This window comes from Nitrospirillum goiasense, from assembly GCF_034427435.1.
In the GTDB taxonomy this organism is placed as follows: domain Bacteria; phylum Pseudomonadota; class Alphaproteobacteria; order Azospirillales; family Azospirillaceae; genus Nitrospirillum.
Map to the genome: position 1 here is coordinate 1,372,086 of NZ_JAXQNP010000003.1, position 57,671 is coordinate 1,429,756.

47 protein-coding genes and 3 pseudogenes (2 of these 50 cut by a window edge) are annotated in these 57,671 nt (G+C 69.7%); 23 read left to right on the forward strand and 27 right to left on the reverse strand.

What is annotated here, in order from left to right; all coding sequences use genetic code 11:
• From ULB03_RS20340 to ULB03_RS20350, 3 genes and pseudogenes are all read left to right on the forward strand, one after another.
• Positions 1-667, forward strand: partial view of a polysaccharide deacetylase family protein gene (locus ULB03_RS20340; protein ID WP_322484901.1) — the 3' portion only. Its footprint begins 242 nt before the window's first position; the window shows 667 of its 909 coding nt (coding positions 243-909); the start codon falls outside the window, past its left edge; the stop codon is at positions 665-667.
• Positions 668-796: 129 nt separating this feature from the next.
• A pseudogene (locus ULB03_RS20345) lies at positions 797-1,753 on the forward strand (aldehyde dehydrogenase family protein); the annotation flags it as partial.
• Positions 1,754-1,842: 89 nt separating this feature from the next.
• On the forward strand, positions 1,843-2,229 hold the full coding sequence (locus ULB03_RS20350) for an aldehyde dehydrogenase family protein (protein WP_322485241.1): 387 nt from the start codon (positions 1,843-1,845) through the stop codon (positions 2,227-2,229).
• Between the two features lie 249 nt (positions 2,230-2,478).
• Here the strand turns inward: ULB03_RS20350 and ULB03_RS20355 are convergent, their stop codons facing one another.
• On the reverse strand, positions 2,479-4,620 hold the full coding sequence (locus ULB03_RS20355) for a TonB-dependent receptor (RefSeq protein ID WP_322484902.1): 2,142 nt from the start codon (positions 4,618-4,620) through the stop codon (positions 2,479-2,481).
• Positions 4,621-4,994: 374 nt separating this feature from the next.
• Here ULB03_RS20355 and ULB03_RS20360 point away from each other — a divergent pair, with 374 nt between their 5' ends.
• Together ULB03_RS20360 and ULB03_RS20365 are read left to right on the forward strand one after the other, a co-directional pair.
• Positions 4,995-5,999 carry an NADP-dependent oxidoreductase gene (locus ULB03_RS20360; RefSeq protein WP_322484903.1) on the forward strand — a complete coding sequence of 335 codons (1,005 nt, stop codon included), beginning with the start codon at positions 4,995-4,997 and terminating at the stop codon, positions 5,997-5,999.
• A 153-nt stretch (positions 6,000-6,152) separates the two neighbouring features.
• Positions 6,153-6,986, forward strand: a complete 834-nt coding sequence (locus ULB03_RS20365; RefSeq protein WP_322484904.1) for an alpha/beta hydrolase — start codon at positions 6,153-6,155, stop codon at positions 6,984-6,986.
• 85 nt (positions 6,987-7,071) lie between these two features.
• Here the strand turns inward: ULB03_RS20365 and ULB03_RS20370 are convergent, their stop codons facing one another.
• From ULB03_RS20370 to ULB03_RS20410, 9 genes and pseudogenes are all read right to left on the reverse strand, one after another.
• Entirely contained in the window at positions 7,072-7,866 is a 795-nt protein-coding gene (locus ULB03_RS20370) for a GntR family transcriptional regulator (protein ID WP_322484905.1), read from the reverse strand.
• A 98-nt stretch (positions 7,867-7,964) separates the two neighbouring features.
• Positions 7,965-8,879: a polysaccharide deacetylase family protein gene (locus ULB03_RS20375; protein ID WP_322484906.1), complete on the reverse strand. Its 915-nt coding sequence runs from the start codon at positions 8,877-8,879 to the stop codon at positions 7,965-7,967.
• A complete protein-coding gene (locus ULB03_RS20380; RefSeq protein WP_322484907.1) occupies positions 8,876-9,850 on the reverse strand; it encodes a polysaccharide deacetylase family protein in 975 nt (324 codons plus the stop codon). The genes ULB03_RS20375 and ULB03_RS20380 overlap by 4 nt, the downstream gene beginning before the upstream one ends.
• Positions 9,851-9,887: 37 nt before the next feature.
• Positions 9,888-10,577 (reverse strand): isochorismatase family protein, encoded by a 690-nt coding sequence (locus ULB03_RS20385; protein ID WP_322484908.1) that lies wholly within the window; start codon positions 10,575-10,577, stop codon positions 9,888-9,890.
• A 154-nt stretch (positions 10,578-10,731) separates the two neighbouring features.
• Positions 10,732-11,523: a GntR family transcriptional regulator gene (locus ULB03_RS20390; protein ID WP_322484909.1), complete on the reverse strand. Its 792-nt coding sequence runs from the start codon at positions 11,521-11,523 to the stop codon at positions 10,732-10,734.
• Positions 11,520-12,752, reverse strand: a complete 1,233-nt coding sequence (locus ULB03_RS20395; protein ID WP_322484910.1) for a hypothetical protein — start codon at positions 12,750-12,752, stop codon at positions 11,520-11,522. Before ULB03_RS20395 ends, ULB03_RS20390 begins: the two co-directional genes overlap by 4 nt.
• A gap of 31 nt (positions 12,753-12,783) precedes the next feature.
• Complete coding sequence (locus ULB03_RS20400) at positions 12,784-13,998, reverse strand: CaiB/BaiF CoA transferase family protein (RefSeq protein ID WP_322484911.1); 1,215 nt, start codon at positions 13,996-13,998, stop codon at positions 12,784-12,786.
• Positions 13,999-14,016: 18 nt separating this feature from the next.
• The gene (gene leuD / locus ULB03_RS20405) at positions 14,017-14,619 is read right to left on the reverse strand and encodes a 3-isopropylmalate dehydratase small subunit (protein ID WP_322484912.1); all 603 of its coding nucleotides are present in this window, start codon (positions 14,617-14,619) and stop codon (positions 14,017-14,019) included.
• 4 nt (positions 14,620-14,623) lie between these two features.
• Positions 14,624-16,065 (reverse strand): annotated as a pseudogene (locus ULB03_RS20410) (3-isopropylmalate dehydratase large subunit).
• Between the two features lie 363 nt (positions 16,066-16,428).
• Between ULB03_RS20410 and ULB03_RS20420 the strand changes: the two are divergent.
• From ULB03_RS20420 to ULB03_RS20460, 9 genes are all read left to right on the forward strand, one after another.
• Positions 16,429-18,465, forward strand: coding sequence for a hydantoinase/oxoprolinase family protein (locus ULB03_RS20420; RefSeq protein ID WP_322484914.1), 2,037 nt, complete (start codon positions 16,429-16,431; stop codon positions 18,463-18,465).
• Between the two features lie 16 nt (positions 18,466-18,481).
• The gene (locus tag ULB03_RS20425; RefSeq protein WP_322484915.1) at positions 18,482-20,359 is read left to right on the forward strand and encodes a hydantoinase B/oxoprolinase family protein; all 1,878 of its coding nucleotides are present in this window, start codon (positions 18,482-18,484) and stop codon (positions 20,357-20,359) included.
• Positions 20,360-20,427: 68 nt separating this feature from the next.
• Positions 20,428-21,291 carry an isocitrate lyase/PEP mutase family protein gene (locus ULB03_RS20430; RefSeq protein ID WP_322484916.1) on the forward strand — a complete coding sequence of 288 codons (864 nt, stop codon included), beginning with the start codon at positions 20,428-20,430 and terminating at the stop codon, positions 21,289-21,291.
• Between the two features lie 51 nt (positions 21,292-21,342).
• Positions 21,343-22,452, forward strand: a complete 1,110-nt coding sequence (locus tag ULB03_RS20435) for an alcohol dehydrogenase catalytic domain-containing protein (RefSeq protein ID WP_322484917.1) — start codon at positions 21,343-21,345, stop codon at positions 22,450-22,452.
• A gap of 125 nt (positions 22,453-22,577) precedes the next feature.
• On the forward strand, positions 22,578-24,035 hold the full coding sequence (locus tag ULB03_RS20440) for an NAD-dependent succinate-semialdehyde dehydrogenase (RefSeq protein WP_322484918.1): 1,458 nt from the start codon (positions 22,578-22,580) through the stop codon (positions 24,033-24,035).
• On the forward strand, positions 24,032-24,232 hold the full coding sequence (locus tag ULB03_RS20445; protein WP_322484919.1) for a hypothetical protein: 201 nt from the start codon (positions 24,032-24,034) through the stop codon (positions 24,230-24,232). The genes ULB03_RS20440 and ULB03_RS20445 overlap by 4 nt, the downstream gene beginning before the upstream one ends.
• 19 nt (positions 24,233-24,251) lie before the next feature.
• Positions 24,252-25,688, forward strand: coding sequence for a 3-isopropylmalate dehydratase large subunit (gene leuC / locus ULB03_RS20450; RefSeq protein ID WP_322484920.1), 1,437 nt, complete (start codon positions 24,252-24,254; stop codon positions 25,686-25,688).
• The gene (gene leuD / locus ULB03_RS20455; protein WP_322484921.1) at positions 25,685-26,311 is read left to right on the forward strand and encodes a 3-isopropylmalate dehydratase small subunit; all 627 of its coding nucleotides are present in this window, start codon (positions 25,685-25,687) and stop codon (positions 26,309-26,311) included. The genes leuC and leuD (ULB03_RS20455) overlap by 4 nt, the downstream gene beginning before the upstream one ends.
• On the forward strand, positions 26,308-26,937 hold the full coding sequence (locus ULB03_RS20460; RefSeq protein WP_322484922.1) for an isochorismatase family protein: 630 nt from the start codon (positions 26,308-26,310) through the stop codon (positions 26,935-26,937). The genes leuD (ULB03_RS20455) and ULB03_RS20460 overlap by 4 nt, the downstream gene beginning before the upstream one ends.
• 40 nt (positions 26,938-26,977) lie before the next feature.
• On the opposite strand, the gene ULB03_RS20465 is transcribed toward ULB03_RS20460, so the two are convergent.
• The 17 genes and pseudogenes from ULB03_RS20465 to ULB03_RS20545 form a co-directional block, all read right to left on the reverse strand.
• Positions 26,978-27,826 carry a CPBP family glutamic-type intramembrane protease gene (locus tag ULB03_RS20465; RefSeq protein WP_322484923.1) on the reverse strand — a complete coding sequence of 283 codons (849 nt, stop codon included), beginning with the start codon at positions 27,824-27,826 and terminating at the stop codon, positions 26,978-26,980.
• Positions 27,827-27,866: 40 nt separating this feature from the next.
• Entirely contained in the window at positions 27,867-30,446 is a 2,580-nt protein-coding gene (locus tag ULB03_RS20470) for an excinuclease ABC subunit UvrA (RefSeq protein WP_322484924.1), read from the reverse strand.
• 130 nt (positions 30,447-30,576) lie between these two features.
• The gene (gene poxB / locus ULB03_RS20475) at positions 30,577-32,313 is read right to left on the reverse strand and encodes a ubiquinone-dependent pyruvate dehydrogenase (RefSeq protein ID WP_322484925.1); all 1,737 of its coding nucleotides are present in this window, start codon (positions 32,311-32,313) and stop codon (positions 30,577-30,579) included.
• A 78-nt stretch (positions 32,314-32,391) separates the two neighbouring features.
• Positions 32,392-33,378 carry a C-terminal binding protein gene (locus ULB03_RS20480; RefSeq protein ID WP_322484926.1) on the reverse strand — a complete coding sequence of 329 codons (987 nt, stop codon included), beginning with the start codon at positions 33,376-33,378 and terminating at the stop codon, positions 32,392-32,394.
• Between the two features lie 147 nt (positions 33,379-33,525).
• Positions 33,526-34,386 carry an alpha/beta fold hydrolase gene (locus ULB03_RS20485; protein WP_322484927.1) on the reverse strand — a complete coding sequence of 287 codons (861 nt, stop codon included), beginning with the start codon at positions 34,384-34,386 and terminating at the stop codon, positions 33,526-33,528.
• 173 nt (positions 34,387-34,559) lie between these two features.
• A complete protein-coding gene (locus ULB03_RS20490) occupies positions 34,560-35,381 on the reverse strand; it encodes an alpha/beta fold hydrolase (protein ID WP_322484928.1) in 822 nt (273 codons plus the stop codon).
• 45 nt (positions 35,382-35,426) lie between these two features.
• On the reverse strand, positions 35,427-35,660 hold the full coding sequence (locus ULB03_RS20495; protein ID WP_322484929.1) for a hypothetical protein: 234 nt from the start codon (positions 35,658-35,660) through the stop codon (positions 35,427-35,429).
• Between the two features lie 66 nt (positions 35,661-35,726).
• A complete protein-coding gene (locus ULB03_RS20500; protein WP_322484930.1) occupies positions 35,727-36,707 on the reverse strand; it encodes an alpha/beta hydrolase in 981 nt (326 codons plus the stop codon).
• Positions 36,708-36,725: 18 nt separating this feature from the next.
• Positions 36,726-37,298 (reverse strand): helix-turn-helix domain-containing protein, encoded by a 573-nt coding sequence (locus tag ULB03_RS20505; RefSeq protein WP_322484931.1) that lies wholly within the window; start codon positions 37,296-37,298, stop codon positions 36,726-36,728.
• A 141-nt stretch (positions 37,299-37,439) separates the two neighbouring features.
• Positions 37,440-39,971: an ATP-binding protein gene (locus ULB03_RS20510; protein ID WP_322484932.1), complete on the reverse strand. Its 2,532-nt coding sequence runs from the start codon at positions 39,969-39,971 to the stop codon at positions 37,440-37,442.
• A 68-nt stretch (positions 39,972-40,039) separates the two neighbouring features.
• The gene (locus ULB03_RS20515) at positions 40,040-41,644 is read right to left on the reverse strand and encodes an MFS transporter (protein ID WP_322484933.1); all 1,605 of its coding nucleotides are present in this window, start codon (positions 41,642-41,644) and stop codon (positions 40,040-40,042) included.
• Positions 41,641-42,669 carry an HlyD family secretion protein gene (locus ULB03_RS20520; protein WP_322484934.1) on the reverse strand — a complete coding sequence of 343 codons (1,029 nt, stop codon included), beginning with the start codon at positions 42,667-42,669 and terminating at the stop codon, positions 41,641-41,643. Before ULB03_RS20520 ends, ULB03_RS20515 begins: the two co-directional genes overlap by 4 nt.
• A gap of 97 nt (positions 42,670-42,766) precedes the next feature.
• Positions 42,767-43,882 (reverse strand): FAD binding domain-containing protein, encoded by a 1,116-nt coding sequence (locus ULB03_RS20525; RefSeq protein ID WP_322484935.1) that lies wholly within the window; start codon positions 43,880-43,882, stop codon positions 42,767-42,769.
• Positions 43,883-43,885: 3 nt separating this feature from the next.
• Complete coding sequence (locus ULB03_RS20530; RefSeq protein ID WP_322484936.1) at positions 43,886-45,124, reverse strand: MFS transporter; 1,239 nt, start codon at positions 45,122-45,124, stop codon at positions 43,886-43,888.
• A gap of 135 nt (positions 45,125-45,259) precedes the next feature.
• Positions 45,260-46,180, reverse strand: a complete 921-nt coding sequence (locus ULB03_RS20535) for an MBL fold metallo-hydrolase (protein ID WP_322484937.1) — start codon at positions 46,178-46,180, stop codon at positions 45,260-45,262.
• A 191-nt stretch (positions 46,181-46,371) separates the two neighbouring features.
• Positions 46,372-46,779 (reverse strand): substrate-binding domain-containing protein, encoded by a 408-nt coding sequence (locus ULB03_RS20540; protein WP_322484938.1) that lies wholly within the window; start codon positions 46,777-46,779, stop codon positions 46,372-46,374.
• Positions 46,761-47,378, reverse strand: a pseudogene (locus ULB03_RS20545) (LacI family DNA-binding transcriptional regulator); the annotation flags it as partial. The gene ULB03_RS20540 and the pseudogene ULB03_RS20545, both read right to left, overlap by 19 nt.
• A gap of 178 nt (positions 47,379-47,556) precedes the next feature.
• Between ULB03_RS20545 and ULB03_RS20550 the strand changes: the two are divergent.
• From ULB03_RS20550 to ULB03_RS20590, 9 genes are all read left to right on the forward strand, one after another.
• The gene (locus ULB03_RS20550; protein ID WP_322484939.1) at positions 47,557-48,525 is read left to right on the forward strand and encodes a sugar phosphate isomerase/epimerase family protein; all 969 of its coding nucleotides are present in this window, start codon (positions 47,557-47,559) and stop codon (positions 48,523-48,525) included.
• Positions 48,526-48,632: 107 nt separating this feature from the next.
• Positions 48,633-49,310 (forward strand): glutathione S-transferase family protein, encoded by a 678-nt coding sequence (locus tag ULB03_RS20555; RefSeq protein WP_322484940.1) that lies wholly within the window; start codon positions 48,633-48,635, stop codon positions 49,308-49,310.
• A gap of 115 nt (positions 49,311-49,425) precedes the next feature.
• On the forward strand, positions 49,426-50,355 hold the full coding sequence (locus ULB03_RS20560) for a DUF2268 domain-containing putative Zn-dependent protease (RefSeq protein ID WP_322484941.1): 930 nt from the start codon (positions 49,426-49,428) through the stop codon (positions 50,353-50,355).
• Between the two features lie 114 nt (positions 50,356-50,469).
• Positions 50,470-51,924: an efflux transporter outer membrane subunit gene (locus ULB03_RS20565; protein ID WP_322484942.1), complete on the forward strand. Its 1,455-nt coding sequence runs from the start codon at positions 50,470-50,472 to the stop codon at positions 51,922-51,924.
• A gap of 4 nt (positions 51,925-51,928) precedes the next feature.
• Entirely contained in the window at positions 51,929-52,165 is a 237-nt protein-coding gene (locus ULB03_RS20570; RefSeq protein WP_322484943.1) for a hypothetical protein, read from the forward strand.
• Positions 52,105-53,136, forward strand: coding sequence for an efflux RND transporter periplasmic adaptor subunit (locus ULB03_RS20575; RefSeq protein ID WP_322484944.1), 1,032 nt, complete (start codon positions 52,105-52,107; stop codon positions 53,134-53,136). The genes ULB03_RS20570 and ULB03_RS20575 overlap by 61 nt, the downstream gene beginning before the upstream one ends.
• Positions 53,133-56,267: a multidrug efflux RND transporter permease subunit gene (locus ULB03_RS20580; RefSeq protein WP_322484945.1), complete on the forward strand. Its 3,135-nt coding sequence runs from the start codon at positions 53,133-53,135 to the stop codon at positions 56,265-56,267. Before ULB03_RS20575 ends, ULB03_RS20580 begins: the two co-directional genes overlap by 4 nt.
• A 26-nt stretch (positions 56,268-56,293) precedes the next feature.
• A complete protein-coding gene (locus ULB03_RS20585; RefSeq protein WP_145729245.1) occupies positions 56,294-56,977 on the forward strand; it encodes a response regulator transcription factor in 684 nt (227 codons plus the stop codon).
• 1 nt (position 56,978) lies between these two features.
• A protein-coding gene (locus tag ULB03_RS20590) for a sensor histidine kinase (RefSeq protein WP_322484946.1) crosses the window boundary here: on the forward strand, positions 56,979-57,671 show its 5' portion. Its footprint extends 690 nt past the window's final position; the window shows 693 of its 1,383 coding nt (coding positions 1-693); it begins with the start codon at positions 56,979-56,981; its stop codon lies off the right edge, out of view.

Here is a 57,671-nt window from a genome sequence, read left to right on the forward strand (position 1 = left end):
TGACCTGTTCGACGAGATGGGCGTCAAGGCCAGCTGCACCACCAACGCCGTGACGTTCGAGCGGCGCCGGGCCATGACCGACGCCTGCCTGGAGCGCGGCTGGGAACTGCTGGCGCATAATTACGAGCAGGGAGAACTGCTGACCAACTTCGCCAAGGATCCGGCGAAGGAACGGGACGTGATCCTGCGCACCATCGAGACCTATGAGCGGTATGTGGGCCGGCGCCCGCTGGGGTGGCTGTCGTCGTCGCTGCGCGGCACGCTCAACACCGCCAGCATCCTGGCGGAACAGGGCTTCCTGTTCTATTGCGACATCATGAACGACGACCAGCCCTACCGGCTGGACACCGCTGCCGGCCCGCTGGTCTCGGTGCCCTATTCCAATGAGATCAACGACTTCACCCTGCTGACCCGCCGGGGCCTCAGCACGGATGCCTTCCGCGACGTCCTGATCGAGGAACTGTCGACGCTGCATGCCGAGGGGGCGAAGACCGCCCGGTTGATGAATGTCGGCCTGCACCCCCACGTCTCGGGCCGCGCCTATCGCATCCGCGCGCTGAGGGAGTTCCTGGAGTTCGCCAAGGGGCTGGACGGCGTCTGGTGGCCCACGCGGGAGGAACTGGCCCGCTGGTACCTGGAAAACAGCGCCGGCCACATGCCGGGCTGATCACGCCCGGCGATTGAGGGGCCATACCCCTACAAGAACAAGGAGGCAGAAATGGTGGAGTTGCTCTCGGCCGTGGCGCCGGCGACCGAGGCCGCGCGCGCGGTGCTGTCGGCGCCCGCGGTGGGTGCCATGCTCATCGGCGGGCGCTGGGTGCAGGCGGTGGGTGGCCAGTCCATCCCGTCGACCGACCCGGCCACGGGCCAGGTGCTGGCCCATGTTCCCGATGCCGGCCCGGCGGACGTGGACGCCGCGGTGGCCGCCGCCCGCGCCGCCTTCCCCGCCTGGGCGGGCCTGGTGCCGGCGCAGCGCGCGGCCATCCTGTGGCGGGTGGCCGATGTGCTGGAAGCCCATATCGACGAGCTGGCGGAGCTGGAGACGCTGGACCAGGGCAAGCCGCTGTATGTCGGCCGCTGGGCCGAAATCCCCGGCGCCGTGGCCCAGTTCCGCTATTACGCCGGCCAGGCCCTGAGCATCGAGGGGCGGACGATCAGCCCGTCGGTGACCTACCAGCCGGCGGGCAAGCTGGTCCAGGCCTGGACCCTGCGGGAGCCGGTGGGGGTGGTGGCCGCCATCGTGCCCTGGAACTCCCCCCTGGTGCTGACGGCCATGAAGCTGGCCCCGGCCCTGGCCGCCGGCTGCACCGTGGTGCTGAAGCCGGCGGAGGACACGTCGCTGACCGCCCTGCGCCTGGGTCAGTTGATGATGGAGGCGGGGCTGCCCGACGGCGTGCTGAACATCGTCACCGGCCGGGGGGCCACGGCCGGCGCCGCGCTGGCGGCCCATCCGGACGTGGACAAGGTGGCCTTCACCGGGTCCACCGCCACCGGCCGCGCCATCCTGGACGCCTCCAAGGGCAACCTCAAGCGGGTGACGCTCGAACTGGGCGGCAAGTCGCCCGTCATTGTTCTGCCCGACGCCGATCTCGACCTGGCGATACCGGGGGCCGCGAATGCCATTTTCTTTAACGGTGGCCAGGTGTGCGTCGCCGGGTCCCGCGCCTATGTCCACGCCGACATCTATGACCGCGTGCTGGAAGGGCTGGTGGCCCAGGCCGGCGCCCTGCGCCTGGGCCATGGCCTGAACCCGGAGACGCAGATGGGTCCCCTGGTGTCGGCCCGCCAGGCCGAGCGGGTGGCCGGGCTGATCGGGGGGCGCGCGCCGCCGGCGCCGCGGTGGTGGCGGGCGGCGAACGCCTGGGCCCCGCCGGCACCTTCATCGAGCCGACCGTCATCGCCAAGGTCGACCCCGCCATGGACATCGTGCGGGAAGAGGTGTTCGGGCCGGTGCTGGTGGTGCAGCGTTACACCGACGTCGATGCCGTGGTGGCCGCCGCCAACGACAGCGTCTATGGCCTGGCGGCCAGCGTGTGGACCCAGTCGCTGTCCCACGCCCATCGCCTGTCCCGGCGGCTTCAGGCCGGCACGGTGTGGATCAACACCCATTCCATGTACGACGCCAGCCTGCCCATCGGCGGCGTCAAGCAATCGGGCTATGGCCGCGACAGCGGGCTGGCCGCGATGGACAATTACCTGGAATGGAAGACGGTCTGCGCCGTCGTCTGATGTGTGTGGCGTTTGATCGTGACCGCTCAAACGCCCCCTCACGCGCCGGGCGGCCACATCCGTGGCCTCGGCTAATCCTCGATTTCCAGTCCGCCTCCGGCTCCCCAGAAATCTCCGGCGCCCGCAGTCGCGGGCTATAGCGGCACGGGTCACCATCCCGCGCCGCTGGTGCGTGCCCGTTCCTTCCTGCGTATCCGGATGCTGCGGCGTGGGCTTATCGCCCACGCCGCATCTTTATTGGCCATCCGATCAGAAGGTGTAGCGGATCGTCCCCAGCACCGTCCGGGGGTCCAGGTTGAAACGCGGCTGGATGACGGAGAAGCCGAAGCCCGTGACATAGCCGCTCTGGTTCAGCAGGTTCTTGCCGGACACGCGGTAGGTCCACGCCCCGGATTCATAGCTGACATAGGCGTTCAGGAAGCTCTGCCCCGGCACATGGCCGATGGCGCCGTTGTCGATGGTCGAATAGACGTCGCTGCGGAACAGGGCGTCGGCGCCCAGGCTGAAAGTGCCCCGGCCCAGGCTGACCGTATAGTCGGCGCCGACGTTGAACTGGGTGTCGGGCAGGTTCACCACCTTCTTGCCCTGCACGTTGACCGTGGCGCTGCTGCCGCCGCGGGTATACGTGCCATCGTTGAACGAGGCGTTGCCCCACAGGGTCAGGCCCGACACCACCCGCCACGACACCTCCGCCTCCAGCCCCCGGATGCGGGCGTCGAAGTTGTCGACCAGGAAGGTGCCGTCGGCCAGGTTGAACAGCTGCTGGATGTCGTGGACGTCGTTCTGGAACAGGGCCACGTTGGCCTTGACCCGGTTGTCGAACAGCTCGGTCTTCAGCCCCGCCTCCTTCGCCTCCGTCACCTCGGGCCGGAAGGGGGCGTTGATCTGGGCGATGCTGCCGGCCAGGCCATTGTAGCCGCCGGCCTTGAAGCCCTCGCTGTAGGTGAAATAGGCCAGCGTGTCCGGGGTCAGCTTGTAGGTCAGGCCCGTCTTGGGCGTGAAGCGCACGAAGGTGTCGTCGCGCTGGATGGCGGCCGTGCCGTAGTAGGCCGACAGGTGCTTCTGGTCCATGGTGTAGCGGCCGCCGGCGATGAGGGCCAGGCGATCAGTCAGGTTGGCCGTCACCTGGCCGAAGGCGGCGTAGCTGTCGGTATCGACGGCGTAGCCCTGGGGCGAGGGGGTCAGGAAGATGGATTGCAGGATGTCCTGGCGGGTCGATTCCGTGAAGTAGTAGAGGCCGCCGACATAGTCGAGGAAGCCGCCGAAGGCCTTGCCCGCCGCCTGCAATTCCTGGCTGATCTGATGCTGGGTGGACGTGCTGTCCCGGATATAGAGGGCGAGATAGCCGCCCGTCGTCAGGCCCAGGGCGGCGGCCGGCACGCCGCCGGAAAAGTCCTGCGCCCAGTTGTTGGTCAGGTGGGAATAGCCGGTGATGGACGTGACGGTGCCGCCGTCATAGTCGGCGCCGACATTGACCGTCGTGCCGTACTGGCGGGTATGGGTGTACGAGGGGTAGGGGGACAGCGTGGTGTTGTAGGAACCGGACAGCGTGCTGATCTGGCTTTCCACGCCGTTGGCATAGGGGTTGGTCGGGACCGCGTACTGCCCGTCGGAATCCAGGTTGGTGTAAAAGGCGGTGAAGCGGCCATGGAAGGGGCTGGCGCCGGCATAGGCGACATCGGCCTGCAGGCCCTGGAACTCCTCGGCGCCCACGTCCTTTTTCAGGGTCGCGTCATACTGCCGGCCGCCGTCGCGGCCCCGCGCCATGCCGTTCAGCGACGCGCTCCAGTCCCCGTTATCGCTGATGGCGTCGGTGGCATAGCCCTTCAAGCGCCGCTCGTTCCAGGTGCCGAAGCCGCCCTCGACAAAGCCGGACGGGGTGGGGTCGGGCGCGCGGGTGACCAGCTTGACGGCGCCGGCGGAGGAGTTGCGGCCGTACAGCACCCCTTGCGGGCCGCGCAGCACCTCCACGCGGTCCAGCTCCAGGAAGTCCATGACCGCACCGGACAGTCGCGCGCGATAGACGTCGTCCACATAGATGCCCACGGCGGATTCGGACGTGACGTTGCCGCCGTCGCTGACCCCGCCGCCGCGGATATAGGGCCGCAACTGGGTGGTGCCGCCGCTGCCGCTGGTGAAGTTCACGTTGGGCGCGATGCGGCCCAGGTCGCTGGCGGTGGTGATGCCCATGCGGTCCAGGGTGGCCCCGGTCAGGGCCGTTACCGCCACCGGCACGTCCTGCAATCGCTGGCCCACCCGCTGGGCGGTGATGGTGATGTCCTCCAGCTGGTCATCGCTGGTGGGCGCGTCGGCGGCCCAGGCCGGCGCGTTCAAGCTCAGCATCGCCATGATCACCAGGCTCGATGACTGGCGCGTGTAATCCCAATTCATGCCCCGCCTCCTGTTTTTTATCGGCTTTTTAGACAGCACCATCCTCTTCCCCCAAGGGGAATGGCCGTCACGGGGTTTGTCCGCAGGCCGGCCATCTGAAGTAAATAGTTGATCTATTGATATATTAAAATGCCATACCAGCCCAGGGCGAGTGGCGGGGGGGATGGGCGATGGCGGCGCATCGCCGTCGGGATGGTGCGGTGGCGCAGCCGGCCGTTAGGGCGACGCTGTCTACGCAACGGTCAGTCGCGACGTTCGCCCTTTACTCCCCCTGCCGATCATCCGCTGCTGCTCTGTGCCGATCCTGGCAGCCCCCCTGGTGGAGCCTGGGGTCCGGGCCGCGCCTGTACCTGGACTATGTGAAAGGGTCAACGATGCGACGTCTTGAGGTGGTCTTGCGCCGTCCGGTGGGGGCCTTGCCCATTGCCGCCGACTTTGAGATCCGGGAGCGCGCCCTACCGGATCCGGAACCGGGGGCGGAGTTGCTGGTGCGGGTGCTGTACCTGTCCTTCGACCCCTATATCGGGTCCCGCCTGCGCGGGCGGCACATGGGCCTGCCGGCGCCGCTGCCGGGGGAGTCGTTGCCCGGCGAGTGCGTGGCGGAGGTCGTCCGTTCCGTCCATCCCGACTTCAAGTCCGGGGATCTGGTGGCGGGAGAGGTTGGCTGGGCCGACCACGGCCTGTTGCCGGCCGCCCAGGCGCGGCGCCTGGCCAAGGTCACCCGGCCCTCGGCCCATTTGGGGGTGCTGGGCATGCCGGGGCTGACCGCCTGGGCGGGCGTGACCCAGTTGGCCCATGTGCGGGCTGGCGATGTCTTCAGCGTCAACGCCGCCGCCGGCCCGGTGGGCGGAACGGCGGGGCAAATCGCGCGCCTGCTGGGCGCCCGCACCGTCGGCGTCGCCGGCGGGCCGGAGAAGTGCGCCCTGGTCCGTGACGTCTATGGCTTCGACGCCTGCATCGATTATCACGCCCCCGATTGGGTTCCGGTCTATGCGGACGCCCTGGGGGCGGGGTCCACCGTTCATTTCGAGAACGTGGGCGCCACGCAGTTGGCCACCGCCCTGTCCCATATCCAGATCGGCGCCCGGCTGGTGCTGTGCGGCATGGTGGAACACTACCACGGCGGCCCGCCGCCGCAGGTGCCCATCATCCCGATCATCGCCAAGCGGGCCCATCTCCTGGGCCTGGTGGTCTATGACTTCCATGCCCGGTTGGGGGAATGGCTGGACGTGGCCGTTCCCTGGGTCGAGGACGGGCGCCTGCGTGTGATCGAGGATGTGGCCGACGGGCTGGCGCGGGCGCCAGCCCAGTTCGAGGCGCTGATGCGCGGCCTGAACCGGGGGAAATCCCTGGTCCGCGTGGCCCCCGACGCCCCGTGAGGATGAGGGGGCGTGGCGCCGGCGCCCCGCCCCGCAACCATAGTCGTGCTCAAGACCCCGACGACGGCGGCCCCCGCTGTTCCACCGCCACCCTGGCCCGCCGTTTCTGTGAAGCGGCCGAGGCCGACCGGCATCAAAGGATTACGTACGCCCATGACCACCACCCCGACCATCAAGCGCCGGTTCATCGACACCAGTTTCGGCCAGGTTCATTGCCGGACCGTGGGCGAGGACGGGCCGGTGCTGGTGATGCACCATGCCTCCCCCGGCAGTGCCAAGCAGTTGGAGACGCTGATGCGCCTCCTCGCGGCGCGCTACCGGGTCTTCGCCTTCGACACCCCCGGCAACGGCGACAGCAGCCCGCTGCCCCTGGAGGCGCCGACCATCACCGACCTGGCGGTGGGCCTGATCGAGGCCATGCGCGCGCTATGCCTGCGCGATATCGTCGTCTACGGGTCCCACACCGGCGCCGACGTGGCGCTGGAGGTGGCGATCGCGGCGCCGGACCTTGTCCGCAAGGTGGTCGTGGACGGCGTCGCCGTCTTCACGCCGGAACAGCGCGACGACTATCTTGTGAACTACGCCTTGCCCTTCGCGCCCGACCTGGACGGCGCCTATCTGATGCGCTGCTTCATGTTCTGCCGCGACCAATACCTGTTCTTCCCCTGGTTCAAGCGGGACCGGGCGCACCGGCGCGACAACGGCCTGGGCACGCCCGAGGCCCTGCGCGACTGGGTGGTGGAGGTGTTGAAGGCGGGTGAAACCTATTTCCGCGCCTACCGTGCCGCCTTCGTCTATGAACCCCTGCGGCGCATCGGCTTGGTCAGCCAGCCCATCCTGGCCCTGTCCTCGGTGGAGGATCCCTTGCTGGAGACCACCCGCCAGGCGGCGGCCGAGGTGGACGCCCCGTTCCGCACCCTGCCCGGTTTCCGCGACCCGGAATTTGGACCCGCCCTGCGGGACGAGGTTTTCGCCTTCGTCGGCTGACAGTCGGGGGACGGTTTTGCGCGGCACCGCGCCTTGCGCGGCGATGGTGGGCCGCTGGTCGACCGAAGCCGGCCGGCGCCTTCCATCACCCTTCGGACTTCCAGCCACCGATGGCCTTGCGGCCGGAGCGCATGTGGTACTTGAAACGATCAGGCCGGTAGTTGGCGTGGATGATCTGCACGCCCCGCCCGCTCTTGTCCCTCACCACCCGTTCAACCCGCAGGACGGGGGCGCCGGGCGCCATCTCCAGGGCGGCGGCCACGGGCGGCTCGGCGGCCACGGCGGTGATCCACTGTTCCGCCTCATGCGGAGCGAAGCCGATGCGCTCCAGCGAGACCAGGGTGGGGACCGTTTCCATGTCCGTGCGGCTGATGCCGGCCGCGATGTCCAGCGGCATGAACTGCACGATGTAGGAGAAGGGCTCGCCCGCCAGCTTGCGCAGGCGCACCACCCGCTGCACCGGCGTCCCCGCCTCCACGTCCAGCAGGGCGGCGACGGCCGGCGGCGACCCCAGCTCGGTGACGTCCAGCACCTCGACCTCGGTTTCGAGGCCCATGGTCTTCAGGCTTTCGATCAGGTTGTCGAAGCTGCCGTGGACCTGGGGCAGGGTGGCCGATGCCGTCACCACCGTTCCCCGGCCGCGATGGCGGCTGACCAGGTCGTGCGCCGCCAATTCGTTCAGCGAGCGCTTCACGGTGATGCGGGACACGTTGAACAGCTTGGACAGTTCCTGCTCGCCCGGCATGACCGAGTTGGCCGCGAACTCCCCATTGCGGATCTTCTCCCGCAGGACGAGGAAAATCTGATGGTACAGCGGCGTGGGCGCCGTGTGGTCCAACTGGTCCGGGGTCAGTCCTGTATCGGGTGAGGAATGGTCCATGTATCCCGTCGGCTGCGGTTTGGTGGCGAGGTTATTTTTGAAAAAGGAGCTTTAGGGCAAACGGCGCCCGATGCAAGGGGCGCCGTTTGTCGCGGCCTTCAACCTGGGGTTAGGTCGTCGGGGCCGACACTACCACATCCTGGACGCTTCAACACATTGGCCAGGCTGTCCCGCAGCGCTTTGACGCGGTAGGGCAGGCCGCTGACATAGGGTCGGATGGTCAGGGTCAGCAGGCGCGGGCTGGACTGGGCCGCTGCCTCGGCCAGCAGCCAATCGGCCGCATCGGAAACCTGCGTCACCCATTCCTGTTCCGGCCGCGCATGGGCGATCAGGATCTGCCAATCGTCCAGTTCGTTGGACAGGGGCAGGGCCGTCAGGTCGCCCGCCTCGGTATGGAAGGCGGTGGGCAGGTCGTCATGGGCCCAGTCCGCGAACCAGCGGATGCCGGCGGCGGCCAGGCGTGCCGGGGTGTGGAAGCCCTCCGCGCGCGCCGGGCTGATCCAGCCGTCCGGACGCCGCCCGGTCACGGCCGACAGCGCGTCCAGGGTGCGCCCGATATATGACTGCTCCAGATCCGCCGGCAGGGCGGAATGGTGCAGGCTGTCCGTGTCCCAGCCATGGGCGCAGATGGCGTGGCCATCGGCCGCCACGTCGCGGACCAGGGCGGGATAGCGCTCCGCCACCGCGCCCTGGATGGCGAAGGTGGCCCGCAATCCCAGCTTGCGGAACACCGTCAGCAGGCGATAGGCGCCGACACGGTTGCCATAGTCGCGCGTCGTGTAGTGCCGCAGGTCGGGATAGGGGGTCTGCATGGCCCCCGGCGCCTTGAAGGGCTGCCCCGACGGGTTCAGGGGGAAGAACTCCAGCGGGACCACCACCCACAGGCCCAGCGCCAGGTCGCCCGGCAGCCGGATGGCCGGCCGCTCGGGCAGGGGGGAGGCCGGGTAATGGGCATGGTCCGGCCCGGCATGGCGGTGCGGGTAGGTCAGATAGCTTTCCGGCAGGGTGCTCATGAACGGTCCCCCTGGGCCTGGCCCGATGGCGCGGGGTTGAAGCCTGTGCCGGGGCGGGCGCAGCCGCGCGCCTCGATGTCCGCCAGCGTCTGGTCGTAATGCGATGACAGATAGAACTGGGCGATGTCCTTGGCCGTGGTGACCCAGACGTCGTCGCGATGGCCGGTGATGTAGCGCAGCGCCTCGCGGAAGGGGCCGATGCGGTGGGGATGGGCCACCAGATAGGCGTGCAGCGGAATGCACATGACGGTCCCCGTCTCCGCCCCTTCCTCCAGCAACTGGTCGAAATGGCGCATCAGGGTGTCGGCGTAGGCGCGCGGGCTCTGGTGATAGACGCCATAGGTGATGACGTCGTTGACCTCCAGGCTGTAGGGCATGGAGATCAGCCGCTTGTCGCCCTTCACCTTCAGGGGCTGGGGCTGGTCGTCCTGGAACAGGTCGCAGCTGTACCAGAAATCGTACTCGGCCAGCAGGTCCAGCGTCCGCTCGGTATGGGTCAGGGCCGGGGCCAGGTATCCCCGGATGCGCTGGCCGGTCGCGTCCTGCACCGACTTGATGCTGTCCTCGATCACCGCGCGCTCCTGCGCCTCGGTCATGCCGTAGGAATAGCGGGTGTTGTAGATGCCGTGGCTGAAGAATTCCCAGTCGCGGTCGACGCAGGCGCGGATGATCTCCGGGTGGTGGTCCAGCATGGCGACGGACAGGCTGACGCTGCCGCGCACGCCGCATTCATCCATCACATCCATCATACGCCAATGGCCCACGCGGTTGCCCCAGTCGCGGGCCGAATAGGGCACGACGTCCGGATGTGGGCGACCCCAGGGCTTGCGCGACGGGTTGCCGGGCGGGTCCAGCTCATAAAACTCGATATTGGGCGCGACCCAGAACGCCACCTTCTTGCCGCCTGGCCAGGTGATCTTGGGCCGGTCGCGGTAGGGCCAGAAATCATAAAGATTGGGATCGCCGTGCATGAGGGGGCTCCCGGCTTATGAGGGTGGAGAAAGGGGTTCAGGTCCGCAGCGCCGCCAGATGGGCGTCCACCTCCGCCACCGCCACCACATCCGCGTATTTCAGCAGCAGGTCGGTCAGGTTGGCGTAGTGATAGGACTCGTGCTTGTCGGCCACGCACTCTTCCGGAACGATGGTGCGATGGCCGTGCGACAGGCTGTCCACCGCCGTGGCGCGGACGCAGCCCGAGGTGCTGCCGCCGGTCACCACCACCGTGTCGATCTTGTGCCACACCAGGTAGCTGGCCAGCGGGCTTTCGAAGAAGGCCGACGGCATGCGCTTGTCATAGACCAGGTCCACCGCCGCATCGATCTCCACCCGCGGGTCGAAGGCGTGGCGGTCGCTGTCGCGGCGGATGTTCTGCAGGCTGTCCGGCGTGTTGGTGCGCGTGCCCCAGACACCGGCGTCCCCGCCATCGGCCTTGTAGGCGACCCGCGTCCAGATGACGGGGAAGCCGGCGGCCCGGGCGGCGGCGCTGATGCGGTTCACATGGGCGATCTGGTCGGGGTCGGTGACGTAGGCGGTCTTGGGGAACAGGTCGGGCCGCGTGTAGGCCTGCTGGAAATCGACGTTCACGATGGCCAGCCGTTGCCCGAAGCCGAATTTGGCGCGCGCCGGGTTGGCCTTGACCTGTTCGAAAATCTCGCGCGCGGTCTTCTGCTCGCGCACCATGGTCGGTTCGAAGCGCATACTGCCGTCCCCTTCTTAGCCCGTTCTTTATTGATATATCTTTATACCTTTCTAAGGCATCGCAGACTTTGACTCAACCCCGAAACGACAGGTGCCGGCCGGGTGCCCCCTGTGCGTGCCCTTGCCCGTGTCCCTATCGGTGCCCCGGTCGCCGTCACCCCACGTCCGTCCGGTCGCGGGTGTAGCTGGTGACGTAGGCGAAGCGGCCGGCCGGATGCACCGTCTCCGTCGCCAGGAAAAGCCGGCCGAGGGCGTCGCGGTACTGGCGCTGGGTATGCAACGCGGCGTCCCCCGCCGACGCGCCCAGTAACTGCGCCAGCAGCGGCGTCAGGGTCGTGGCGCTGATGCGCTGGTCCACCCGGTCGGCCACGACGCCGAAACGGGCCTCGATGGCCCCGGCGACCGAGGCGGTGCCGTCGATCTCGTTGGCCGTGGGGGCGCAGTCCTTGCGGATCAGCATGCGGGCCAGCCCCACCGTCTGGGCGCCGCTGCCGCGATAGCCCCGCAGCTCCCGCCACTCTTCGGGCGCCAGGCTCAGGGTCGCGGCCAGGCCGTCCGCCGGCGCGACGCCGTAATAGATGATCTTCAGCCGCGCCTCGCCGGCGTACTGCAGCAGATCCTGGAAGCCGCCCAGCGGCTGCACGAACATCGCCGGGCCGGGGCGCGCGGTCACCACCGTGCCGGCGCGCCGGCGGCGAACCACCAGCCCCTCCTGCGTCAGCAGGCGCAGGGCGTCGCGCGCGGTGTGGCGCGAAATGTCATGCAGGGCGCACAGCTCGATTTCCCCCGGCAGCAGGTCGCCCACCTTGTAGGTGCCGTTGCCGATGGCCGCGCGCAGGATCTGCGCCACCTGCCGGTAGCGGGGAGCCTCTCCGGCGGCAGGGCGTTTGGCCGATGGGTGTTTGGCTGGCGGGCTTTTGGCTGGCGGGCGTTTGGGCGTGTTCACCGAATTGGGCTCATTCTATGTTCGCGCCTGCCTGTCGGGCCTCTTCCTGGAAGATGGTGCTCAGGTCGGTCACGCATGACGTAACGCAGGATCAGGCCGATGACCAGCAGGCCGGAGAGGAGGGTCACCTTGGCCGCGTGCCCGTGGTCGGTGAACGTCCCACCCCGTGATGCGCCTGCTGGTGGCCAATAAGGGAAGGGCGCCGCTCCGCCAGGGGATCGGCGCCCTTCTTCAATTGGGCGACCCGGCCCCGCCTGGCCGCCCCCGGTTTCCCGCGGGCGGGGGTCAGGCGCCGTAGGCGGAACCGGGAACATACCCCTTAGGCAGGCCGGCGTCGGGCGTGAAGCCGTACAGCTCCACATCCGGCAGGGCCGCGCGCACAACCTGACGCACGGCCAGCAGGCGCTCCAGGTCGATGCCGGTGTCATAGCCCATGGCCGCCAGCATGAAGGCCAGATCCTCGGTGACGATGTTGCCCGACGCGCCGGGGGCGAAGGGGCAGCCGCCGATCCCCCCAGCGAACTGTCCAGGGTGGTGATCCCTTCTTCCAGCGCCGCCAGGGCGTTGGCCAGGCCCAGGCCCCGGGTGTTGTGCAAATGCACGCCGGTGCAGGCGACATCGCCCACGACGCCGCGCACGCCCCGGATCAACCGCCGCACCTGGGCCGGGTTGGCATAGCCCGTGGTGTCGGACAGGCCGACCTCATCGCAGCCGGCCGCCATCAGCGCTTCGGCCAGGGACAGGACCGTGGCCTCCGGCACGATGCCCTCCAGCGTGCAGCCGAAGGCGGTGGACAGGCCGCCTTCCAGCTTGGGCCGCTGTCCCTCCGGCTGTTCCCGGATCAGGGCGGCGATGGCGGCCGTTTCCTCCAGCATCTGCGCGTGGGTGCGGCGCACATTGCGCAGGCTGTGGGTTTCGCTGACCGACAGCGGGATGGTGATCTTGTGCGCCCCGGCCGCCACGGCGGCCTGCGCGCCCTTCAGGTTGGGCACCAGCACCGCCACGGTCAGGCCGGGGATGGTGCGGGCATAGGCGACGATCTCCGCCGTGTCCGCCAGCTGCGGCAGGATCTTGGCGGGGACGAAGGACCCCACCTCGATCTCCCGCACGCCGGCCGCGGCTTCCGCCGCGATCCACGCCTTCTTGGCCTCCGTGGGCATGATGGCGCTGATGCTTTGCAGCCCGTCGCGCGGTCCCACTTCGGAAATCTCGATGGCCGTGCCGCTCATCGTTGGTGTCCTTCGTCTTGCGGTCGGGGGATCAGCCGGCGGCCAGGCCACGGGCCAGCAGGTCCGCGACCTCCGCCTCGCCATAGCCCACGCTGGCCAGCACCTCACGCGTATGCTGGCCCGGCTTCGCCAGATCCTGCACCACCCCCGGGCGCCGGCCGTCCAGTTCCACCGGCAGGGCCGGCAGGCGGATGGGCCGGTCATCCGGCAGCGTCAGGTCCAGCAGCCCGCCGGCGGCGTTCAGGTGCGCGTCGTCGAACAGGTCTTCCGGCCGGTTGATGGGGGCGAACGGCAGGCCGATGGCCTCCAGCCGCTGCAAGAGGTCGGCCTTGTCGAAATCCGCGAACAAGGTCTGCACCCGGGGCAGCAGGCGATCGCGGGCCTGCACCCGGCCGGTGTTGCGCGCCAGGGTCTCGTCCACCAGCAAGTCCGTCAAGCCGAAGGATTTGCAGAAGGCCTGCCACTGCCCGTCCGTCACCACGCCGACGAACACCTGCTCGCCATCGCGGGTGGTGAACAGGTCATAGATGGCCCAGGCGGAGATGCGGACGGGCATGGGGCGGGGGGCGACACCCGTCACCACCTTCTGCGCCATGTGCTGGCCCACCATGAAGACGCAGTTCTCGAACAGGGCGCTTTTCACCGTCTGGCCCCGGCCCAGCTTGCCGCGCTGGATCAGGGCCGCCAGCACGCCGATGACCCCGAACAGCCCGCCCATGACGTCGATCACCGACGACCCGGCGCGCAAGGGCCGGCCCGGCGGGCCGGTCATGTAGGCCAGGCCGCCCATCATCTGCGCCACCTCGTCCAAGGCGGCGCGGTGTTCATAAGGCCCCGACAGGAAGCCCTTGGCCGAGCAATAGACCAGGCCGGGGTTGAGGGCGGACATGGCCGCCTCGCCAAAGCCCAGGGCCTCCATGGCGCCGGGGCGGAAGTTTTCCACCAGCACGTCCGCCTGGGCGATCAGGCGCAGCGCCGCCTCCCGGCCCGCCGGCGACTTCAGGTCCAGGCAGACGCTGCGCTTGTTGCGGTTGTACATGGGGAAATAGCCGGCGCCCGATCCCATCAGGCGGCGGGTGTTGTCGCCGTCCATGGGCTCGACCTTCACCACGTCGGCGCCCAGGTCGCCCAGCACCAGGCCGACCGCGGGGCCCATCACCATGTGAGTGAACTCGACGACCTTCAGGCCGCTCAGCGGCAGGGCGTCGTGGCCGGCCGCGTCGTTGGGGGCCGCTTCATTGGGCATGGCAGAACCTCGGCATGATCAAATCCAGGAATGGCGGCGCAGATGGTCCGCCTCGAAGGTCAGGATGGCGGGCAGGCGCTTCAGCGTGACGCCGATGGGGTCCAGCCCCTCCAGCAGCATCTGCCGGTCGGCCGGCGGGATGGCGAAGGTCAGCACCTCGCCCGTTGGGATGGTCAGGGATGTCCCTTCCAGGTCGACGGTCAGCGGGCGCGGGTCGGCGGCGTTGGCCAGGGCGGCCACGCGCTCCTCGGGCAGGACCAGGGGCAGGATGCCGTTGCGCACGCAGTTGCCCTGGAAAATGGCCCCGAAGGACGGGGCGATGACGCAGCGGACGCCATAGTCCTTCAGCGCCCACACGGCATGCTCGCGCGACGAGCCGCAGCCGAAGTTGGCGCCGCCGATCAGGATGGGCGCCGCGTCGAAGGGCGGGCGGTTCAGGATGAAATCGGGGTTGGGCAGCCGGGCCTTCACGTCGCTGTAGCGCCAGTCGGCGAACAGGCCTTCGCCCAAACCCTCCTTGGACACCCGCTTCATCTCGCGGGAGGGGATGATGGCGTCGGTGTCGATGTTGGGGCGGTACAGGGGGGCGGCCACGCCCGTCAGGCGGATGAACCTCTCCATGGCCTCAAGCCCTCGTGTCGCTGGAAATGGCGGCGGGGGAAAGCAGGGCCTGCACCCGGGCGTCGGCCAGCCGGCCCGCCACGGCGGAGGCGGCGACGGTCGCCGGGCTGGCCAGATGGGAGCGTGTGCCCGGCCCCTGCCGGTTCTCGAAATTGCGATTGGTCGTGGTCACCACCCGTTCCGACTGGCCGAAATGCTCGCCGCCCGCGAAGAAGCACATGGAACAGCCGCTTTCGCGCCATTCGAACCCGGCCTCCAGGAACACGGTGTGCAGGCCTTCCGCCTCCGCCGCCGCCTTCACCCGCATGGATCCCGGAACACAGATGGCGCGCACGCCGGGGGCCACCTTGCGGCCGCGCAGCACCTCGGCCGCCGCGCGCAGGTCGGATAGGCGGCTGTTGGTGCAACTGCCGATGAAGGCGCCATCGATGGGCAGGCCGGCCAGGGACTGTCCCGGCGTCAGGTCCATATAGGCCAGGGCCCGCCGCCAGGCGGTGGCCGCCGTGGCGTCGCGCGCCTCCTCCAACACCGGCACGCGGCCGTCGATGGGGATGGCGTGCTGCGGGCTGGTGCCCCAGGTGACGTAGGGGGCGATGTCGGCGCAGTCGATGACGATCTCGCGGTCGAAGACGGCGTCGGCGTCGCTGCGCAGCTCCGCCCAATCCGCGACCGCCGCCGCCCAGGCGTCCCCCTTGGGCGCGCGCGGGCGGCCTTCAAGCCAGGCGATGGTCTTGGCGTCGGGCGCGCACAGGCCCGTCCAGGCCGCGAACTCCACCGCCATGTTGCACAAGGTCATGCGGCCCTCGATGGATAGGGCGCTGACGGCCGGTCCGCTGAACTCCACGGCATGGCCGGCGCCACCGTCGGCGCCGTGCGTGGCGATCAGGTGCAGGATCATGTCCTTGGGCCCCACGCCGGCACCCAGCGCGCCCTCGAAGCGCACGCGCATCTGCCGGGGCCGGCGCACCACCAGGGTCTGGGTCGCCAGGGCGTGCGCGGCCTCGCTGGAGCCGATGCCCCAGGCCAGCGCGCCCAGGCCGCCCTGGGTGCAGGTGTGGCTGTCGGGGCAGACCACGGTCAGGCCGGGCAGGGCGATGCCCTGTTCCGGCGACACGACATGCACGATGCCCTGGTCGTCCTGGCCGATGTCGAAGACATGGATGCCGGCGGCGGCGGCGGCCGCGCGCGTCTCGCGGATGAAGGCCGTGCCGCCGGGCATGACCGTGTCGTCCCCCGGCCCGGGCGGGTGTCGACGATATGGTCCATGCAGACGAACGCACGCCCGGGATGGCGCACGGCGCGCCCGGTCTCCGCCAGCTCCTTCAAGGCGATGGAGCCCGTGCGCTCATGCAGCAGCACGCGGTCGACATACAGCAGATCCGTCCCATCGCCCAGGTCGGCGACACGGTGCCGCGACCATAGCTTCTCAACCAGTGTCGATCCCATTCGCGGTGGTGTTCCAGTCCCTAGCTAATCGGTGTTCCATCAAATGGCATAATGATATACTATTTATCAACTCCTTCCTTCGGGCGACCTGCGAATGTGCCGATGATCCGGGGGAAGGTGGGGCGCCACCGCCGGACAGCCGCGCCGTCCGGGGCCAGGGCGCCCTTGAAGCCGGGCCAGTTGACCGCAAAAGCCGTTCCCAGGGGATCGCCATACCATCTGAAAACCGCAGGGTGGACAGATCGGTGCTTGGTCCGCGCGGGGGTGCGAGGGCGGGGAATACGGTGGCTCGATCCCGCGGGGGCGCGGCGCGGTCGCGCCCTACCGCGCTAACAACAGTTCGGGGACGACATGGCGTATCGATTGGGTGTAGACGTCGGGGGAACCTTTACCGACCTGCTTTTGCTTGACCAGGGCAGCGGGAATTTCTGGCGGCACAAGACGCCGTCGACGCCGCGCGACAGCTCTGTGGGCATCCTGAACGGCGTCGAGGCGATTTGCGCCAAGGCCGGGATCTCACCGGCCGACGTTGATTTCTTCCTGCACGGCACCACCGTGGCCACCAACGCGGTGCTTGAGGGCAAGGGCGCCCGCGTCGGCCTGATCGTGACCCAGGGCTATCGCCAGATCATGCAGATCGCCCGCAGCTTCGTGCCGGGCGGCCTGGCCGGCTGGATCGTGTGGCCCAAGCCCACGCCCCTGGCGGCGCTGGAGGACACGATCGAGATCCGGGGGCGCATGGACGCCCAGGGCAACGAGGTCAGCCCGGTCGATGACGCCGATATCCGCGCCGCCCTGGAAACGCTGAAGGCCCAGGGCGTGGAAGCGCTGACCGTGTCGCTGATCAACGCCTATCTCAACGGCGCGCATGAGCGGCGCGTGGCCGCCCTGGCGGCGGAAATCCTGCCGGACGTGCCCATCTCGCTCAGCCACGTCGTCCTGCCGGAAATGCAGGAGTATGAGCGCACCCTGACCACGGTCGCCAACGCCTCCGTCCGGCCCATTGTCGGCGGCTATGTGCGCAACCTGCGGTCCAAGCTGCGCGACGCCGGCATGGCCGGCTCCCTCTCGCTGCTGCGCTCGGACGGCGGCCTCATGTCCTCCGAGAAGTCGGAGGAGCATCCCGTTTCATTGCTGATGTCGGGTCCCGCCGGCGGCGTGACCGGCGCCCTGTGGGTGGCGAAGAACGCCGGCATCAAGAATATCCTGACGCTGGACGTGGGCGGCACCTCCACCGACGTCGCGCTCATCGAGAACCTGGAGCCGCGGCGCGTGCGCACGACCGAGGTCGGCCACCTGTCGGTGCGCGCCTCCTCGCTGGACGTGAAGACGGTGGGCGCGGGCGGCGGCTCCATCGCCTATGTGCCGGAACTGACCAAGGCGCTGCGCGTCGGCCCGCAATCCGCCGGCGCCGTGCCCGGCCCGGTGGCTTATGGCAAGGGCGGCACGCTGCCCACCGTGACCGACGCCAACGTCGTGCTGGGATACTTGCCCGAAGCCCTGCTGGGCGGCACCTTCACCCTGGACCGCGAGGGCGCCCGCCGGGCGGTGCAGACCATCGCCGACGCCCTGGGCATCGGCCTCATGGAGGCGGCGCGCGGCATCATCGACATCGTCAACGAGAACATGTTCGGCGCCCTGCGCATGATCTCGGTGCAGCAGGGCTACGACCCGCGCCACTTCGCCCTGATGGGCTTCGGCGGCGCCGGTCCGCTGCACGTCAACGCCGTGGCCCGCCTCATGGGTAGCTGGCCCGCGGTTTCCCCGGTCAGCCCCGGCGTGCTGTGCGCCCTGGGCGATGCCACCACCCGCATGCGGACCGAGACGGCGCGCAGCTTCTCCCGCCGCCTGATCGACACCGACGAGGCCGAGGTGCAGGCCTTGCTGACGGAGATGGCGGCCCAGACCATCGCCGAGCTGGCGGCCGAGGGCATCGCCGTGGCCGACATCACCACCCAATTCGAACTGGACGTGCGCTACGACGGCCAGGCATTCGAGGTGCCGCTGTCCATCGATGCCGAGACGTTGCAGCGCGACGGCCTGGCCGGCGTCGCCGCCCGCTTCGATGAAGAGCACCACCGGCTGTTCACCTTCAACATGGACAGCCCGCATGAGCTGGTGAACCTGCGCGCCGTGGCGCTGGGCCCCATCCTGGAGCTGGAGGCCCATCGCCTGCCCCAGGGCAACGGCGACCCCTCGGCCGCCAAGATCCGCGACCATGAGCTGTGGGCCGACGGCGCCATGCGGCCGGCGGTGATCTACGACCGCGCCAAGCTGCTGGCCGGCGACATCATTCCCGGCCCCGCCATCGTGGTCGAGATGGACTCCACGACGCTCATCGAACTGGGCTGCGTCGGCCAGGTCGACGCGGTCGGCAACATCCTCATCAATCTGGCCTGACAGGGGGACCGCATCCATGCCCGCAACCATTATCCAGGCCAACGCCGCCCCGTTCAACCCGGTCACCGTCGATCCGGTGACGCTGGAGGTGATCGAGAACGCGCTGCGCAACGCCCGCATCGAGATGGACGCCACCCTGGTCCGGACGGCCATGTCGCCCGGTATCCGCGAACAGGGCGACGCCTTTCCGCTGATCTGCGACCACCTCGGCCGCATGATCGTCGGCCAGTTCGGCAGCTACATCGGCCCCTTCCTGGAAGGGTACGAGGGCACGGTCGAGGAAGGCGACATGATCTTCCTGTCCGACCCCTATTCCGTCGGCGGCGCCATCAGCCACTGTAACGACTGGCTGGTCCTTCTGCCGGTCTTCAAGGATGGGCGTCTGCTGGCCTACACGTCCATGTTCGGCCATCAATCGGACATCGGCGGCATGGTGCCCGGGTCCATGCCCATCGACGCCACCAGCATCTTCCAGGAAGGCGTGCGCATCCCGCCGGTGAAGATTTGGAAGAAGGGCGTCTATAACGAAGACCTCATCAAGTTGATCATGCACCAGGTCCGCACACCCAGCTGGTGCAAGGCCGACCTGAACGCCCTGATCGCGTCCTGTCGCGTGGCCGCCCGCCGCGTGATCGAGATGGCGGAGCGCTTCGGCGACGACGTCTACGTCTCCGCCACCGAACAGTTGCTGGAGCGCAACTACCGCGCCATGCAAAAGCTGATCGAGACCTCCGTCAGCGAGGAAAAGGTCAGCTTTGAGGACTATGTCTGCGACGATGGCCTGGGCTACGGGCCCTACAAGATCAAGTGCACCATGTGGCGCGAGGATGGCCGTGTCATCCTGGACTTCGACGGGACGGACCCGCAGTCGGCGGCATCGATTAACTTTTTCCTGAACGAAAACATGATGAAGATGTTCTTCGGCATCTACATGATCATGGTTTTCGATCCGCAGATCCTGTTCAACGACGGCTATTATCCGTTGATCGACGTGCGCATCCCCGAAGGCTCGCTGCTGAAGCCGCGCTTCCCGGCGGCGCTGTCGGGCCGTACCCATGCGCTGGGCCGGCTGTTCGACATCATGGGCGGCCTGCTGGGCCAGAAGACGCCGCAGTTCCTGAACGCGGCCGGCTTCTCCTCCAGCCCGCACCTGTTTTATGCCGGCACCGACCAGAAGGGTAAGTGGTTCCAGCTTTTCCAGATCGGCTTCGGTGGTATTCCCGGTCGCCCCCTGGGTGACGGTCCGGACGGGCACTCGCTGTGGCCCGGGTTCACCAATGTGCCCAATGAGTTCCTGGAGCGCTACTTTCCCCTGCGCATCGAGCGGTATGAGACGGTGCCCGACAGCGGCGGGGCGGGCTTGCACCGCGGCGGCAACGGCATCAACATGGTCTACCGCTTCCTGGAGCCTGGCGTCATCGCCATCCATGACGATCGCTGGTTCGTTCCGCCCTGGGGCGTCAATGGTGGTGAGCCGGGCACCCGCGCCCGCAAGATCTTGGTCAAGACCGACGGCACGGAGATCGTGCTGGGTAACAAGCTGGAAAACTACCCGGTGGAGGCCGGTGACCAGTTGCAGTTCATCACCTGGGGCGGCGGCGGCTGGGGCGACCCGCTGGAGCGCGACCCTGCCCTGCTGGCCAAGGAACTGCGCCAGGGCCTGGTGACGGTGGATGGCGCCCGCCGGTACGGCGTCGTGCTGGTCGATGGCGCGGTTGACGAGGTGGCGACGGAAACCCTGCGGGCGCGGATGCGGGCCGCGCGGGGCGCCACCATCCCCACCTTCAACTTCGGCCCCGATATCGAGACCCTGCGCGCCAACTGCCTGGCCGAGACCGGCTTGCCGGCCCCGCGCCAGCCGGTTTGGCATCCGGCCAGCGTCGCCGCGGAATGATCCGTTCAACCCCGCCGCACGGCACCCTGTGCGGCGGGGGCCTCGCACCCTTTTGACTGCAGAGAAAAATGTCCAATCCCATCCTTCGTGAGAAGCTGGCCTCCGGGAAGTTCTTCGTGGTTCCCGGCGTCCAGGACATGATCGCCACCGTCGTCGCCGACAAGGTCGGCTTCGACGTCATCTACGGCACCGGCTATTGGCTGACCGCGTCGGCCTACGGCCTGCCCGATGCCGGCATCGCCAGCTACACCCAGATGGTCGACCGCATGGCGACCGTCGCCCGGACCAGCAAGGCCGCGCTGATCGCCGACGCCGACACCGGCTATGGCGGGCTGCTGAACGTGCATCACACGGTGCGCGGCTATGAGCAGGCGGGCGTGACCGCCATTCAGCTGGAAGACCAGGAATTCCCCAAGAAATGCGGTCACACCCCCTATAAGCGCCTGATCCCGCTGGAGGATATGGTGCAGAAGATCAAGGTGGCCTGCGATGCCCGTGCGGACAAGCAGAACACCCTGATCATCGCCCGCACCGACGCCCGGCAGAGCGAGGGGCTGGACGGTACCCTGCGCCGGCTGGAGGCCTATTCCAAGGCCGGCGCCGACGTGCTGTTCCCCGAGGCCCTGACCAGCGAGGAGGAGATGCGGACCGCCTGTGCCGCCTTCGACAAGCCGGTGATGGCCAACATGGCCAACGGCGGCCTGACCCCGGTGCCCAACGCCAAGGTGCTGGCGGAACTCGGCTACGCCTTCGCCATCTACCCGTCCCTGACCAGCCTGGTCGCCGCCGCCGCCATGGAAAAGGCGCTGGTGGACCTGAAGGAACACGGTGAGGGCGATCCCCAGGGCATCGCCAACTTCAAGGAGTTCTGCTCCATGATCGGGTTCGAGGAGGTCTGGGCCTTCGAGGCCAAGTGGGCCCCGCCGGTCTGACCGGCCCCCCACAAGACGCAGCCCCACAAGACGCGGAAGGGAAGGAAAGCCATGGACATCACGGCGGCGATATTGACCCGCTGCGGCGACAACCAGCGCCCCTACGGCGCGCAGGCGCCGCTGTCGCTGAAGACGGTGCAGCTGGATGATCCCCGGCCGGGGGAACTGCTGGTCAGGATCGACGCGGCCGGGATTTGCCATTCCGACCTGTCGGTCATCAACGGCGACCGGCCGCGCCCCATGCCCATGGCCCTGGGGCATGAGGCGGCCGGCACCGTCGTCGCCGTGGGCGATCCGGCGGATACCGGCTTCGCCGCCGGTGACCGCGTGGTCCTGGTTTTCCTGCCGTCCTGCGGCCAGTGCCCCGCCTGCGCCGCCGGCCAGGGCTATCTCTGCCCCCACGGCGCCGCCGCCAATGGCGAGGGGCGGCTGATGCGCGGGGGCCGCCGCCTGTCCTTCCAGGGCCAGCCCATCAACCACCACCTGGGCGTCTCCGCCTTCGCCACCCACGCGGTGGTCGACCGGCGGTCGGCGGTGAAGATCGACGCCGACGTGCCGGTGGAGGTGGCGGCCCTGTTCGGTTGCGCCGTCCTGACCGGCGTGGGCGCGGTCATGAACACCGCCGCCGTGCGGCCGGGCGAAAGCCTGTGCGTCTATGGCCTGGGCGGCGTCGGCCTGGCGGCCCTGCTGGGCGCGCTGGCCGCCGGGGCGCAGCCGGTGACGGCCATCGACCCGTCCCCGGAAAAGCGCGCCCTGGCCCTGGAACTGGGGGCCGCGCAGGCGGTGCCGCCGGAGGAGGCGGGGACGCTGCCCGCCGCCGACGTGGTGATCGAGACGGTGGGCAAGGCGGCCGTGCTGGCCCAGGCCTACGCCGCTGCGCGGCGGGGCGGGCGCGTCGTCACCGTGGGCCTGCCCAACCCATCGGAGATGCTGACCATTCCGGCGGTGTCGCTGGTGGCGGACGGCAAGACGTTGATGGGCAGCTACATGGGCTCGTCCATCCCCGCTCGCGACATCCCGCGCTACATCGCCCTGTGGCGGGCGGGGCGGCTGCCGGTTGACCGGCTGCTGACCTCGGTCAGCCCCCTGGCCCAGGTGAACGAGCTGATGGACGTCCTGGCCGAGGGCAAGGCCGTCCGCCAGATCATCACGCCGTTCTGACTCAACTGACCGCGTGGCGGCCAGGGCCCCCTTCCGGCGTCGACCCGACGCCGGACGCCGGGGAAGACTTGCCGCCTGCACGCCCCCGATCCTTGCACGCCCCCGACACCGGACGCCGCATCGCCATGACCACGCCTTCCTTCCCCTACACGCATTTCCTTCGCCAGCAGGCCTACGTCGCGGGCCAATGGTGCGATGCCGACAGCGGGCGCACCCTGTCCCTGACCGATCCCGCCACCGGCCAGGTGCTGGGCACCGTGCCGGACATGGGGGCGGCGGAGACGGCGCGGGCGGTGGCGGCGGCGGACGCCGCGCGCCATGCCTGGGCCGCGCGCACCGCCGGTGACCGTGCCCGGGTGCTGCGCCGCCTGCATGACCTGATGCTGGCCCACCAGGACGCCCTGGCGGAACTGCTGACGCGAGAGCAGGGCAAGCCGCTGGCCGAGGCCAGGGGGGAGATCGCCTACGCCGCCGCCTACATCGAGTGGTTCGCGGAGGAGGGGAAGCGCGCCTATGGCGAGGTCATCCCGCCCCACGCCACCAACCGCCGCATCGTCTGCCTGAAGCAGCCGGTCGGCGTCGTCGGGGCCATCACCCCGTGGAACTTCCCCGCGGCCATGATCACGCGCAAGCTGGGCCCGGCCCTGGCCGCCGGCTGCGCCATGGTGCTGAAGCCCGCGTCGCAGACGCCCTTCTCCGCCCTGGCCCTGGCCGTGCTGGCGGAGCAGGCTGGCGTGCCGCCGGGGGTGTTCAGCGTCGTCACCGGCGGCGCCCGCGCCATTGGTGGCGTCCTGACCGCCGACCCGGTGGTGCGCAAGATCAGCTTCACCGGGTCGACCGAGGTGGGGCGCACCCTGATGCGTCAGTCGGCCGACACCATCAAGCGCATGTCACTGGAACTGGGCGGCAACGCGCCCTTCCTGGTGTTCGACGATGCCGATGTCGACGCGGCGGTGGAGGGGGCCGTGGCCTCCAAGTTCCGCAACGGCGGCCAGACCTGCGTCTGCACCAACCGCTTCTACGTCCAGGCCGGCATCCATGACCGCTTCGTGGAGACGCTGGCCCGCCGCGTGGCCGGGCTGCGCGTGGGCAACGGCCTGGAGCCGGGTGTGGAGGTCGGCCCGCTGATCGACGCCGCCGCCGTGGACAAGGTGGCGGAGCATGTCGCCGACGCCGTGGCCAAGGGGGCCCGCGTCGTGGTGGGCGGCGACCGCCACGCCCTGGGCGGCACCTACTTCACCCCCACCGTCCTGTCCGGTGTCACCGCCGGCATGCGCCTGACGGAGGAGGAGACCTTCGGCCCGCTGGCCGGCATCGTCCGCTTCCAGGACGAGGCCGACGCGGTGGCCCAGGCCAATGACAGCGCCTATGGCCTGGCCAGCTATGTCTACACCCGCGACATCGGCCGGGTGTGGCGGGTGGCGGAGGCGCTGGAGGCCGGCATGGTCGGCGTCAACACCGGCCTGATCTCGACCGAGGTGGCGCCGTTCGGCGGCGTCAAGCAGTCCGGCCTGGGGCGTGAAGGCTCGCGCCACGGCCTGGATGACTACATGGAGGTCAAATACCTCTGCCTGGGCCTGTGAGCGGGGACCGGCTGCGGGCGTTGCTGGCCCTGGGCCGGATGACGCTGGATGAGGAGATCGCCATGGTCCATGGCAACGTCGGCTTCATCCTCAAGAAGACGCGTCCCGACGACAAGCGCATCGGCGCCGGCCATGGAACGGCGGAGACGCGCCTACGGGCCGACCCCGCCCGAGACACTTACTACAAGGCCCCCTAAAAGCAGGACCAGAGGTTCGATGCCCCAGACGCTGTATGAGAAATTGTGGAACAGCCACGCCGTGGCGGAGCTGCCGGGCGGGGAAACCCTGCTGTATATCGACCGGCACCTGGTCCATGAGGTCAGCAGCCCGCAGGCGTTCGCGTCCCTGCGGGATGCTAGCCGCCGCCTGCGCCGGCCGGGCACCCACCTCGCCGTGGCCGACCACGCCGTGCCCACCCGGGTGCGGGACGGTGAGATCGAGGATCCGCTGGCGCGGGCCCAGGTCGCGGAGCTGGAGGACAACGCCCGCAGTTTCGACGTGCCCTACCGGTCGCTGGACGGGGACCTGCAAGGCATCGTCCACGTCATCGGGCCGGAGCAAGGCTATACCCTGCCGGGCATGACATTGGTGTGCGGCGACAGTCACACCACCACCCACGGCGCTTTCGGCGCGCTGGCCTTCGGCATCGGCGCCAGCGAGTGCGGCACGGTCATGGCGGCGCAATGCCTGAAGCAGCGGCGGGCCCGGACCATGCGGGTGGACCTTGTCGGCCAGGCCGATCCGCTGGTCTCCGCCAAGGACATCGCCCTGGCCGTCATCGCCCGCATCGGCGCCCTGGGCGCTAGTGGCCATGCGGTGGAATATGCCGGCCCAGCGGTCGAGGCCATGTCCATGGCCGCCCGCATGACCCTGTGCAACATGACCATCGAGGCCGGCGGCCGCGTCGGCCTTGTGGCCCCGGATGAGGTCACCTTCGCCTATCTGAAAGGGCGGCCCCTGGCGCCCAAGGGCGCCCTCTGGGACCAGGCCGTCGCCTACTGGCGGGGCCTGCGCTCCGACCCGGACGCGGTGTTCGACCGGGTGGTGACGGTGGATGTGTCCGGCCTGGCGCCGTACGTCAGCTGGGGCACCAGCCCGGATGAGGCCGCCCCCATCACCGCGTCCATTCCCGACCCGGCCACGCTGGGCGACGACAGCGCCCGCCGCCATGCGGAAAAGGCGCTGGCCTACATGGCCCTGCGGCCGGGCACGCCCTTGACCGACATTCCCATCCAGCGGGTGTTCATCGGGTCCTGCACCAATGGCCGTATCGAGGATTTGCGCGCCGCCGCCGCAGTCGCCCACGGGCGCCAGGTGGCGGCCGGCGTCCGCGCCATCGTTGTGCCCGGTTCCACCGCCACCAAGCACCAGGCGGAGGCGGAGGGGCTGGACGCGGTGTTCCGGGCGGCGGGCTTCGAATGGCGGCATGCGGGGTGTTCCATGTGTGTCGCCATGAACGATGATCGCCTGGCCGCCGGCGAGCGCTGCGCCAGCACGTCCAACCGCAACTTCGAGGGCCGGCAGGGCCCCGGCGGCCGCACCCATCTGATGAGCCCGGCCATGGCCGCCGCCGCCGCCGTGACCGGCCGCCTGACCGATGTGCGGGCGTTGATGCGGACCCCGGCGGCGGGCCTGGTGGAGGAAATACGATGATTCAGCCATTCGTCCGTTTGGCTGGGCTGGCCGCGGCGCTCCCGGAAGAGAATGTCGACACCGACATCATATACCCCGCGCGCTTCCTGCTGATCACGGCCCGCCTGGGCCTGGGTCCCTATGCCTTCCATGACCGGCGCTTCCATGCCGACGGCAGCGAGGTGGCGGACTTCGTCTTCAACCAGCCCGCCTGGCGGGAGGCGCCCATCCTGGTGGCGGGCGCGAACTTCGGGTCGGGCTCCAGCCGCGAACAGGCGGTATGGGCCCTTCTCGGTCGCGGCATCCGTTGCGTCATCGCCCCCAGCTTCGGTGAGATCTTCCAGGCGAACTGCTACCGCAACGGCGTCCTGCCCATCACCCTCCCGCCCGCGCAGGTGGCGGCCTTGAGCGCCGCCGCCGCCGAGGCCCGGGTGTTCGAGGTGGATCTGGAGGCCCAGACGGTGAGCGTGGCGGGCGGCGCTTCCCTGCCGTTCGCCATCGATCCGGAACGCCGGCGCGCCCTGCTGAACGGCTGGGATGAGACGGCGACCCTGCTGAACGCCCACGGCGCCGATATTGAGACATTCGAGGGCCGCCACCGGCGGCTGCAGCCCTGGCTGTTTGACGCGGAGACCGACGCATGACTGACGATTTGGCCGCAAATTACGCCCGCGCCTACGGCACGCGGGTTGGGTTCGGGGCGCGCCCCGCGCTGATCATGATCGATTTCTGCCAGGGCTATTTCGACCCCGCCTGCGATCTTTACGCGGGCGTGGAGGATGCCCTGGCCTCCGCCCTGCGGGTGCGGGCGGCGGCGCGGGCGGCGGGGGTGCCGATCATCCTGACCAATGTCGTCTATCACCCGACCGCCATCGACGGCGGCCGTTTCTATGAGAAGGCCGCCCCACTGCGCTACTTCCTGAAGGGCAATCCCATGGGCGGCTGGCCGGCCGGCCTGGTGCCCGAGGAAGACGAGCTGGTGGTCAGCAAGCAGTACCCCAGCGCCTTCTTCGGCACGTCCCTGGCCTCTACCCTGACGGCTTTGGGCGTGGACAGCGTCCTGCTGACCGGGTTGACGACCAGCGGCTGCGTGCGGGCCACCTGCGTCGATGCCATGTCCCACGGCTTCCGGACGGCGGTGATCGCCGATGCCTGTGGCGATCGCCACCAGGCCCCGCACGACGCCAACCTGTTCGACATGAACGCCAAGTACGCCGACGTGGTGGGTGAGGGCGACGTCCTCGCCTTCCTTGGCACGCTGAAGCGCTGACAAAAAAGCGCCGCCTGGGGGGTGTCCTCCAGGCGGCGGTTTATGCGGCGGGGTGCAGCATGGGATAGGTGAACAGGAAAAAGTGGGTCGCGTTCAGGCCGACATGGGCCAGGATCGCGGCCGGCAACCCGCCATGGCGGTAGGCCAGGCCATAGCCGATACCGGCGATGCCGCCCAGGATGATCCACGGCACCCCGCCGCCCGCATGGGCCAGGCCGAACAGGGCGGATGCCGCTGCCAGGGCCAGGGGCTCACCCCAGCGGCGGTGGCGCAGCCACCGCGCCAGACCTGCCTGGATGTACCCCCGGGACAGGGCTTCCTCCGCCACCGCCACGAACACCAGGTTGTCCACCAGCCAGAGGCCGGCGCCGGCCGGGCCTTTCGGCGCCCAGGCGACGATGCCCAGGACCAGGGCGGCGGCCAGGCAGGTGGCCGAGGTGCCCAGCCAGGCGGCGGCGGCCACGGCCAGTGTCCTGCCGGGCGGGCGCAGGTCCCGGATGGCGGGCACCACCGTCAGCAGCCACAGCCCCACTAAGGGCTTGTCCAGGTTTAGGTACAAGGTGAAGGGCACGGCATCCGGGGTCAGGGGGGCCGGTCCCATGACGCGCGGGTTGTGAAAGCCGGGCCACAGATGGGCGGACAGGGTCCCGGCCAGCGCCAGGAACAGCCCGTGGCCCACCCAACGGACGGCGGCGGGCCGGTCCTCGCGCACCGCCCAGGCCAGCACGGCCAGCAGAGCCAGGGCCAAGCCCGCCGGCCAGCCCAGCAAGCCGTTCGCGGCCGCCGCCGCGACGGTCCCGCCCAGCAGCACGGGCACCCAGGGGCGGAAACGGTCCGTCCAGGCGGCGGCGGTGGCCAGCGCCAGGATGATCCAGGGAAGGGCGGGCATCGGCATCCAGTTTGCGCGGGGGATGGGGTGTCCGCCTTGCCTAACCCAACGGCAGGAAGGGCCGCAAGTGCGGCGCCGTGCGGCTGTCGGGGCAGGCGGCCACCGTTTCCGGTGTGCCGGCGATGACCACGCGCCCGCCCTCGTCCCCAGCACCGGGGCCGATGTCGATCACCCAGTCGCTGGCCGCCGCCACGCCCATGTCGTGATCGACCACCACCACCGTGTTGCCGGCGGCCACCAGGGCGTCCAACTGGGTCAGCAGCCGGTCCACGTCGCTGGGATGCAGGCCGGTGGTCGGCTCATCCAGCACGTACAGCGCCCCGCCCCGCTGCGCCCGCTGCAACTCCGTCGCCAGCTTGATGCGCTGCGCCTCCCCGCCGGAAAACTCCGTGGCCGGCTGACCCAGGCGCAGGTAATCCAGCCCCACCTCCCGCAGCACGGTCAGGGACCGGCGCACGGCGGGCACGTCGTGGAAGAAGTCGCTGGCCGCCGCCACCGTCAGGCCCAGGACATCGGCGATGGTCTTGCCGCGATAGGTGATCTCCAGCGTCTGGGCGTTGTAGCGGCTGCCGTGGCAGACGGGGCAGGGGGCATAGACGCTGGGCAGGAACAACAGCTCCACCATGACGAAGCCCTCGCCCTCGCACCGGGGGCAGCGCCCCTTGGCCACGTTGAAGGAGAAGCGGCCGGCGTCGTACCGCCGGCGCTTGGCCTCCGGCGTGTCGGCGAACAGCGCCCGCACATGGTCCAGCAGGCCGGTGTAGGTCGCCAGGTTGGACCGGGGCGTGCGGCCGATGGGCTTCTGGTCCACCCGGATCAGGCGCCTGATCCCGGAAAGCCCTCCCTCGATCCGGCCCTCGGTCTCCGCCGCCGGTTCCTGCTCCAGCAGGGTTTCGGCGTCGGCGGGCTCCTCCTCCACCGCCACGGGCGCGCCCAGCGCCTTGGTCACCAGTTCCACCAGCGCCTGGCTGACTAGGCTGGACTTGCCGGACCCGGAAATGCCGGTGACGGTGGTCAGGCAACCCAGGGGAAAGGCGCAGTCCAGGGCCTTCAGGTTGTTGCGCGTCACGCCCGCCAGGCGCAGCCAGCCCGCCGGTGCGCGCCGCGCCGGGCGGGGCCGCTGGTCCGCCGCGAACAGGTGCCGCGCGGTCTGCGAGGCCGCGACGGCGCGCAGGCCATCGGGCGGGCCGCTGTACAGGATTTGGCCGCCACCCTCGCCCGCGGCGGGGCCGACATCGACGATCCAGTCGGCATGACGCACCACGTCCAGGTCATGCTCGACCACGAACAGGGAGTTGCCCACCGCCTTCAGCCCGTCCAGCGCGCGCAGCAGCGCCTGGGTATCGGCCGGGTGCAGGCCCGCCGACGGCTCATCCATCACATAGACCACGCCGAACAGGGTGGAGACGACCTGCGTCGCCAGGCGCAGGCGCTGCAATTCCCCCGGCGACAGGGTGGGCGTGCTGCGCTCCAGCGTCAGGTAGCCCAGGCCCAAATCCAGCAGCACGGCCAGGCGCCGGCACAGGTCGGCGGCGATGCGGGCGATGACGATGGCCGTTTCCGGCCGCGTCCGGCGCAATTCCCGCAGCCGTTCCGACCCATCGTCGGCATAGGCGGCGAACAGGGACGCGATGCGCTTCAGCGGCAACTGGCCCATGGCCGCGATGTCCAGGCCCTGGAAGGTCACCGACAGCGATTCCGGGCGCAGCCGCTTGCCGGCGCAGGTGGGGCAGGGGCTGCTGACCATGAAGCTGGCCGCGCGCTTTTTCATCATCGCGCTGTGCGTGGTGGCGAAGCTGTGCAGGACGTGGCGGCGGGCGCTGGAGAAGGTGCCCATGTAGTTGGGCGGCAGCTTGCGGCGGATCGCCTCCCGCACCTCGGCGGCGGTGAAGCCGGGATAGACCGGCACCTCCGGCTGTTCGTCGGTGAACAGAATCCAGTCGCGCGTCTCCCGCGGCAGGTCGCGCCACGGCGTGTCGACGTCGATGCCCAGGGTGATCAGGATGTCGCGCAGGTTCTGCCCGCCCCAGGCGGTGGGCCAGGCGGCCACCGCCCGTTCGCGGATGGTCAGCGACGGGTCGGGCACCATGGACGCCTCCGTCACCTCATGCACCCGGCCCAGGCCGTGGCAGGTGGGGCAGGCCCCCTCCGGCGTGTTGGCGGAAAAGGCCTCCGCCTCCAGCAGGGGCTGGTCCGGCGGATAGTCGCCGGCGCGCGAATACAGCATGCGCAAGAGGTTGGACAGGGTGGTGACGCTGCCGACGGAGGAGCGGGCGGTGGGCGACCCGCGCTGCTGCTGCAGGGCCACGGCCGGCGGCAACCCCTCGATGGCGTCCACGTCCGGCACGCTCATCTGGTGGAACAGCCGGCGGGCGTAGGGCGACACCGATTCCAGGTAGCGGCGCTGCGCCTCGGCATACAGGGTGCTGAAGGCCAGCGAGGACTTGCCGGAGCCGGAGACGCCGGTGAACACCACCAGGGCGTCGCGCGGGATGTCCACGTCGACAGTCTTCAGATTGTGCTCCCGCGCGCCGCGCACGCGGACGAAGCCGGCCCGGATTGTGCCGGGGGCGGCCGTGTCCGTGCCGGCGGCGTCTTCGGGATCATGACGGTCGTGCATCCATGCCTCCTGGCACCGGGGTGGGGGTGACCCGGTCAGGAGGCAGGGTGCCACAGGCGGGCGCCCGGCGGCATTCTACGATGGTGGCCTGGGCGCCCGGTGGTTTCCGATGGTTCCCCCCGGGGGTTGGTCAATGCCACAGGTTGGTCTTGGCCAGGTCCACCAGTTCGTCGCCCCGGCCGCTCATCACCGCCTTCAGCATGTACAGGGTGAAGCCCTTGGCCATCTGGGCATTGATGGCGGGCGGGATGGGCAGCTCCGTGCGCGCGACCACCGCGTCCACCAGCACGGGGCCGTCGTGGGCGAAGGCCTCGCGCAGCCCCGGCTCCACCTCATAGGGACGTTCCAGGCGGATGCCCTTGATGCCCACGGCCTCCGCCAGGGCGGCGAAGTCGGGATTGTCCAGGCCTGTGCCGAAGGGCAGGAATCCGGTCGACTTCTGCTCCACCTCGATGAAGCCCAGGGCGCCGTTGTTGAAGACGATGATCTTGGCCGGCAAGCCCCGCTGCTTGAAGGTCAGCAAGTCGCCCATCAGCATGGTGAAGCCGCCGTCGCCCGACAGCGACACCACCTGCCGCCCGGGGAAGGCAGCCTGCGCACCCAGCGCCATGGGCATGGCGTTGGCCATGGACCCGTGCCACAGCGAGCCGATCAGCCGCCGCCGGCCGTTCATGGCCAGATAGCGCGCGGCCCACACCGTGGGCAGGCCCACGTCGAAGGTGAAGATGGCGTCCTCCGCCGCCAGGTCGCTGACGGCCTTGGCCACCTGTTGCGGATGGATCAGGCCCTCGCTGCGGTCCGGTGCCGCCAGGGCGTCCAGCTCGGCGCGGGTGCGGCGGTAATGGCGCAGCGCCTTGTCCAGGTGCGCGCCGTCCGTGCGGGGCGTCAGGCGGGGCAGCAGGGCGCGCACGGTGGCGCCGACATCACCCACCACGCCCAGGTCCAGCGGCGCCCTGCGGCCCAGTTGGCCCGGCCGGATATCGACCTGGGCCACCGCCACGTCCGCGCCCTTGGGATAGAACTGGCGGTACGGGAAATCCGTGCCCAGCATCAGCAGCATGTCGGTATCCAGCATGGCGTAATAGCCGGAGGAAAAGCCGATCAGGCCGGTCATGCCCACGTCATAGGGGTTGTCGTGTTCCACATGCTCCTTGCCCTTCAGGGCGTGGACGATGGGCGCCTTCAGCGTTTCCGCCAGGGCCACCACCGCATCGTGCGCCCCGGCGCAGCCGGACCCGCACAGCAGGGTGACGCGGGGGCTGGCGTTCAGCAGGTCGGCCAGCGCGGCCAACTGCTCCTCCCCCGGCATCACCACGGGCTGCTTCGGCACCAGGCCGGCCGGCTTCAACGGCGCGTCCGTGGTGGCCTCCTTCAACGCGACGTCGCCGGGGATGACGATGACCGACACGCCTTGCTCCCCGATGGCGGTGCGCAGCGCGATCTCCAGGCTGCGCGGCATCTGCGCCGGGTCGGACACCAGCTCGCAGTAATGGCTGCATTCCCGGAACAGGTCCTGGGGATGGGTTTCCTGGAAATAGCCGGACCCGATCTCGGGCGAGGGGATGTGGGCGGCGATGGCCAGCACCGGCACGCGCGAGCGGTGACAGTCGAACAGCCCGTTGATCAGGTGCAGGTTGCCCGGACCGCAGCTGCCGGCGCACACGGCGATGGTCCCCGTCAGGTGCGCGTCGGCGCTGGCGGCGAAGGCCGCCACCTCCTCATGCCGGACGGCGATCCATTCGATATCGCCGCGCCGGCGCAGCGAGTCCGTCAGGCCGTTCAGGCTGTCGCCCACGACCCCGTAGATGCGTTTGACACCGGCGGCGGCCAGCGTGGCGGCGAATTGATCGGCTACGGTCATGGACATGGACGGCGGTCTCCTCATGAGGGCAGGGATCAAGAGCAAACGGAGCCCGGGGACCCGGGTTCCCGGGGCGATGATTCGTCACAGGCCGGCGCGCGACCGGCCCAGGACCTTGCGGTTGACGACGTGTAGCGGCATCTCGCCCCGCAGCGCGCGGGCCACCTCTCCCGGCGCGCCGCTTTGCAGTTCGGCGAAGGCTTCGACCGAGTACCAGGCGGCATGGGGGGTCAGGATGACGGTGTCGCGGTTCCGCAAGGGGTGATCCGCCGGCAGCGGCTCCGGCACCGTGGTGTCGAGGGCGGCGCCGGCCAGGCGGCCGGACTCCAGGGCGCGGACCAGGGCGTCCTGGTCCACCACCCCGCCCCGGGCGCAGTTCACCAGGATGGCGCCGGGCCGCATCTTGGCGAACACCGCGTCATTGAACAGCCCGCGCGTTTCCGGCAGCAGGGGGCTGTGGATGGAGACGAAATCGGCCCGCGCCAGCAGGGTGTCGAAGTCCACCTTTTCACCCGGGGCCTTGAACTGCCCAGCCTGGACGAAGGGGTCGTACCACAGCACCGTCACGCCGAAGGCGGCCATGCGGGCGGCCACGCGCTGGGCGATGTTGCCGAAGCCCACCAAGCCCAGTGTCTGGGTGGACAGGCGCCGCATGGGGGCCGCCGCCATGACGTCCCAGCGTCCGTCACGCACCGTGCGGTCCAACAGTGCCGTCTTGCGCGCGGCGCTCAGCAGCAGCGCCGCGGTGTGGTCCGCCACCTCGTCCACGCAATAGGTCGGGTTGTTGGTAACGATGATGCCGGCGTCGGTGGCGGCCTCCAGGTCGATGGTGTCAACGCCGATGCCGTAACGGGCGATGATCTTGCAGCGGTCCATGCGGGCCATGGCCTTGGCGGTGATGGGGCCGGCGTAGGTGTTCAGCAGGGCGTCGCAGTCGGCCGCCGCCTCCAGGAACTCGTCCTCCGTCTTGGTGCGCAGGGCCACGACCTCGACGTCCGGGCCCAGGATGCGGCGCTCCACATCCACACTGTCCCAGACATAGTCGGAGATCACGACTTTCAGTCGGCTCATGATGTCGTCCTTGATTCAGGGGCTTGCTTGATGGCGCTGCCGCCGGTCGGCCCGGCGCGGATTTCCTGGCGCTGGATGCCCAGATCGTCCGGGCCCCCAGGTCGTCCGGGCCCACAGGTCGCTCTGGGCTGTCGAGGCGGCGGCGCTTCAGCCCTTCCAGGGGGCCAGGAAGTCGAGCAGCAGCGTGTTCACCACCTCCGGCCGTTCCTCCTGGGGCAGGTGGCCGCAATCGGGGATGGGGACGGTGACCAGGTCGTCGGCCATCTCGGCCCACACCTTGGCCATGTCGAACAGCTTGCCCACGGCGTGGAAGTCATTGCCCCACAGGGACAGGACGGGGCAGGCGATCTTGGTGTCGGCGTCGGCCCGGTCCTGGGCCAAATCCTCCGCGTTGGCGCGATAGTCGGCCATGGCGCCGCGCACCGCGCCGGGCGCCTGGTAGGCCCGGACATAGGTGTCGAACGCCTCGCCCGTGATGGTGCCGGGGTCGAAGGTCCAGTCCGAGAAGAAGTGGCGCAGCCAGATGTGCTCCCGCCCCGCGATCAGCGCCTCCGGCAAATCCGGCACCAGATGGAACAGGAAAAACCAGTAGGATTTGGCGATGGCGGCGTTCAGGTCGCGCGCCACGATGCGGGTGGGCACGTTGTCCATCACCACCAGCCGGTCCACCAGGTGCGGGTGGTCCTTGGCGAAGCGGGTGGCGACGCGCGCGCCCCGGTCATGGCCCACCAGGGCGATCTTGGGGATGTCCAGCGCCCGCATCAGCTCCACGATGTCGCGGGCCATGGTGCGCTTGTCATAGCCCGCCGCCGGCTTGTCGGTTTCGCCATAGCCCCGCAGGTCGGGGGCGATGACGCGGTAGCGGTCGGCCAGGGCGGGAATCTGGAAGCGCCAGGCGTAGTTGGTTTCGGGAAAGCCGTGCAGCAGGATGACCGGCGGGCCCTCGCCCGCCTCGACCACGTAGTGGCGGATGCCGTTCGCCTGGATGGTGTAGCGTTTCTCGGTCATGGCCGGGGCGTGCTCCTCGCCTTTTCGTGTGGGGCTCGTCGGGTGCGCCCCGATCTTTCCCGTGGACGGCGCCCGGGTCTTGTTGGTGGCGCCGCCGCTTTGAAGATTCGGGCGGCAAGGGGACGCCGTTGCCCTGAACGCTGCGACGGCGCCCGCGAAACGGAACGGGAGGTTTAGCCGCGGATGAAATCCAGCAGGTCGGCGCTGACCTGGTGCCGGTGGGTGGTGCAGGTGGCGTGCGGCGCGCCGGGATAGACCTTCAACTGGGCGCCGGGGATCAGGCGCGCGCTGGCCTGTGCGGTGATGCCGATGGGCGCCGTCTGGTCGTCGTCACCATGGATGATCAGGGTGGGCAGGCGGATATCCGCCATCTCGCGCCGGAAATCGGTTTCGGAAAAGGCGGTGACGCAGTCGATGGTCGCCTTGATGGACGCTTGCGCCGCGATTTGCAGCGTCTGGTCCAGGATGCCTTGCGACACGGCGGAGCCCGGCCGGTTGGTGCCGAAATAAAGGGTGCTGAAATCGGCCACGAACTGGGGGCGGTCGTTGGCGATGGCGTCGCGCACGCCCGCGAAGCCCTCGGCCGGCATGCCCTCGGGATTGTCATCGGTCTTCAGGAAGAAGGGCGTCACGGCGCTGACCAGCGCCAGCTTGGCCACCCGGTCGGCGCCATGGCGGGTGAGATAGCGCACGACGTCGCCGCCCCCCATGGAAAAGCCCACCAGCACCAGGTCCTTCAGGTCCAGATGCGTGATCAACTGGGCGATGTCGTCGGCCAGGGTGTCATAGTCATAGCCGTCCCAGGGCTGGCTGGACCGGCCGAAGCCGCGGCGGTCGAAGGCCACGGCGCGGTAGCCGTTCCGGGCCAGGTGCAGCATCTGGTATTCCCACATGTCGGCGCTCAGCGGCCAGCCGTGACTGAACAGGACCGGCTGCCCATGGCCCCAGTCCTTGTAATAGAGCTCCGTGCCGTCGCGCAGGGTCAGCGTGGTCATGGCATTTCCTCGTCATGTCGAATGGTTCCGGAACACTAGCCACCCTCAACCGGCCGGGATTGAAGGAAAGGTCGGCGGCTGGCTGAATTTTACGGTCTTGATCAACATCTTCCCCAGCAGTCCCCGACGCTCCGCGCCCCATTTTCTCACGGCCCAGGCCCGAAGGCGGGGCGCCAGCCAGTCGACCTGGGCCAGCACGAGGGCGCCGCCACCGGGACCGGTACAGCAGGTGCCGGCCAGGGCCAGCAGGACGCGCAGGGCAGGGGTGGTGGAGGGCATGGCGGGCACTCTCTGCAAGAAGGGGCTGGGCCAGGGAATGGGCCCCAGGCGCCCCAAAGAAGGGGGTTAGCGGTCGAAGGCGTCGGTCAGGGTGGCGCGCGCCACGGCGAAGGCGGCGCGGGACGGGGCGGTGTCCGCCAGCCCGTCCAGCCAGAAAAAGTCGTGGATGCAGCCCATCAGGCGGATGGCGCTGGTTTCCACATCCGCCCCCATCATGCGGCGGGCCAGGGCCTCGCCGCCCTCGCGGGCCAGGTCGGCCTCCGCCGCCAGGATCAGGGTCGGGGGCAAGCGGCGCAGGCGATCCGGCGGCAGCTCCAGGGGCGACAGGCCCGTCCAGGCCGGCTGGCCGGGAAAGGCGGGCGGAAGCAGCGCCGCCAGGTCGCCATGGTCCAGCCACGGGGTGGCGGGGGCGTCCGGCGCGGCCTTGCCCACCAGGGGGTGGAACAGGACCTGCGCGCGGAAGCCATCGCTGGGGGGCAGGCCGGCCGCCAGCAGCACCGCCATGGCGCAGCCGCTGCCATCGCCCACCACGGCGACACGGGTGATGTCCAGCCCCAGCTCATGTCCATGGGCGCGGACCCAATCCAACGCGGCGCGGGCATGCCTCAGGGCCAGGGCGGCCGGTGCCAGGCCAGGCTCCACGAACACCAGGGCGGCGTCGCAGGCCTGGGCCAGCGCCGCCGCGGCCCCGCCATGTGTCGCCCAGCCGCCCAGGGCCCATACCCCGCCATGCAGGTAGAAGACAACCGGCACCCGTTTGCCGTCGGCGCCGGGCGGCCAGGCGATGCGAAGCGCCACATCGCCATCGGGCACGGGCACCTGGACCACGGCATCGGCCACGGGTGCCGCGCTTTCCTGTAAGCGCGCCGCGATCCCCTGCCGCGCCGCTGGGTCAAGACCGGGGCGGTAGGGCAACAACCCGGCCTCCACCACCCGGTCCAGGAAGCTCTGCACCCCGGGGTCCAGGGTCAGGCAATAGGCGGCCCGGTCCAGCCGCGGCCCAGGGCCCGACTTGGCAGGGGAAAGGGGGAACGCTTCGGGGATCATGGCAACGGTTCCGATGGGTCAGGCGATCAGGGAGACGTCGATGGCGTTGGCGCGGCGCCAGTTGGCGGGGCTGCTGCCCGTGGTTTGGCGGAACAGGCGGCTGAAGTGGGCCTGGTCGGCGAAGCCGCAGGCGTCGGCGATCTCCGCCAGCGCGTCGTCGGTGTCCAGCATCAGCGCCTTGGCGCGTTCCACCCGGCGGCTGATGATGAAGGCGTGGGGCGACATGCCGAAGGTCTGGCGGAAGGCGGTGCAGAAATGGCTGGTGCTCAGCTTGGCCTCGATCGCCAGGTCCTCATTGCACAGCGTGCCGTCCAGCCGGCGCTCGATCAGCGCGGTCACGCGGCGGGCCTGCCAGGGCGCCAGGCCGCCGCGCACGGCTTCCGGCGCCGCCTTCTCCGGGGAGCGATACAGCAACAGGTCCCGCACCTGGACGATGCGGTCGCGGGCCTGGGCCACGTCATGCTCAACGGCGTGCATGGCCTCTTCCAGCAGGCGCGCGGCGGCGGCCAGAGTGTTGCTGGCCAGGGTGTTGCCGGCCAGGGTGTTGCCGGCCAGGGTGTTGAAGGCGTCCAGGGTGGCAGTGGCGGTCATCTCATCCTCCATCCGGTGTGTTTCCCCGGGTGCGTCGCGCCGTGGTGGGGAACCGTCGATGAAGGAAGTGTCGGCCAGATGACCGCCAGGCTGGGAGTTAAGCGATGTGAAGCGTTGTTTAACGCCCCACACCGTTAAGCGCTAAACGGTCAGCAGCGGGCCGTGCCACCCGGCCAGGGGGGCGGCCAGGGGGGTGGCCAGGGGGGTGGAACGCGCCATCACCCGGGCGCGGGCCTCCGCGGCGCCCGCCACGGCGAACATCTCCACCTGCATGGCGCTGGCGCCGGCGGGGATGGCGCCAGGCCGGCCGAGTGCCGCGCCATAGCCCTGGACGAAGACATGCCAATGGTCCAGGGCGTGGCGGGTGGTGCGCTGGGCCAGCAGGTCGATCCAGGCGCCGGCCAACGCCTCCTCGCCCGCCGCGATGGCCACGGGGATGCAGCCGATGGCCAGGCCATAGCAGATGGACAGGGCGTGGTCCGTGCCCACGGCGTCCTCGGCGCACAGGCGGGCCAGATCCATGGCGCCGTTGATGTCGCCCATCAGCCATTGCAGGCGCATCAGCAGGCTCAGCGCCGCCACCTTGCCGTCCACTTGGGCGTGGTTGGCGTGGTTCACCCGCACGGGGTCGGCGTCGGCGGCGATGACCGCCTGCAGCAACTCCAGGGCCGGCTGGTGGTCCCCCATGAAGTGGTGGGACAGGGCGCGCATGTGCATGGCGGTCTGACGGTCGGCCAGGCCGGCGTCCGGGCCGATGCGGTCGGTGAACGCCTCCGCCAGCGCCAGGCTTTCGGCGTAGCCGCCCTCCAAGATGCGGTGGGCCCACACGCCCCACAGCGCGCGGCGGGCCAACCCCTCATCACCCATGTCCTCGGCGATGCTCAAGGCGCGCTGGAACGCCCGGCCCATCTCCGGCACCGGTCCCCGCGTATGCCACAGCGCATGCCCATAGGCCGCCAGCAATTCCACCCGCTGGGCCTGGTCGACCGCGCCCGTGGAGGAGGCACCGGCCGGGGCCTCCTGGTCCAGCACCTCCAGGATGCGCTCCGCCCGCCCCAGGAACTCATCGGCCAGTGACAGGTGGAACCACAGTGAGGCGCTGGCGACGATCAGGCCCAGGCCCAGGCCGATGTCGCCATCCTCCCCCGTCGCCCAGTCCAGGGCGCCGCGGATGTCGTCGATGCGGCGGCTGTGGATGGCCAGCCAATCGCGCGGGGCCTTGCCCTCCCACGCGGCCTGCGCGTCGGTGAAGAGGGAGGTCATGTGGCGGGCGTGGGCGGCGCGGATGCGGCCCTCCGCGCCTGTGTCGGCCAGGCGCTCGTGGCCATAGTATCGCGTGGTGTCCAGCAGGCGGTAGCGGGTGGCGCCGCCCTCCCGGCTGCTGACCACCAGGGACTTGGCCACCAGGTCTGCCAGGCCGTCCAGCACCGCCATCTCGCGCCCGCCGGTCACGCCACGCGCGTCCGCCGCGTCGAAGCCGGCGCGGAAGACCGACAGGCTGATCAGCAGCTCCTTTTCCTCCGCCGCCAGCAGCCCATAGCTCCAGTCCAGCGCCGCGCGCAGGGTGCGGTGGCGGGGCAGGGCGGTGCGCCGGCCGCGGGTCAGCAGGTTCAGCCGGTCGTGCAGGCGGCTGGCCAGCTCCGGCAGTTCCATCAGGTCGACGCGGGCGGCGGCCAGTTCGATGGCCAGCGGAATACCGTCCAGGCGGCGGCAGATCTCGGCCAGGTCCTGGGCGTTGGCGTCGTCCACGGTGAAGTCCGACCGCACGGCCCGCGCCCGTTCGAAGAACAGGGCGGCGGCGGGATAGGCCAGGACGGACGCCGCGCCCTGGGCCTGGTCGTCCGGGATGGGCAGGGCCGGCAGGCGATGCACCCATTCGCCCGCGGCGCGCAGGGGTTCCCGGCTGGTGGCCAGGATCAGCAGGCTGGGCACGGCATGCAGCAGGCGCTCCGCCAATTCCGCCACCGCGTCGACCAGATGCTCGCAATTGTCCAGCAGCAACAGGCTGGGGCTGGCGCCCAGGGTGGCGGCCACGGCGGTGAAGCTGTCGGCGCCGGTCGCCGGCAAGCCCAGCGCGGTGGCCAGCGTGCCCTCCACCCACGCCGCGTCGGACACGGGCGCCAGGTCGACGAAACGTATCGTGATGTCCTGCGCCAGCGCCGCCGCCGTGGCCAGCGCCACGGAGGTCTTGCCGATGCCCCCGGGACCCGCCAGCGTCAGGAAGCGCCGCTCCGGCAGTTCGGCCGCCAGGCTGGCCACGACCTCCGCCCGGCCCAACAGGCGCACCAGGGGCCGGGGGGCCGCCGGTTCCGGCGCCGGCCGCGCGGGCGGGGCGGCCTGGTTGGCCGCCTGCGCCGGCGTCGCGCGGGCCACGGGCAGGGTCAGGCGATAGCCGCGGCCGGCCTCGTTCACCACCAGGCCATCGTCGCCCAGGGCCTTGCGCAGGCCGGACAGGTGGACGCGCACCGCGCTTTCATCGATGGCCTGGCCGGGCCAGACCTCGGCCAGCAGGCGGTCGCGGGTCACCAGTTCGCCCCCGGCGGCGGCCAGCACGGCCAGCAGGTTGGCGGCGCGGCCGCCCAGCTTCACCGGCTGCCCCGCCTTGGCCAGCGTCATCTGCGGCACGTCGAAGGTGAAGCTGCCGAAGGTGTAACGGACGCCCTGGTCACTCATCGTTCGACCCGCATGCCTTGATCATCCCCTGGTACCCCCGACGTTCTACGGTCCCGCCCGTCATCGCTTCAAGCCTTGGCCGCCGGCGGGCGCAGCCAGGCGGCCAGCAGAATGCAAACCAGCGCGCCCACGGCCGCCGCGGCGAAGCCGTCGATATAGGCAAGGACGGACGCCTGCTGCGCCACCCGGCCCGCCAGCAGTTGGGCGGCTCCGCCGACAGGGTCGTCCATATGCGGGGCCAGGGCCGCCTGATAGCGGGCCAGCCGGTCGGCGGTGGCACCCGACAGCGGGTCGACATGCAGGCCCAGAAGGTTGGAATGAAGCTGTTCGCGCGTGCGCACGAAGGTCTGCATGAAGGCGACGCCGATCTCCCCGCCGAACAGGCGGGCGGTCTGCATCAGCGCGCCGATGGAAATGGCGTCGGCCGGGGTGATGTTGCGCACCACCAGCACCACCAGGGCCGTCAGCGCCAGACACTGCCCCACCGCCTGCAAGGCTTGCGAGGGCAGGAAGTCCCAGGTGGCCCACAGGCTGGTCAGGGCCGTGGCCTGCCAGCAGGCGATGGCGATCAGCAGGGCGCCGGCGGCCAGCACCCAGCGTCCATCCACCCGGGCCAGCACCCAGGCCAGCGGCAGGATCAGGGCGAACTGGGGCAGCGCGATGAACAGCAGCACGGGGCCCACCTGCAACTCCCGGAAGTTCTGCACCACCTGCAGGTAGAGGGGGATGATGTAGGCGGTGGACAGGATGATGAAGCGGAAGCCCGCCAGCAGCAGCATGAGCAGCAGCAGGTTGGCGCGCAGCATCAGGCGCAGGTTCAGGAAGGGGCGCCGGCTGACCACCAGCTCGCGCACCGCGAACAGGGCGGTGACGATGGCGCCCGCCACCAGCAGGCCCACCACCAAGCCGTTGCGCGTCCAGTCCAGGCGGTTGCCCTGGTCCAGGCCGGCGTACAGCAGGCCGAAGCCCACGCCGGCATAGGCGACACCGGGCCCGTCGTGCTGTTTCAGCAGGTCGGTGTTCACAGGCTCCCGCGGGACGCCGATCCAGACGCACAGGAACATGACGGGCAGGACCAGGCAGTATTGCCAGTTCAGCCAGGCGATGGACCAGTTCTCGGCGTACCACCCCTCCAGCGCCGCGCCGATGTTCTGCGAGAATTCGGAATTCATGGCATAGGCGGCCAGGCCGTAGAGGGTCAGGCGCGCCGGCAGATTCAGGACGATGAAGCGGATGGTCAGCGGGATGAAGGTGCCGCCCCCCACGCCCGACAGGAACTGCATGGCCAGATAGGCGGTCAGGTTGGGTGACAGCGGCGCCAGCAGGCTGGCGACGAAGAACAGGCCGATGCCGGCGAACAGAACGCGGCGGGCCCCAAAGACAATGCCCAGATAGGGGCAGGCGACGCCCACCACCATTTGGCCCACGCCATAGGCGGTGGTGATCCACGCCCCTTCGTCAAAGCCGGCGTGCAGGCCGCCCCGCAGATCGGCCAGGCCGAAGGTGGTGGCGCGGGCGCCCAGGGTGGACACCAACGCCCCCAGCAGCACGCCCAGGATGCCGATATAGGCCCGCAGGCCGTCCAGCTTCGGCCATGGGGCCAGCATCGGGCCCAGCGTCGGGCCCAGCATCGGGCGTTGCTGCGGCGCCGGCGGGACGGCCGCGGCGGTCATTTGCTGTCATCCACGTCGATGGTGGACACGACCGACATGCCGGGGCGCACCAGCGTGCCCAGGGCCGGCACGGGATCCAGGACGATCTTCACCGGCACGCGCTGCACCACCTTGGTGAAGTTGCCGGTGGCGTTGTCGGGCGGGAGCAGGGTGAAGACGCTGCCGGTGCCGGGCGACCAGCTTTCCACATGGCCGTGCAGCACCAGGTCGGGGAAGGCGTCCACCGTCACCGTGGCCCGGTCACCCACCCGCACATGGGTCATCTGGGTTTCCTTGTAGTTGGCCACCACCCACACCCGGGGCAGGGCCATGACGCCGATGATCTGGGTGCCGACGTTGACGAACTGCCCGGGGCGCACCTGGCGCTGGCCCACCATGCCGTCGGCGGGGGCCACGATGCGGGTATAGGCCAGGTTGTCGCGGGCCAGGTCGAGCTGCGCCTGACCCTCCCTCACTTGCGCCGTCAGTTGCCGTTCCTGCACGTCCAGGCTGGCCAGCAGGGCCTTCTGCTGCGCCAACTGGGCGGTGGCCAACTGCGATTGGGCCAGGGCTTTCGCGGCATCGGCGTCGGCCTGCTCCACCTTCTGCCCCGTGCCGGCGATCCCCGTGCGCAGCAGGTCGCGCTGGCGCGCCGCCTCCAGCCGCGTGCGGGTGACGTCGGCGTCGGCGGCGGCGATGCTGGCCTGCGCCTGCTGGATCAGGGCGCGCTGCACGTCCCGCTGGTTGGCCAGGTTGGCCAGCGCCGCCTGGGCCGCCGCCAGGCCGGCTTCCGCCAGATCGACCTGGGCGCGGTAGTCCGACGGCTCGATCTGGGCGATCAGGTCGCCCTTGTGCACTGACTGGAAGTCGTCCACCGCCACCGTCTGGACGTAGCCCGATATCTTGGCCGACAGCGGCGTCAGGTCGCCGGTGACGTAGGCGTCGCTGGAGGATTGGTGGCGCGCGGCGCCGACCCAGCGGTCCCAGTGCCCGGCCACCAGCCAGACCAGGACGATGGCCCCGGCCAGGGCCAGGGTGCGCAGCACGGGGGGCAACCATCGGGTGCGGCCGGGAAGGGCTTCGGTGGGGGGACGGCGGTGGGGGTAGGGGTGGAAGTGGGGGTGGTCACGGTGTCCATGGCGCTCACTCCAACGCCGCGCCCAGGCGGCGACCATAGGCGGTGATGGCCGCGCCGGTGGCGCATCGCTCAGCGCTGTACAGCGCCAGCGCGTCGGCCACCGTCGGCGCCTCCGCCAGGTGGCGGCGCAGCGCCAGGGCGTCACCGGCGGCCTTGGCCACGCCCATGGCGGTGTGGGGACGGGCCACGAAGGCGGCGTCGCCCAGCAGGGCGATGCGGCCGGACGCCATCACCGGCGCCTCGTAATCGAAGATCGCTTGGATGAAGGGTGCCGGCTCCGTCGCCACCACGCTGGCGAAGGGTGGCGGCAGCAGACGGGCGGCATCGGATCGCAAGGCGGCCACGGCGGGCGCCCGCACCTGCCCAGGGGACAGGGAATGGGGATGGCACCGCCCTTCCGTGTCGGTCAGCGTGGACGGCAGGGCGGCCGCCGGCACCGGCCTGTACCACACCCAGTTATAGCGCCGCTGGCCCACCGCGATCTCGCCACCCGGCCCCGGCACCAGATAGCCCAGGGCGTGGGATCGCGGCATCATGTAGAAGGCGAAGCGGTCGCGCAGGAGGGCGGCCTCCGCCGGTAACTGGCCCTCGGCGAACAGGCCGCGCCAGGCGACATAGCCGGCATAGCAGTTGGGTGAGGGCGCCCCGGTCACCACCGGCCGCACGACCGAGCCCAGGCCGTCGGCGCCGATGACCAGGTCCGCCTCCTCCTCCCCGCCGTCCACGAACAGCAGGCGGGCGCGGTCCGGTCCCTGGGTCACGGTTCCCACGGCGCGGCCGGTCACGTATTGGTCGCCGGCTACCTTCGATCGCATGACGCGGAACAGATGGTCCCAGGAGATCTGGGTTTGCGGCGTGGCGTGCCGCTCCGCGATGCCGCCGTCGCGATCAAAATAGATGCGCTCGAACGCCACCACGCCGATGCGGGCGACATGGTCGCACCCCACGGCCCGCAGCAGGGTGAACAACTCCCGCTGGCTGACCAGTCCGGCGCCCCGCCCAGCCAAGCCGGTGGTGGAGCGTTCGTAAAGGCGGACATCATGCCCGTCCTGCCGCAACAGGGCCGCCGCGAACAAGCCGCCGACGGAACCGCCGACGATGCGGATGCGCAAGGGTTTCATCGCTCAGCCTCCCGTCCTGGCCACCCGGCGGCGGCGCAGGGTCAGCAGGGCCTGGATGGCGAAGGCCAGGACCGCCAGGCCGCCACCCAGGGTGCAGACGGCGGGCCATTGCCCCACCTTCCACGCGGCGGTGGCGGCGGCGGACCCCACGGCGCCTCCCAGGAACATGCTGCCCATGAACACGGTGTTCAGGCGGCTGCGCGCCTGCGGGTCCAGGGCGAAGACGATGGCCTGGTTGGAGACGAGGGCCCCCTGCATGCCGAAATCCAGGATGATCACCCCGGCCACCATGGCCCAGACATTGGCCCAGGACCCGAACAGCAGCCACGACAGCAGGGTGACGACGGTGCCCAGGCCCACTACCAGGTGCGGCCCCCGCCGGTCCGCCAGGCGTCCGGCGATGGGGGCCGCCACCACGCCCGCGGCGCCGATGACGCCGAACAGGCCGGCCACATCGGCCCCCAGGTTGAAGACCGGCTGCTCCAGCCGCAGCGCCAGCACGGTCCAGAAGGCGGAGAAGGAGGCGAACAGGGCGCCCTGGGTCAGGGCCGCGGCGCGCAGCGCCGGCCGGTGCCGCCACAGCTGCGCGAGCGAGGCCAGCGCCTCACGATAGCGCAGCGTGCTGGCCGGGGCGTGGCGGGGCAGGGTCGCTGCCATCAGCGCGGCGGTGCCCCAGGCCAGCGGCACCGCCAGCCAGAACATGGACCGCCAGCCGTGATGGGTGGCGACGAAGCCGCCCAGCGTGCGGCTGAACAACACGCCGCACAGCAGGCCGCTCATCACCATGCCGATGACGTGGCCGCGCTTGTGCGGCGCCGCCAGGGTGGCGGCCAGGGGCACGATCTGCTGGGCCACGGTGGACAACACCCCGATGAACAGCGAGGCCACCACCAGCCAGGCGGCGGACGGGGCGACGGCGGCCAGCGCCAGCATTACGCCGATGGCCAGCAGTTGCATCACGATCAGGCGCCGCCGGTCCACCAGGTCGCCCAGGGGCACCAGCAGCAACAGGCCGGCGGCGTAGCCCAGCTGGGTCGCCGTCGGCACAAAGCCGGTGAGCACGCTTCCCGCGAACTCACGCTCCAGGATGCCCAGCATGGGTTGGTTGTAATAGATGTTGGCCACGGCGATGCCGCAGGCGGCGGCCATGGCCAGGGTCAGCGCCCCGGTCAAGGCGGGCGCCGGCGATACGGCCGGTGTGTCCGAGGGATGGGTGTCCGAGGGTTGGGGGGCAGGGGTCATCGCTGTGCTCTTTGGGCAGGGGGCGGATACCCATGCAGGATGCCTGAAGCGCCCCCCGCGCGGATTGGACCCCTCTTTCCGGTTTTGAACGCGCTTCGGACAGTCGGGGGTGGTTAAGGCCGTCGCGGCCCCGGTTCAGCGCGCCTGCGTCAATCCCACGGTCGTGTAATTGGCCGGCAGCCAGACATAACGGCCGTCGCGGCGGGCGACATGGCCCAGGCCGGGGAAGGTGATGTGGGCGGCGGCCACCCAGCTGCCCTCCGCCACGGCCTCCGCCATCAGTTGGTCGCGGGCCTGGGCCGCCGCCGCGCTGTCGCTGTCGTATTTCACCGTGGCGGCCGGGTCCGGGAACTGCACCGCCGCCACATGGACGATGTCGCCCCAGGCCAGCAGCGTCTGGCCATCCCGGCTGCGCACGCGATAGGCGGTGTGGCCGGGCGTGTGGCCGGGGCTGGGCAGCGCCTGGATGGCGGGGTTCAACTGCGCCGCGCCGTCGAACGGCTGCACGCGGCCGGCGTCGACATAGGCGCGCAGGCTGTCGATGGCGCCATCGAACATGGGGCCCAGGAAGGCCGGCGCCTTGGCCTTGTTGGCCGGGTTCAGCCAGAAGTCGGCGTCGCGGCGGTTGACGCGGATGATGGCGTTGGGGAAGGCCATGCGGCCCCCCTGGTCCACCCCGCCCACATGGTCGCGGTGCAGGTGGGTCAGATAAATCTCGTCCACCTGCTCGGGCGTGTAGCCGGAGGCCCGCAGGTTGGCCATCAGGTGCCCGCCGTCCGCGCCGTACAGCACCCCGGCGCCGCTGTCGATCAGGATCAGCTTGGTGCCGGTATTGATCAGGAAGGCGTTGATCGACCCCTCCACCGGCGCCGCCAGGTCGGAGGCGGCCAGCAGCGTGTCGGCGTCCGCCATCGGGATGCCGGTCAGCACCTCATGCACGGGGAAGGGATGGGTGCCGTCCAGCAGGGCGGTGACCTCGATATCCCCCAGCATCATGCGGTAGAAGCCGGGCGCCTGCGTTCGGGCCTGCGGCGCCGCGGCCTGGGCCGGGGGCACGGATATCGCGGCCAGGCAGAGGGCTGCGGTCAACGCCAGGGCGGCGGCTGTCGCCAGGCGTGGGGGGAAGCGGTCATCGTCGTTTCACCAGGCAGTCGGATCCGCGCCCAGGATCGCCGCGCCGGCCCCGCCCGTCTTGGCGCTTTCGCCGTCCTTTTGTCACTCAGTGGGGTTTATTGTGCGCCCGGGGGTCAACCGCGCACCGGCCCCGTGCTGCCGCGCACGGCCAGACGGTGCGGCAGGGTGATGGATCGGGGGGCGTCCTGCCCGCCGCGCAGGATGTCCAGCAACAGGGCCACCGCCGTCCGCCCCAGATCCTCCATGGGCTGGTTGACCGTGGTCAGCGCCGGATCCAGGTAGCGGGCGAAGCGGATGTCATCGAAGCCCACCAGGGACACATCGTCCGGGCAGCGGCGGCCGCGGTGGCGCGCGGCGGCCAGGGCGCCCATGGCCATCTCATCGCTGAAGCAGAACAGGGCGGTGGGCGTGTCGGCGGCGGCCAGCAGGCTTTCGGCCTCCCGCTCCCCAATTCCACGGAGAAGTCGCCGGTGGCGATGCGCAGCCCCGCTTCCGCGCCGTGGCGGGCGGCGGCGGTCCACACGCCGGCCAGGCGGTCGCGGCTGAGGGGGCTGGCAAGCGGGCCGGTGATGACGCCGATGGTGCGGTGGCCCAGGCCGTACAGCAGATCCATGGCCTCCGTCGCGGCGGCGGTGTTGTCGATGTGGGCGCTGGACACGCCCAGGTCGGGGCTGAACTCGCAGCCATTGACCACCGGCGCCTTGGCGCCCTGCCGCACGATCAACTCCGCCAATGTGTCAGGTAGGCGATGGCCCAGGAAGATCAAGCCGTCCGCCTCTTTCCGGCGCAGCATGCAGGCGTACTGCTCCTCCCGCTCCGTGCTGTGGCGGGTGTCGCCCAGCAGCACGGAATATCCCGCGGCCTGCGCCGCCTCCTCCGCCCCGCGGATGACGCTGGAGAAAAAGGGGTTGGAGATGTCGGGCACCGTCACGACGATCTTGGCCGTGCGTAGGGTGCGCAGGCTCTTGGCGGCGTAGTTGGGCTCATAGCCCAGCGCGTCGATCGCGGCCTGGACCCGTTGGCGCGTCTCCTCGCTGACCACCGACGGGGTGCTCAGGACGCGGGAGACGGTGGCGGTGGAAACATGGGCCCGGCGGGCCACGTCTTGAATGGTCGGCATGGGATGGGAGGGTGCCTTTTGATCGACGCCGCCTGCAAGGGTTGCGAGGGTGGGACCCGGCTGTTAGGGTGATGTAATCGATTTCAGGCCAGGCGCCGGGCGACAGGGCGCGCTAGGCAGGGTGCCGATGTTCCATGCCCTGCTGGGCCTATGACAAAAACGACCGGAGGAACCGCCCATGATCACGACGCGAGCCAGCCGCCGCGCCTTCGTCGGTGGTGGCGCGGCCCTGGCCGGCCTGGGCCTTGCCCGACTGTCCGCCGCCGCGCCAACACCCTTTTTCAAGGACAAGGGCCTGCCCATCGGCCTGCAGCTTTACACCCTGGGCGACCTGGGGGAGAAGGACTTGCCTGGCGCGCTGGCGGCGGTGGCGGCCATGGGCTATCGCGCGGTGGAACTGCCGGGCTTCTACGGCCGCACCGCGGGTGACATGGCGGCGGCGCTGAAGGCCGCTGGGCTGGTGTGCGACAGCGCCCACGTCACTGCGCAAGGATCGGGGGTGGCGCCCAGCCTGTCCGGCGATCTGGACGCGCTGGTGCGCGACGCCCACACCATCGGGTTGAAATTCATCGTCATGCCCATGTTCACCGTGCCGGCGCGCCTGGGCGCGCCGCGGGCGGGCGAGGGCTTCGGTGATTTCCTGGCCCGCGTCGCGGCGCAGTTCACCGCTGACGACTGGAAGGCCCAGGCCGCCTTCCTGAACGACAAGGGGGCTATGCTGAAGCGGGCCGGGCTGAACCTGGCCTATCACAACCACAACCCCGAATTCGCGCCAGTGGCCGGCGGTACGGCCACCGGCTACGACATCCTGCTGGCCGAAACCGATCCGGATCTGGTCAAGATGGAGATGGACGCCGGCTGGGTGGCCGCTGCGGGACTCGATCCGGTGGCGCTCTTGCGGGCCCATCCCGGCCGCTTCCGCCTGATGCATGTGAAGGACGTGAAGGCCGGCACCGCCCCCAACACCCTGCTGAAGATGGACCCGGCGGAGGTGGGCGGTGGCACCCTGGATTGGCGCCGCATCTTGCCCGCCGCCCACGCCGCCGGCATCAACCACTTCTATGTCGAGCAGGAACCCCCCTTCGCCCGTCCCCGGCTGGAGGCGGCGCGGCTCAGCGCCGACTACCTGGGCAAACTGGCGATATGACGCGACGGGCATCAGGCCTATATTGTCCTTGGGACAATATAGGCCATGCGCGCGGCGGGCTTCGGGGAAGATTGGGCGGCCCGCCCCTTTTCCCGGAGAGCGCCCCCATGCCCCACACCCCGCCTCCCCATCCCCTTTTTGCCGGCAAGCCCACCGTCATCGGCCGCGCCACGTCCATCAACGTGCGCAAGGTGCTGTGGACCTGTGCCGAGATCGGCCTGGACCATCACTTCGACAGCGACTGGGTGGGGGATGCGGCCGTCCGCCGGCGTGATGAGCTGCTGGCCCTCAACCCCAACGGCCAGTTCCCGGTGCTGGTCGAGGGCGAGGGGGCCCAGCGGCAGGTGCTGTGGCAGTCCAACACCATTTGCCGCCACCTGGCCACGGTGGCGGGCCGTGACGACCTGCTGCCCACGGCGCCGCGCGCCCGGGCGGTGGTGGAGCAGTGGATGGATTGGCAGGTCAGCGACCTCAACCCCGCCTGGCGCTATGCCTACCTGGCCCTGGTGCGCCGGATGCCGGGCTTCACCCACGCCGATGAAATCGCGGCCAGCGTGACCGCCTGGAACCAGGCCATGGTCCTGCTGGATCGGCAGTTGGCGCGTACCGGCGCCCATGTCACCGGCCCCACCTTCACCTTGGCGGATATCGTTCTGGCGCTGTCCGCCAACCGCTGGCGCCTGACCCCCATGGACCATGCCCATTGCCCCGCGGTGGACGCCTGGCTGGACCGGCTGGCGGTGCGGCCGGGCTTCACCGCCCATGTGGGGCCTGGCATACCGTAAGGCTTGCGCGCCATGCCGGCGCCACCCATCATCGCCGCCAACAAAGACAGCGGCCAAAGCGGCTGGCCAAAAGCGGCTGGCCAGCAGGGGTGGGCGAAGAGGGGTGGGGATGGACATGCGATTCTGGACCTGGGCGGTGGCGGGATTGTTGGTCCTGGCAGGCCCGGCGCGGGCGGCTGCACCCGAAATCCGTATCCAGGACGTCATCGACTTCTATCGTGTCTATGATGCCGGCGGGGGCGTGCCCACCGCGACCGCCTTGCAAGGCTACCTGGATCACGGCAGCGACGGGCTGCACCAGTTCGTGGACCTGCGCCACCTGACGGGCGAGTCCCTGGCGGCGGCCATGGAAAAGCATCCCCGGATGTTCGCGGATGCCAAGACCTGCCTGGACGTGCTGCCGGCGGTGAAGCGGCGCCTGGCCCAGGCCCTGCCCCGTCTGGGCCAGATTTATCCCCCAGCCAAATTCCCGCCCATCACCATCCTGGTGGGGCAGGGCAACACCGGCGGCACCACTAGCGCGTCCGGCGTGCTGGTGGGGCTGGAGGCGCTGTGCGGCGCCAGCTGGATGGACCCCAATCCGGAGGACCGCTTCGTCCATCTGGTGGCCCATGAATACATCCATGTGCAGCAGCCGGCGGCCCAGACGGAGCCAGAGCATCCCACCCTGCTATTCCCCACCCTGATCGAGGGTGGGGCGGAGTTCCTGGCCGAACTGATTTCCGGCGATGTCGGCTATGTCCGGCTGAAGCGCTGGGCCAAGGGGCGCGAAAAGGAGATCGAGATCCAATTCGTCGCCGATCAGGACAAGACCGACCTGAAAGCCTGGCTTTACAATGGCGTCGGCACGGATGAGCGACCGGGGGACCTCGCCTACTGGGTGGGCTATCGCATCACCAAGGCCTATTACGTCCATGCCAAGGACAAGCGCCAGGCCATCGCCCGCATCCTGACCATCAACGCCGACACCGCGAAGGCCTTCCTGGCCGACAGCGGCTGGGCGCCGGGCATGTCCCTGCCCGAGACGGTGCCGTTGCCGGAGTGAGGGGCAGGGTCCCCAACCCGGCGTCCCGGCGGCTCAGATTAAGCAAAGTTAATGAATCGCCCACGCTGGCTAAATCCCGCCGGCGTTAGCGTCCCGCCCAAGGTGCACAAACCCTTGGCTTCCTGTGACCTGGACGATGCCGCCAATGTCTCCCCCCTTTCTCATCGCGCCCCCCGGTTCCGCGCCCTTCAGCGGTGCTGGCTGGCGGGTGCCGCCGCGCTGGCGCTGGCCGGCTGTTCCGTGGGACCGGATTACCAGCGCCCCGCCACCCTGCCACCGGCGGCATGGCAGGAGGCCGCGCCCAAGGCGGGCGCGCCCGTCTGGCCAGCCGCCGATTGGTGGAAGGGCTTCGGTTCCGCCCAGCTGGACGCCTACATCGCCCAGGCGCAGACGGCCAACGACGACCTGGCCGCCGCCATGGCCCGGGTGCGCGAGGCCGACGCCCAGGCCCAGGTGTCCGGGGCCGCGCTGCTGCCCAGTGTCGGTGCCAGCGCCGACGTCGACCACCAGCGGGCCAAAAGCTCCGGCGTGGCCCAGACATCCACGGCGCATAGCCTGGGCCTGAGCGCCAGTTACGAACTGGACTTCTGGGGCAAGAACCGGGCGACCGCCACCGCCGCCCTCGCCACCGCCGACGCCAGCCGTTACGATCTCGAAACAGTGCGCCTGACGGTGTTGAGCAGTGTCGCCACCAGCTATTTCCAGGGGCTGGAGCTGCGGGAACAGGTGCGGGTGGCGGAGGACAACCTGGCCAACGCCCAGGCCACCCTGGACGGCCTGCGCCGCCAGGCCGACGCCGGCATCGCCACGGCGCTGGACGTGGCGCAGCAGGAAACCACCGTCTCCACCCTCAGCGCCAAGATCCCGCCGCTGCGTCAGCAATACCGCCAGTCTGTGCATGCCCTGGCCATCCTGCTGGGCCAGATGCCGGAGGCGGTGGACCTGGCGCAGGGGGACACCCTGGCCAAGCTGTCGCTGCCCGCGGTGACGCCGGGCCTGCCGTCCGAGCTGCTGGCCCGCCGGCCCGACGTGGCCCAGGCGGAGGCGCAGTTGCGCGCCGCCAACGCCAACATCACCGTGGCCCGCGCCGCCTTCTTCCCCGCCATCGACCTGACGGCGTCGGGCGGCTACGCCAGCACCGCCCTGTCACATCTGTTCGATCCGGGCAGCGCCATCTTCTCCCTGGCCGCCGGACTGACCCAGCCCATCTTCCAGGGCGGGGCGCTGGAGGGGCAGTACGCCAACACCCAGGCCCGCTATGACGAGCTGGTGGCCACATACCGCAAGTCCGTCCGTTCCGCCTTCTCGAACGTCGAGGACTCGCTGACCGCCGTGCGCGAGACGACGGAGCAGTTGGCGCGGCAGGAGCAGGCGACGGCAACGGCCCGCCATGCGTACGAACTGGCGCAGGCGCAACTGGCCGCCGGCACCATCACCGTCCTGACGGTCCTCAATACGGAAACCGCCTTGTTCACCGCCAACGATGCCTTGGTCCAGGCCCGCTACGCCCGCCTGCAGGCCTTGGTCGGTTTGTACAACGCCCTGGGCGGCGGCTGGAAGCAGAGCTGACATCATGAGCGAGAACCCGATCCTGAAGCCCCTTCGCATCAGCCGCACCCGGGCCGTCATGGCCGGACTGGGCGGCATCTTCATCCTGGCCGCCGCCGGTGCCGAGCTGCTGCCCAGCACCGCTGGCAAGGCCGCCCCCCGTCAGCCAAGGGCGGCGGTGCCGTCGCTGTGGACACGGCCGTGGCCACCCCGGCCGACGCGCCCGTCTACTTGGCCGGCCTGGGCTCGGTTCAGTCGCTGAACACGGTGACGGTCACGACGCGCGTGGATGGCGCCTTGGACAAGGTCGCCTTCACCGAAGGCCAGACGGTGAAGCCGGGCGACCTGTTGGCGCAGATCGACCCGCGCCTCTATCAGGCGGCCTACGACCAGGCGCTGGCCACCAAGGCCAAGGACGAGGCGCAGTTGGCCAACGCCCGCGCCGACCTGGAACGCTACACCCGCCTGGCGCCACAGAACCTGGCCAGCAAGCAGACGGTGGACACGGCCAAGGCCCAGGTCGACCAGTTGCTGGCCCAGATCAAAAGCGACCAGGCCGCCATCGACAACGCCAAGACCCAGCTGGACTACACCCACATCACCAGCCCCATCCAGGGGCGGACGGGCATCCGCATGGTCGATCCCGGCAACAACCTGCACGCGGCCAGCGGCACCGGCATCGTGGTGGTGACGCAGATGCAACCCATCTCCGTCATCTTCACCCTGCCGGAAGAGGATCGGCTGGCCGTCAGCCAGGCCATGGGCCAGGGGCCGCTGACCGTCACCGCCGTGTCGCGCGACGGCAAGACGGACCTGGCCACCGGCACCGTCATGCTGGTCGACAACCAGATCGACCAGACCACCGGCACCGTGCGGCTGAAGGCCCAGTTCCCCAACACCGATGAGCACCTGTGGCCGGGCCAGTTCGTGAACGTGAAGGTGCTGAGGCAGACCCGCCGGGGGGCGCTGACCATTCCCAGCGTCGCCCTGCAGCGCGGGCCTAACGGCCTCTACGTCTATGTCGTGAGGCCGGACTCCACGGTGGAGATGCGCGCCATCGAAACGGCGGAGACGGTGGGCGACGCCGTCGTGGTGACCAAGGGCCTGCAGGCCGGTGAGCGCGTCACCACCAGCAACGCCTATCGCCTGCAACCCGGCGCCAAGGTGGCGCTGGCCGGCGAGGCCAAGACGGCCGACGCGACACCCGCCAATGCCGGAGGCACCCAGCCATGAGCCTCTCCAGCCCCTTCATCACCCGGCCCATCGCCACCTCGCTCCTGATGCTGGGCATTCTGCTGGTGGGCATGGTGGCCTATCCGCTGCTGCCGGTGGCGCCGCTGCCGCAGGTGGACTTCCCCACCATCCAGGTGTCGGCCAACCTGCCGGGCGCCAGTCCGGAAACCATGGCGTCCAGTGTGGCCCAGCCGCTGGAAACCCAGTTTTCCGCCATTCCCGGCGTCGGCCAGATGACGTCGACCAGCACCCTGGGCAGCACCCAGATAACCTTGCAGTTCGACCTGAACCGCAACATCGACGCCGCGGCCCAGGACGTGCAGACGGCCATCGACGCCGCCGGCGGCCAGTTGCCCAAGAACCTGCCGTCGCCGCCCACATACCGCAAGATCAACCCGGCCGACAGCTCCATCCTGGTGTACTCGGTCCACTCCAGCAACCTGCCCCTGACCACGGTGGACGACTACGCCGAGAACGTCATCGCCCAGCGCCTGTCGCAGATTCCGGGCGTGGGCCAGGTGTCCATCGGCGGGCAGCAGAAGCCGGCGGTACGGGTGCAGGTGGACCCGGCCAAGATCGCTGCCCTGGGCATCCAGCTTGAGGACATCGCCACCGTCATCCCCACGGCCACGGTCAACGCGCCCAAGGGGTCGATCAACGGCGTCCAGCACAACTTCGTCATCTACAACAACGACCAGCTGCTGAAGGCGGAGCCGTGGAACGACGTCATCGTCGCCTATCGCAACGGGGCGCCGGTGCGCATCCGCGATATCGGCGTGGCGGTGGACGGGCCGGAGAACACGCAGTTGCTGGCCTGGCAGAACAACGGCCCCGGCATCATGCTGCAGGTGTTCAAGCAGCCGGGCGCCAACATCATCGACATCGTGTCGCGGGTGGAGGCCACGCTGCCGCAGGTGATGGCGGCGGTGCCCCCCGGCGTGAAGATGGACAAGGTCATCGACCGCACCACCACCATCAAGGCGTCGGTGGAGGATGTGCAGTTCACCCTGCTGCTGACCATCTTCCTGGTGGTCATGGTCATCTTCCTGTTCCTGCGCAACCTGTGGGCCACGCTGATCCCCGGCGTGACCGTGCCGCTGGCCCTGTTCGGCACGGCGGCGCTGATGTACCTGCTGGGCTTCAGCCTGGACAACCTGTCGCTCATGGGCCTGACCATCGCCGTGGGCTTCGTCGTCGACGACGCCATCGTGATGGTGGAGAACATCTACCGCCACATCGAGGAGGGCATGTCGCCCAAGGAGGCGGCGCTGAAGGGCGCGGGGGAGATCGGCTTCACCATCATGTCCATCAGCGTGTCGCTGGTGGCCGTGTTCATCCCCCTGCTGCTCATGGGCGGTATCGTCGGCCGGCTGATGCGTGAATTCGCCATCACCGTGACCATGACCATCGCCGTCTCCGCCTTCGTGTCGCTGACCCTGTCGCCGATGATGAGCGCCTTGTTCCTGAAGGATGAGAAGCACGCGCGGCACGGCCGGGCCTACATGGTCATCGAGGGGTGCTTCGACTGGCTGGTGAACCGGTATGCCCGGGGCCTGGACTTCGTGCTACGGCACCAGCGTATGACCCTGATGGTGTTCTTCGCCACGGTGGCGGCCACGGTGGCGCTCTACATCGCTATCCCCAAGGGCTTCTTCCCGCAGCAGGACACCGGCATCATCGCCGGCTTGGCCGACGCCTCGCAGGACGTGTCCTTTAACGAGATGGTGCGGTTGCAGCACCAGTTGACCGACATCGTCGCCCAGGACCCGGACGTGGCCGCCTGGGCCACCTCCGTCGGCGGCGGCTCACGGCCCATCAACAACGGCTTCATCGTCATCGGCCTGAAGCCGCGCGACCAGCGCACCGCCAGCGCCGACCAGATCATCGCGCGGCTGCGGCCCAAGCTGGCCAAGGTGAAGGGTGCCACCCTGTTCCTGCAGGCCAGCCAGGACCTGAATGTGGGCGGCCGCCTGGCGCGCACCCAGTACCAGTACACCCTGCAGGACGCCGATTTGGGCGAGTTGAACGACTGGGCACCCAAGCTGCTGGAGAAGCTCAAGGGCCTACCGCAGTTGCGCGACGTCGCCACCGACCAGCAGACCAACGGCACCACCCTGAACCTGGTGATCGACCGCGACCAGGCCGCCCGCTTCGGCATCCAGCCCTCGCTGATCGACAGCACCCTGTACGACGCCTTCGGCCAGCGGCAGGTGACCCAGTATTTCACCCAGCTGAACAGCTATCACGTCGTGCTGGAAATCACGCCGGACCTGCAGTCCAGCCCCGACACCCTGAACAAGCTGTACATCAAGTCACCGGTGACCGGTCAGCAGGTGCCGCTGTCCACCTTCGTGAAGTACGACACCGACCACGTCAATTTCCTGTCCATCAACCATCTGGGCCAGTTCCCGGCGGTGACCCTGTCGTTCAACCTGGCGCCGGGCGTGTCGCTGGGCGAGGCGGTGCAGGTCATCCAGCAGGCCCAGGCCGAAATGGGCATGCCATCTTCGGTCAACGGCACCTTCCAGGGCACGGCCCAGGCCTTCCAGGCCTCGCTGGCGACCCAGCCCTACCTGATCGCGGCGGCGCTGGTGGCCGTCTACATCATCCTGGGCATGCTGTATGAAAGCTACATCCACCCGCTGACCATCCTGTCCACCCTGCCGTCGGCGGGCGTGGGGGCCCTGCTGATGCTCATGGTCTTCCACTATGACCTGTCGGTCATCGCGCTCATCGGCATCATCCTGCTGATCGGCATCGTGAAGAAGAACGGCATCATGATGGTGGACTTCGCCATCCAGGCGGAACGGGAACACCACATGGCGCCCATTGAGTCCATCCGCCAGGCCTGCCTGTTGCGCTTCCGGCCCATCATGATGACCACCATGGCGGCTCTGCTCGGCGCCCTGCCGCTGATGCTGGAGAACGGCACGGGTTCGGAGCTGCGCAAGCCGCTGGGCGTTACCATGGTGGGCGGCCTGATTTTGAGCCAGATCCTGACCCTGTTCACCACGCCTGTGGTTTATCTCTACCTGGACCGGGTGAACGAGTGGCTGACGCGTCGGGGCAAGGCCAAGGCGGGGCATGAAGGTCACACCCGGCCGCAGGCGGCCCTGGGGACGGGCGATTAAGGGGGATGCGCCATGAGGGTGCTGCCATGAAGGTGCTGTTGGTCGAGGATAACGAGCGGGTGGCGCGCTTCGTCGTGAAGGGACTGCGCGAGGCGGGCCACACCGTGGAGCATGTCGACAACGGGCGCGACGGCATGTTCCAGGCGACCGGCGAACCGTTCGACGTCATCGTCATGGACCGCATGCTGCCCGGCGACATCGATGGCCTGACCATCATCGAGACCCTGCGCAAGATGGGGACCCAGACGCCGGTGCTGATCCTGAGCGCGCTCAGCAGCGTGGATGAGCGCATCAAGGGCCTGCGCAGCGGCGGTGACGACTACCTGACCAAGCCCTTCGCCTTCGGCGAGCTGCTGGCCCGGCTGGACGCGCTGATGCGCCGCTCGCCCACCGGCGCCGCCCCGGAAACCAGCCTGGCGGTGGGGGATTTGCGCATGAACCTGCTGTCGCGCAAGGTCACGCGGGGGGAGCGCGCCATCGCCCTGCAGAACCAGGAGTTTAAGCTGCTGGAATACCTGATGCGGCATGTCGACCAGGTGGTCACCCGCACCATGCTGTTGGAAGGGGTCTGGGGCTATCACTTCGATCCCCAGACCAACGTGGTCGACGTGCACATCAGCAAGCTGCGCCAGAAGATCGAAGGGGAGGGGGAGCCGCCGCTGCTGCGCACGGTGCGCAACGCCGGCTACATGATGACGGCCGGGGGCTGACGTGGCGCCCGCCCCCGTTCTGCCCCTGCGCTCCTCCGCCTTCACCCTGGCGCTCAGCTATGTGCTGCTGGGGCTGGTGACCCTGGTGCTGTTCGCCGCACCCCTGGGCTATGCCTGGCGGGTCACCATCGATGACGGCCGCACCGAGATATTGCAGGAGGACGCGCAGCGCTTCGCCGAGGTGTTCCGCCAGCGCGGACCCGACGGGCTGGCGGCCTTCCTCAACGAACGCATGAGCATGCAGATCGCGGCGGAGCGCATCCTGCTGCTGACCGATCCGGCACATGCCGTGCTGGCCGGCAACCTGCCGGCCTGGCCCGCCGACGTGCCGGAGCGTCCAGGCGCCTACACCGCGCCCATCACGCTCAACGGCAAGACGATACAGGCGCGGTTGGTCCACATGGTTCTGCCCGGCGGCTATCACCTGCTGGTGGCGCGGGACATGGCCCACTTCCGTCCCCTGGAACAGCGCTTCTGGTACAGCCTGCTGGCGGCCATGGGCGTGCTGCTGCTGTTGGGTATGCTGGGCGGCTTCCTCATCCGCCGCGCGGTGCTGCGCCGCATCGACGACCTGAGCCGCACCGTCACCGGCATCGTCCAGGGTGACCTGTCGCGGCGCCTGCCCACCGCCCGGGGGCAGGATGAGTTCAACACCCTGTCGCGCACCATCAACGGCATGCTGGACCAGATCGAG

What these genes read in the sequence shown, in the direction of transcription:
- leuD (WP_322484912.1), bottom strand. Translation starts at nt 14,619, where the DNA reads ATGGAGAGGTTCATCCGCCTGACGGGCGTGGCCGCCCCCCTGTACCGC.
- ULB03_RS20465 (WP_322484923.1), bottom strand. Translation starts at nt 27,826, where the DNA reads ATGCCCGCCCTTCCCTGGATCATCCTGGCGCTGGCCACCGCCGCCGCC.
- ULB03_RS20380 (WP_322484907.1), bottom strand. Translation starts at nt 9,850, where the DNA reads ATGCACGGCGATCCCAATCTTTATGATTTCTGGCCCTACCGCGACCGG.
- ULB03_RS20585 (WP_145729245.1), top strand. Translation starts at nt 56,294, where the DNA reads ATGAAGGTGCTGTTGGTCGAGGATAACGAGCGGGTGGCGCGCTTCGTC.
- ULB03_RS20440 (WP_322484918.1), top strand. Translation starts at nt 22,578, where the DNA reads ATGACCACGCCTTCCTTCCCCTACACGCATTTCCTTCGCCAGCAGGCC.
- ULB03_RS20500 (WP_322484930.1), bottom strand. Translation starts at nt 36,707, where the DNA reads ATGATCCCCGAAGCGTTCCCCCTTTCCCCTGCCAAGTCGGGCCCTGGG.
- ULB03_RS20555 (WP_322484940.1), top strand. Translation starts at nt 48,633, where the DNA reads ATGCCCCACACCCCGCCTCCCCATCCCCTTTTTGCCGGCAAGCCCACC.
- ULB03_RS20550 (WP_322484939.1), top strand. Translation starts at nt 47,557, where the DNA reads ATGATCACGACGCGAGCCAGCCGCCGCGCCTTCGTCGGTGGTGGCGCG.
- ULB03_RS20560 (WP_322484941.1), top strand. Translation starts at nt 49,426, where the DNA reads ATGCGATTCTGGACCTGGGCGGTGGCGGGATTGTTGGTCCTGGCAGGC.
- ULB03_RS20530 (WP_322484936.1), bottom strand. Translation starts at nt 45,124, where the DNA reads ATGACCCCTGCCCCCCAACCCTCGGACACCCATCCCTCGGACACACCG.
- ULB03_RS20570 (WP_322484943.1), top strand. Translation starts at nt 51,929, where the DNA reads ATGAGCGAGAACCCGATCCTGAAGCCCCTTCGCATCAGCCGCACCCGG.
- ULB03_RS20580 (WP_322484945.1), top strand. Translation starts at nt 53,133, where the DNA reads ATGAGCCTCTCCAGCCCCTTCATCACCCGGCCCATCGCCACCTCGCTC.
- ULB03_RS20485 (WP_322484927.1), bottom strand. Translation starts at nt 34,386, where the DNA reads ATGACCGAGAAACGCTACACCATCCAGGCGAACGGCATCCGCCACTAC.
- ULB03_RS20510 (WP_322484932.1), bottom strand. Translation starts at nt 39,971, where the DNA reads ATGAGTGACCAGGGCGTCCGTTACACCTTCGGCAGCTTCACCTTCGAC.
- ULB03_RS20370 (WP_322484905.1), bottom strand. Translation starts at nt 7,866, where the DNA reads ATGGACCATTCCTCACCCGATACAGGACTGACCCCGGACCAGTTGGAC.
- ULB03_RS20375 (WP_322484906.1), bottom strand. Translation starts at nt 8,879, where the DNA reads ATGAGCACCCTGCCGGAAAGCTATCTGACCTACCCGCACCGCCATGCC.
- ULB03_RS20495 (WP_322484929.1), bottom strand. Translation starts at nt 35,660, where the DNA reads ATGCCCTCCACCACCCCTGCCCTGCGCGTCCTGCTGGCCCTGGCCGGC.
- ULB03_RS20365 (WP_322484904.1), top strand. Translation starts at nt 6,153, where the DNA reads ATGACCACCACCCCGACCATCAAGCGCCGGTTCATCGACACCAGTTTC.
- ULB03_RS20515 (WP_322484933.1), bottom strand. Translation starts at nt 41,644, where the DNA reads ATGACCGCCGCGGCCGTCCCGCCGGCGCCGCAGCAACGCCCGATGCTG.
- ULB03_RS20385 (WP_322484908.1), bottom strand. Translation starts at nt 10,577, where the DNA reads ATGCGCTTCGAACCGACCATGGTGCGCGAGCAGAAGACCGCGCGCGAG.
- ULB03_RS20360 (WP_322484903.1), top strand. Translation starts at nt 4,995, where the DNA reads ATGCGACGTCTTGAGGTGGTCTTGCGCCGTCCGGTGGGGGCCTTGCCC.
- ULB03_RS20480 (WP_322484926.1), bottom strand. Translation starts at nt 33,378, where the DNA reads ATGAGCCGACTGAAAGTCGTGATCTCCGACTATGTCTGGGACAGTGTG.
- ULB03_RS20490 (WP_322484928.1), bottom strand. Translation starts at nt 35,381, where the DNA reads ATGACCACGCTGACCCTGCGCGACGGCACGGAGCTCTATTACAAGGAC.
- poxB (WP_322484925.1), bottom strand. Translation starts at nt 32,313, where the DNA reads ATGTCCATGACCGTAGCCGATCAATTCGCCGCCACGCTGGCCGCCGCC.
- ULB03_RS20425 (WP_322484915.1), top strand. Translation starts at nt 18,482, where the DNA reads ATGCCCGCAACCATTATCCAGGCCAACGCCGCCCCGTTCAACCCGGTC.
- ULB03_RS20395 (WP_322484910.1), bottom strand. Translation starts at nt 12,752, where the DNA reads ATGAGCGGCACGGCCATCGAGATTTCCGAAGTGGGACCGCGCGACGGG.
- ULB03_RS20355 (WP_322484902.1), bottom strand. Translation starts at nt 4,620, where the DNA reads ATGAATTGGGATTACACGCGCCAGTCATCGAGCCTGGTGATCATGGCG.
- ULB03_RS20400 (WP_322484911.1), bottom strand. Translation starts at nt 13,998, where the DNA reads ATGCCCAATGAAGCGGCCCCCAACGACGCGGCCGGCCACGACGCCCTG.
- ULB03_RS20460 (WP_322484922.1), top strand. Translation starts at nt 26,308, where the DNA reads ATGACTGACGATTTGGCCGCAAATTACGCCCGCGCCTACGGCACGCGG.
- leuC (WP_322484920.1), top strand. Translation starts at nt 24,252, where the DNA reads ATGCCCCAGACGCTGTATGAGAAATTGTGGAACAGCCACGCCGTGGCG.
- ULB03_RS20505 (WP_322484931.1), bottom strand. Translation starts at nt 37,298, where the DNA reads ATGACCGCCACTGCCACCCTGGACGCCTTCAACACCCTGGCCGGCAAC.
- ULB03_RS20525 (WP_322484935.1), bottom strand. Translation starts at nt 43,882, where the DNA reads ATGAAACCCTTGCGCATCCGCATCGTCGGCGGTTCCGTCGGCGGCTTG.
- leuD (WP_322484921.1), top strand. Translation starts at nt 25,685, where the DNA reads ATGATTCAGCCATTCGTCCGTTTGGCTGGGCTGGCCGCGGCGCTCCCG.
- ULB03_RS20435 (WP_322484917.1), top strand. Translation starts at nt 21,343, where the DNA reads ATGGACATCACGGCGGCGATATTGACCCGCTGCGGCGACAACCAGCGC.
- ULB03_RS20470 (WP_322484924.1), bottom strand. Translation starts at nt 30,446, where the DNA reads ATGCACGACCGTCATGATCCCGAAGACGCCGCCGGCACGGACACGGCC.
- ULB03_RS20430 (WP_322484916.1), top strand. Translation starts at nt 20,428, where the DNA reads ATGTCCAATCCCATCCTTCGTGAGAAGCTGGCCTCCGGGAAGTTCTTC.